37 protein-coding genes, 5 tRNA genes and 1 riboswitch are annotated in these 53,640 nt (G+C 72.6%); of the genes, 24 read left to right on the plus strand and 18 right to left on the minus strand.

Features of this window, described 5'->3' with window-relative positions:
* Positions 1 to 573 precede the first annotated feature (573 nt).
* Entirely contained in the window at positions 574 to 1,134 is a 561-nt protein-coding gene (locus V2J85_RS36380) for a MarR family winged helix-turn-helix transcriptional regulator (protein WP_261956932.1), read from the minus strand.
* Between the two features lie 196 nt (positions 1,135 to 1,330).
* On the opposite strand from V2J85_RS36380, the gene V2J85_RS36385 reads away from it, so the two are divergent.
* Positions 1,331 to 2,635, plus strand: coding sequence for an MFS transporter (locus V2J85_RS36385; RefSeq protein WP_261957549.1), 1,305 nt, complete (start codon positions 1,331 to 1,333; stop codon positions 2,633 to 2,635).
* 52 nt (positions 2,636 to 2,687) lie between these two features.
* Here the strand turns inward: V2J85_RS36385 and V2J85_RS36390 are convergent, their stop codons facing one another.
* Together V2J85_RS36390 and V2J85_RS36395 are read right to left on the minus strand one after the other, a co-directional pair.
* The gene (locus V2J85_RS36390) at positions 2,688 to 4,508 is read right to left on the minus strand and encodes an ATP-binding SpoIIE family protein phosphatase (RefSeq protein ID WP_330823908.1); all 1,821 of its coding nucleotides are present in this window, start codon (positions 4,506 to 4,508) and stop codon (positions 2,688 to 2,690) included.
* Between the two features lie 311 nt (positions 4,509 to 4,819).
* Positions 4,820 to 6,199: an NAD(P)/FAD-dependent oxidoreductase gene (locus tag V2J85_RS36395; RefSeq protein WP_315975503.1), complete on the minus strand. Its 1,380-nt coding sequence runs from the start codon at positions 6,197 to 6,199 to the stop codon at positions 4,820 to 4,822.
* 445 nt (positions 6,200 to 6,644) lie between these two features.
* On the opposite strand from V2J85_RS36395, the gene V2J85_RS36400 reads away from it, so the two are divergent.
* Positions 6,645 to 7,529 (plus strand): TetR/AcrR family transcriptional regulator, encoded by an 885-nt coding sequence (locus V2J85_RS36400; protein ID WP_261956929.1) that lies wholly within the window; start codon positions 6,645 to 6,647, stop codon positions 7,527 to 7,529.
* 329 nt (positions 7,530 to 7,858) lie between these two features.
* Positions 7,859 to 9,868: a sigma-70 family RNA polymerase sigma factor gene (locus tag V2J85_RS36405; RefSeq protein WP_330823909.1), complete on the plus strand. Its 2,010-nt coding sequence runs from the start codon at positions 7,859 to 7,861 to the stop codon at positions 9,866 to 9,868.
* A gap of 331 nt (positions 9,869 to 10,199) precedes the next feature.
* Here the strand turns inward: V2J85_RS36405 and V2J85_RS36410 are convergent, their stop codons facing one another.
* On the minus strand, positions 10,200 to 12,296 hold the full coding sequence (locus V2J85_RS36410) for an asparagine synthase-related protein (protein WP_261956927.1): 2,097 nt from the start codon (positions 12,294 to 12,296) through the stop codon (positions 10,200 to 10,202).
* Between the two features lie 801 nt (positions 12,297 to 13,097).
* On the opposite strand from V2J85_RS36410, the gene V2J85_RS36415 reads away from it, so the two are divergent.
* The 7 genes from V2J85_RS36415 (at position 13,098) to V2J85_RS36445 (ending at position 20,798) form a co-directional block, all read left to right on the plus strand.
* Positions 13,098 to 14,546: an NsdA family TPR-like regulatory protein gene (locus V2J85_RS36415; RefSeq protein WP_030415920.1), complete on the plus strand. Its 1,449-nt coding sequence runs from the start codon at positions 13,098 to 13,100 to the stop codon at positions 14,544 to 14,546.
* Between the two features lie 234 nt (positions 14,547 to 14,780).
* Positions 14,781 to 16,001 carry an L-2-hydroxyglutarate oxidase gene (lhgO, locus tag V2J85_RS36420; protein WP_330823910.1) on the plus strand — a complete coding sequence of 407 codons (1,221 nt, stop codon included), beginning with the start codon at positions 14,781 to 14,783 and terminating at the stop codon, positions 15,999 to 16,001.
* 147 nt (positions 16,002 to 16,148) lie between these two features.
* Positions 16,149 to 16,931 (plus strand): tRNA (guanosine(46)-N7)-methyltransferase TrmB, encoded by a 783-nt coding sequence (gene trmB, locus V2J85_RS36425; RefSeq protein ID WP_330823922.1) that lies wholly within the window; start codon positions 16,149 to 16,151, stop codon positions 16,929 to 16,931.
* A 169-nt stretch (positions 16,932 to 17,100) separates the two neighbouring features.
* On the plus strand, positions 17,101 to 18,420 hold the full coding sequence (locus V2J85_RS36430; RefSeq protein WP_330823911.1) for a PrsW family intramembrane metalloprotease: 1,320 nt from the start codon (positions 17,101 to 17,103) through the stop codon (positions 18,418 to 18,420).
* A 32-nt stretch (positions 18,421 to 18,452) separates the two neighbouring features.
* Positions 18,453 to 18,878 (plus strand): very short patch repair endonuclease, encoded by a 426-nt coding sequence (locus tag V2J85_RS36435; RefSeq protein ID WP_330823912.1) that lies wholly within the window; start codon positions 18,453 to 18,455, stop codon positions 18,876 to 18,878.
* Between the two features lie 110 nt (positions 18,879 to 18,988).
* Positions 18,989 to 20,308: a DNA cytosine methyltransferase gene (locus V2J85_RS36440; RefSeq protein ID WP_330823913.1), complete on the plus strand. Its 1,320-nt coding sequence runs from the start codon at positions 18,989 to 18,991 to the stop codon at positions 20,306 to 20,308.
* Positions 20,309 to 20,495: 187 nt separating this feature from the next.
* Positions 20,496 to 20,798 carry a hypothetical protein gene (locus tag V2J85_RS36445; protein WP_030415925.1) on the plus strand — a complete coding sequence of 101 codons (303 nt, stop codon included), beginning with the start codon at positions 20,496 to 20,498 and terminating at the stop codon, positions 20,796 to 20,798.
* An 88-nt stretch (positions 20,799 to 20,886) separates the two neighbouring features.
* On the opposite strand, the gene V2J85_RS36450 is transcribed toward V2J85_RS36445, so the two are convergent.
* Positions 20,887 to 21,846 (minus strand): aldo/keto reductase, encoded by a 960-nt coding sequence (locus tag V2J85_RS36450; protein ID WP_330823914.1) that lies wholly within the window; start codon positions 21,844 to 21,846, stop codon positions 20,887 to 20,889.
* A 151-nt stretch (positions 21,847 to 21,997) separates the two neighbouring features.
* On the minus strand, positions 21,998 to 23,242 hold the full coding sequence (locus tag V2J85_RS36455) for a M23 family metallopeptidase (protein WP_261956922.1): 1,245 nt from the start codon (positions 23,240 to 23,242) through the stop codon (positions 21,998 to 22,000).
* Between the two features lie 11 nt (positions 23,243 to 23,253).
* Positions 23,254 to 23,399, minus strand: a riboswitch (cyclic di-AMP (ydaO/yuaA leader).
* A gap of 302 nt (positions 23,400 to 23,701) precedes the next feature.
* Here V2J85_RS36455 and V2J85_RS36460 point away from each other — a divergent pair.
* Entirely contained in the window at positions 23,702 to 25,045 is a 1,344-nt protein-coding gene (locus V2J85_RS36460; protein WP_330823915.1) for a DUF2332 domain-containing protein, read from the plus strand.
* A 102-nt stretch (positions 25,046 to 25,147) separates the two neighbouring features.
* Here V2J85_RS36460 and V2J85_RS36465 read toward each other — a convergent pair whose 3' ends face one another.
* Positions 25,148 to 26,290 (minus strand): PP2C family protein-serine/threonine phosphatase, encoded by a 1,143-nt coding sequence (locus V2J85_RS36465; protein WP_410011377.1) that lies wholly within the window; start codon positions 26,288 to 26,290, stop codon positions 25,148 to 25,150.
* Positions 26,291 to 26,637: 347 nt separating this feature from the next.
* On the opposite strand from V2J85_RS36465, the gene V2J85_RS36470 reads away from it, so the two are divergent.
* Together V2J85_RS36470 and V2J85_RS36475 are read left to right on the plus strand one after the other, a co-directional pair.
* Complete coding sequence (locus tag V2J85_RS36470) at positions 26,638 to 27,120, plus strand: hypothetical protein (RefSeq protein WP_261956920.1); 483 nt, start codon at positions 26,638 to 26,640, stop codon at positions 27,118 to 27,120.
* 180 nt (positions 27,121 to 27,300) lie between these two features.
* Positions 27,301 to 29,496 carry a LysM peptidoglycan-binding domain-containing protein gene (locus V2J85_RS36475; RefSeq protein WP_330823916.1) on the plus strand — a complete coding sequence of 732 codons (2,196 nt, stop codon included), beginning with the start codon at positions 27,301 to 27,303 and terminating at the stop codon, positions 29,494 to 29,496.
* A gap of 132 nt (positions 29,497 to 29,628) precedes the next feature.
* Here the strand turns inward: V2J85_RS36475 and V2J85_RS36480 are convergent.
* From V2J85_RS36480 to V2J85_RS36495, 4 genes are all read right to left on the minus strand, one after another.
* Positions 29,629 to 29,701, minus strand: a tRNA-Lys gene (locus V2J85_RS36480).
* Between the two features lie 179 nt (positions 29,702 to 29,880).
* Positions 29,881 to 32,115, minus strand: a complete 2,235-nt coding sequence (locus V2J85_RS36485) for a DEAD/DEAH box helicase (protein ID WP_261956919.1) — start codon at positions 32,113 to 32,115, stop codon at positions 29,881 to 29,883.
* A 291-nt stretch (positions 32,116 to 32,406) separates the two neighbouring features.
* Positions 32,407 to 33,090 (minus strand): hypothetical protein, encoded by a 684-nt coding sequence (locus V2J85_RS36490; protein WP_261956918.1) that lies wholly within the window; start codon positions 33,088 to 33,090, stop codon positions 32,407 to 32,409.
* Positions 33,091 to 33,292: 202 nt separating this feature from the next.
* Positions 33,293 to 33,643, minus strand: a complete 351-nt coding sequence (locus V2J85_RS36495) for a metallopeptidase family protein (protein ID WP_261956917.1) — start codon at positions 33,641 to 33,643, stop codon at positions 33,293 to 33,295.
* A 120-nt stretch (positions 33,644 to 33,763) separates the two neighbouring features.
* On the opposite strand from V2J85_RS36495, the gene V2J85_RS36500 reads away from it, so the two are divergent.
* The 4 genes from V2J85_RS36500 to V2J85_RS36515 all read left to right on the plus strand — a co-directional run bounded on the left by V2J85_RS36500 (position 33,764) and on the right by V2J85_RS36515 (position 35,835).
* Positions 33,764 to 35,479, plus strand: a complete 1,716-nt coding sequence (locus tag V2J85_RS36500; RefSeq protein ID WP_330823917.1) for a metallophosphoesterase — start codon at positions 33,764 to 33,766, stop codon at positions 35,477 to 35,479.
* 82 nt (positions 35,480 to 35,561) lie between these two features.
* Positions 35,562 to 35,634 (plus strand) — tRNA-Glu (locus V2J85_RS36505).
* 48 nt (positions 35,635 to 35,682) lie between these two features.
* Positions 35,683 to 35,757 (plus strand) — tRNA-Asp (locus V2J85_RS36510).
* 4 nt (positions 35,758 to 35,761) lie between these two features.
* Positions 35,762 to 35,835 (plus strand) — tRNA-Phe (locus V2J85_RS36515).
* Between the two features lie 88 nt (positions 35,836 to 35,923).
* Here the strand turns inward: V2J85_RS36515 and V2J85_RS36520 are convergent.
* Entirely contained in the window at positions 35,924 to 37,066 is a 1,143-nt protein-coding gene (locus V2J85_RS36520; protein WP_330823918.1) for an ABC-2 transporter permease, read from the minus strand.
* A gap of 122 nt (positions 37,067 to 37,188) precedes the next feature.
* Between V2J85_RS36520 and hrpA the strand changes: the two genes are divergently transcribed.
* The 3 genes from hrpA to V2J85_RS36535 all read left to right on the plus strand — a co-directional run bounded on the left by hrpA (position 37,189) and on the right by V2J85_RS36535 (position 42,042).
* Positions 37,189 to 41,277, plus strand: coding sequence for an ATP-dependent RNA helicase HrpA (gene hrpA, locus V2J85_RS36525; RefSeq protein WP_261956914.1), 4,089 nt, complete (start codon positions 37,189 to 37,191; stop codon positions 41,275 to 41,277).
* A 92-nt stretch (positions 41,278 to 41,369) separates the two neighbouring features.
* Positions 41,370 to 41,444: transfer RNA gene (locus V2J85_RS36530), tRNA-Asp, on the plus strand.
* Positions 41,445 to 41,796: 352 nt separating this feature from the next.
* Positions 41,797 to 42,042, plus strand: coding sequence for a DUF6274 family protein (locus tag V2J85_RS36535; protein ID WP_261956913.1), 246 nt, complete (start codon positions 41,797 to 41,799; stop codon positions 42,040 to 42,042).
* A 540-nt stretch (positions 42,043 to 42,582) separates the two neighbouring features.
* Here V2J85_RS36535 and bldC read toward each other — a convergent pair.
* Together bldC and V2J85_RS36545 are read right to left on the minus strand one after the other, a co-directional pair.
* The gene (bldC, locus tag V2J85_RS36540) at positions 42,583 to 42,789 is read right to left on the minus strand and encodes a developmental transcriptional regulator BldC (protein ID WP_003949541.1); all 207 of its coding nucleotides are present in this window, start codon (positions 42,787 to 42,789) and stop codon (positions 42,583 to 42,585) included.
* 514 nt (positions 42,790 to 43,303) lie between these two features.
* On the minus strand, positions 43,304 to 44,140 hold the full coding sequence (locus V2J85_RS36545) for a DUF8083 family protein (protein ID WP_330823919.1): 837 nt from the start codon (positions 44,138 to 44,140) through the stop codon (positions 43,304 to 43,306).
* A 221-nt stretch (positions 44,141 to 44,361) separates the two neighbouring features.
* Between V2J85_RS36545 and V2J85_RS36550 the strand changes: the two genes are divergently transcribed.
* Positions 44,362 to 45,480 (plus strand): Leu/Phe/Val dehydrogenase, encoded by a 1,119-nt coding sequence (locus V2J85_RS36550; RefSeq protein WP_030416652.1) that lies wholly within the window; start codon positions 44,362 to 44,364, stop codon positions 45,478 to 45,480.
* Positions 45,481 to 45,793: 313 nt separating this feature from the next.
* Positions 45,794 to 46,045: a DUF3073 domain-containing protein gene (locus V2J85_RS36555; protein ID WP_261956911.1), complete on the plus strand. Its 252-nt coding sequence runs from the start codon at positions 45,794 to 45,796 to the stop codon at positions 46,043 to 46,045.
* 192 nt (positions 46,046 to 46,237) lie between these two features.
* On the opposite strand, the gene purM is transcribed toward V2J85_RS36555, so the two are convergent.
* Both purM and purF read right to left on the minus strand, forming a co-directional pair.
* On the minus strand, positions 46,238 to 47,308 hold the full coding sequence (purM, locus tag V2J85_RS36560; protein WP_261956910.1) for a phosphoribosylformylglycinamidine cyclo-ligase: 1,071 nt from the start codon (positions 47,306 to 47,308) through the stop codon (positions 46,238 to 46,240).
* Positions 47,309 to 47,342: 34 nt separating this feature from the next.
* Positions 47,343 to 48,902 (minus strand): amidophosphoribosyltransferase, encoded by a 1,560-nt coding sequence (purF, locus tag V2J85_RS36565; RefSeq protein ID WP_261956909.1) that lies wholly within the window; start codon positions 48,900 to 48,902, stop codon positions 47,343 to 47,345.
* Between the two features lie 127 nt (positions 48,903 to 49,029).
* Here purF and V2J85_RS41520 point away from each other — a divergent pair, with 127 nt between their 5' ends.
* Both V2J85_RS41520 and V2J85_RS36570 read left to right on the plus strand, forming a co-directional pair.
* Positions 49,030 to 49,149, plus strand: a complete 120-nt coding sequence (locus tag V2J85_RS41520; protein WP_362146486.1) for a putative leader peptide — start codon at positions 49,030 to 49,032, stop codon at positions 49,147 to 49,149.
* A 298-nt stretch (positions 49,150 to 49,447) separates the two neighbouring features.
* Positions 49,448 to 50,917 carry a sulfatase family protein gene (locus V2J85_RS36570; protein WP_261957545.1) on the plus strand — a complete coding sequence of 490 codons (1,470 nt, stop codon included), beginning with the start codon at positions 49,448 to 49,450 and terminating at the stop codon, positions 50,915 to 50,917.
* Between the two features lie 47 nt (positions 50,918 to 50,964).
* On the opposite strand, the gene V2J85_RS36575 is transcribed toward V2J85_RS36570, so the two are convergent.
* Both V2J85_RS36575 and purL read right to left on the minus strand, forming a co-directional pair.
* On the minus strand, positions 50,965 to 51,762 hold the full coding sequence (locus V2J85_RS36575) for a maleylpyruvate isomerase family mycothiol-dependent enzyme (RefSeq protein ID WP_330823920.1): 798 nt from the start codon (positions 51,760 to 51,762) through the stop codon (positions 50,965 to 50,967).
* Between the two features lie 157 nt (positions 51,763 to 51,919).
* Positions 51,920 to 53,640 (minus strand): phosphoribosylformylglycinamidine synthase subunit PurL (gene purL, locus V2J85_RS36580; RefSeq protein ID WP_330823921.1); only part of this gene is annotated, 1,721 nt, incomplete at its 5' end.

Below are 53,640 nucleotides of genomic sequence, written 5' to 3' on the forward strand. Positions count from 1 at the left end.
GGGGTATCAACATATCTGGCGTTGACTTTTGGCACGCTGTTGAGTTCTCAAGGAACGGACGCTTCCTTTGTGCCTGTTTCACCAGGCTCTCCGGGCGCTTCCCTTCGGTCTTGCGTTTCCGACTCTACCAGATCCTCGCGGTCCTGATTTTCGCCGGTGCGTTTCGGCCTTTCGGCTTCTTCGCGGTTCCAACCTTACCAGATCCGTTTCCGTCTCCGGCGCCCTGTTGGAGCGGGCTCGGCCGCTTCGCTTTCGCTTTTCGGCCTTTCCGACTCTATCAGATCTTGTTCGTTCCGTTGACCGGTCCGAATTCGTTTCCGATTCCCCGTCGGAGGGGGTTTTGCCGCGCCTTTCGGCGTGTCCACTACGTTAGCGGAATTCCTCGTCGACGCATAATCGCGCCGCGGTCCGAATTTCGGCATGCCGAAATTTTTCCCGGTGAGGGACCGTGCAGTAGTGGTGTGCCGCGAGGCGGCGGAAGGGCTGCCGCAGAACCGTTCCGGCGCTGTGGCAACTCGGAGGACACTACAGATCGGGGTGACCGGTGTCAACTCGCGCTGGTCGGGCCGCGCGTCAGTCGAGGTCGGTCAGGCGGCCGCCGGCGTCCGGCTGGGTCTCTTCCACTCGGCGCAGCAGACGGGTGAGCACCTGGCCGAGGAGTTGACGCTCCTCGCCGGAGAGGTCCTGGAGGAGGTCCTCCTCGAAGACCGTGGCCAGGCGCATCGCGGCGAGCCACTTCTCGCGGCCCTCGTGGGTCAGTTCGACGATGACGCGGACGCGGTTGTTCTCGTCGCGTTCGCGGGTGACCAGTCCTTCGTTCGCCATCCGGTCGATGCGGTGGGTCATCGCGGCCGGTGTCAGGCCGAGGTGCTTGGCGAGTTCGCCGGGGCCCATCCGGTAGGGGGCGCCGGAGACGACGAGGGCCTTGAGGACCTCCCACTCGGCGTTGCTCATGCCGAGGGTCGCGGTCTGCCGCCCGTAGGCGACGTTCATCCGGCGGTTGAGGCGCTGGAGTGCGGAGACGACCTGCTCGACCTGGGGGTCGAGGTCCTGGAATTCGCGCTGGTAGGCCGCGATCTGTTCCTCAAGGGACGGCTCGGCTGCGTCGGCGGCCGCATCGGAGGGCTCAGGCATGCGGCGCAGTATGACATGAAAGTGATTGGCGTTGAAGTTCTTCTCAGTGTACTCTTTAGCTTCGAAGTTTAGAGTTGAAGTCTTCAGGGTGAGACCGTCCGGATGGCAACCGTCCGGGTCGCGCGTCTCGCCCTGGTGTCTGTCCAGCTCCTTCGACTGTCCCTTGTCTCTGATGACCTGACCTAGGTAGGTGAGTGTGACCACCGCGATGGGCGCCGCGCTGCGCCGGATCCAGCTCGGGAACGCGCTGAGCGCGTTCGGTAACGGCTTCACGGTTCCGTATCTGTACGTCTATGTGGCGAAGGTGCGCGATCTTGGTGCCAGTACGGCCGGTGTCGTGCTGGCGATGCTGGCCGTGGCCGCGCTGGCCGTGCTGCCGCTGACCGGTCGGGCGATCGACCGGCGCGGTCCCCTCCCGGTGGCCATCGTCGGTACGGTCTCCGCCGCGATCGGCTCCCTGGGGCTCGGGCTGTCGTCGACCGAACCGCTGGTCATCGCCTCGGCGGCCGCGCTGGGTGCCGGTATAGCGGTGGTCCAGCCGGCCCTGGCGACGATGATCGTGTGGTGCTCGACGACGGTGACCAGGTCGCGGGCGTTCGCCACCCAGTTCTTCCTGAACAACCTGGGGCTGGGCGTCGGCGGTCTCGTCGGCGGGCTGCTCGTCGACGAGTCGCACGCGTCGAGCTTCGTGCGGCTGTTCGCCATCGAGGCCGTGATGTTCCTGGTGCTCGGCGCGGCGGTGGCGACCGTCCGGCTGCCGCGGGTGCCGAAGGTCGAGGACGCGGTGCCGAGCGAGGAGCGGCCCGCGGGCGCCTGGCGGGCGCTGTTCGCCGACCGGCGGATGATGTGGGTCTGCCTGCTGGGGTTCGTGCTCTTCTTCGCCTGCTACGGGCAGTTCGAGTCGGGGCTGGCCGCGTACGCGACCGAGGTGACGCGCATACCGCCGTCCAGCCTGGGCATCGCGCTCGCGGCCAATACGGCGGCGATCGTGGCGGCGCAGTTCGTGGTGCTCAAGCTGGTCGAGCGCCGGCGCCGCAGCCGGGTGATGGCGCTGGTCGGCATGGTCTGGACGGTGGCCTGGCTGGCCGCCGGGCTGTCCGGGCTGGTGCACGGCGCGCAGGCGGTGGCGACGACGCTGCTGATCTCGACGTACGCGCTGTTCGGCATCGGTGAGTCGATGCTGTCGCCGACGGTGGCGCCGCTGGTGGCGGACCTGGCGCCGGCCTCGCTGATCGGCCAGTACAACTCGGCGTTCGCTCTGGTCAAGCAGTTGGCGCTGGCGGTCGGTCCGGCGGTCGGTGCCCTGATGGTCGGTCACGGCATGTACGCCGCGTACATCGTGATGCTGGTGGTATGTGCGCTGGGAATCACCGTGCTGTCGTTGCGGGTGGGCCGGATGCTGCGGCCCTGGCAGGACAACCCGCACCGGACGGCGCCGGCCGCGACGGTGCCCGCGGCGCGGGTGCCGGCCGAGGCGGAGTCGGTGGTCTGCGGGGCCTAGCGGCCCGGCAGGTGTTCTTCGGCCGCGGTCCCGTGGGGGGTCCGCGGCCGAATCAGTTCCGGGGCAGGGCGAATTCGCACCAGACCGCCTTGCCGCCGCCCGGTGTCCGGCGGGAGCCCCAGGACGACGCGATGGTGGCGACGATGGAGATGCCGCGGCCGGCCTCGTCGGCCGGTTCGGCACGGCGCCGGCGCGGGAGGTGGTCGTCCCCGTCGGTGACCTCGACGATCAGGCGGCGGTCCGTACGGCGCAGGCGCAGCCGCATCGGGGGCGTGCCGTGCTGGAGGGAGTTGGCCACCAGTTCGCTGGCCGCCAGGACGCCGAGGTCGTGCAGTTCCGGTGAGAAGCGCCAGGAGGCGAGTACGCCGGAGGCGAAGGCGCGGGCGCGCGGGGCCGCTTCGGTGCCGCCGTGGAGTTCCAGGGCGGCGTTGTGGAAGAGCTCGGCGTCGTGGCCGGTGCGCTCGGGGTGCTGGAGGACGAGGATGGCGACGTCGTCGTCGTGGCTGGCCGTGATGCCCAGGGAGCGGAGCAGGCGGTCGCAGACGATGTCGGGCGGGCCGGCGGCGCCGGCGAAGGCGCGTTCCAGTGCCTCGACGCCGTCGTCGATGTCCTTGTCGCGGCGCTCGACCAGGCCGTCGGTGTAGAGGACGGCGCTGCTGCCGGGGCCGAGGGCGACGGACCCGGAGGTGTGCAGCCAGCCGCCGGTGCCCAGGGGCGGGCCGGTGGGTTCGGCGGCGCGGCGGACCGTGCCGTCCGGGTCGCGGACGAGGATGGGCAGGTGGCCGGCCGAGGCGTAGACCAGGCGGCCTTCGTTGGGGTCGTGGACGGCGTAGACGCAGGTGGCGATCTGGTTGGCGTCGATCTCGGCGGCCAGGCCGTCCAGGAGCTGCAGGACCTCGTGGGGCGGGAGGTCGAGGCGGGCGTAGGCGCGGACGGCGGTGCGCAGCTGGCCCATGACGGCGGCGGCGCGCACGCCGCGGCCCATGACGTCGCCGATGACCAGGGCGGTGCGGCCGGCGCCGAGGGTGATGACGTCGTACCAGTCGCCGCCGACCGCGGCGTCGGTGCCGCCGGGCTGGTACGTCGCGGCGACCCGGAGGTCGTCGGGCTGTTCGAGCTCCTGGGGGAGCAGGGAGCGCTGGAGGGTGACCGCGGCCTCGCGCTGGCGGGCCTCGCTGGCGCGCAGGCGCTCGGCGGACTCGACCTGGTCGGTGACGTCGGCGCCGAAGACGAGGACGCCCTTGTGCGGGGCGACGCAGGCGACCTCGGGGTCGGGGGCCGGGCCGCTGGCGGCGACCTCGATGGGGGTGCAGGTGAAGGTGTAGTAGCCGTCGCGGGAGCGGTCGCTGCCGGCCCCGCCGGGGACCTTGCGGGACTTGACGGTGCGGGGCTTGCCGCTGCGCAGGACCTGGTCCATCAGGGGGAGCAGGCCGAGCGCGTCGAGTTCGGGGAGGGCCTCGCGGGCGGTGTGGCCGGCCGGGCGGGGGCCGAAGACGGAGGCGTAGGCGCCGTTGACGTAGGCGAGGCGGTGTTCGGGGCCGTAGACGACGGCGACCAGGGCGGGGATGGTGCCGAGGATGTCGTGGACGGAGAGCGCGTCGACGGTGGGCGACAGGGTCACGGGCGCGGTTTCCTGGGCGGATGCCGGGTCGGGGCGCTCGGCGCGGGCGGCGGGGACGGAGCCGGCGGTGGTGGCGGCCGTCGGGGCGGTCGGGGTGCCGTCCGCGGCCGCGGGCGGGGCGGCGGGCTCCGGGGCCGCGGTGGGCGGGTTGGCCTGCGTGCCGGCGGCGGGGCGGGCGGTGGCGCGGTCGGACCGCGCGGCGGCGCGCCGCTGTGTGCCGGGGAGTTTGGCGCTCCAGCGCGTGAAGATCACGGAGGGGTACCTCTTACTTCGCGTCGTCGCGCGGGATCGGGCCGTCGGCATGGTGGGACCTCCCGGCCGCGGGCCGGGGGAGGGTCGACTGGGGGCACTCTCGGCACCCTTTTGCGGAATGCAGCAAACGTCCAGAATCCTCGTGGTTGTCACTCTTTGCAGATACGAGCCCACCCATGGTCACACGTCCAGTGTGGCCGACCGGACGGACATCCGTCAGACGCCCGGCGGCCGGTGTGGAGTTCCGCACTCCGCAACCACCGGCCCGCCCGGGGCTGACGTCACGTCAAAATTCCTGTCCCTACGGCGCGTCAGCTGGCTTCGTTGTGCCGGCCGGTGCCCGCGGCGAGTTCGAACTCGGCGCGCGGGTTCTCCAGCGAGCCCAGCGAGACGATCTCGCGTTTGAACAGGCCCGCGAGGGTCCATTCGGCCAGGATCCGGGCCTTTCGGTTGAAGGTCGGCACCCGTCCGAGGTGGTACGCGCGGTGCATCAACCAGGCGGGGTAGCCGCGCAGTTTGCGCCCGTAGACGTGCGCGACGCCCTTGTGCAGGCCCAGCGAGGCCACCGAGCCGACGTACTTGTGCCGGTAGTCCTGGACCGTGCCGCCGCACACCGTGGCCGCGACGTTGTCGGCGAGCACCTTGGCCTGTCGGAGGGCGTGCTGGGCGTTGGGCGCGCACACGGGGCGGGGCTCGTCGGGTTTGCCGGGCGGTTCGGCCGTCAGGTCGGGGACCGCCGCGGCGTCACCCGCCGACCAGGCGTGTTCCACGCCGTCCACCCGGAGCGTGGCATTGCACTTGAGGCGGCCGTGGTCGGTCAGGGGCAGGTCGGTCGCGGCCAGGATGGGGTGCGGTTTGACGCCGGCGGTCCACACCAGCGTTCTGGTGGGGAAGCGGGAGCCGTCGCTGAGCTGGGCGACGCGCTTCTCGCACGAGTCCAGGCGGGTCTCCAGCCGTACGTCGATGTTGCGGCCGCGCAGCTCCCGTACCGCGTAGCGGCCCATGTCCGGTCCCACTTCGGGCAGGATCCGGCCGGTCGCCTCGACCAGGATCCACTTCATGTCCTCGGGCTTGATGTTGTGGTAGTAGCGGACCGCGTAGCGGGCCATGTCCTCCAGTTCGGCGAGGGCCTCCACGCCCGCGTAGCCGCCGCCGACGAAGACGAAGGTCAGCGCGGCGTCGCGGACCGCCGGGTCGCGGGTGGAGGAGGCGACGTCGAGCTGTCCGAGGACGTGGTTGCGCAGTCCGATGGCCTCTTCGACGGTCTTGAAGCCGATGCCGAATTCGGCCAGGCCCGGGATCGGCAGGGTGCGGGAGACCGAGCCGGGGGCCAGAACCAGCTCGTCGTAGACCACCTCGATGGCGCCGTCGCCGGTCTCCTCGGCCGACAGGGTGGCGATCGTCGCCCGGCGTTCGTCGTGGTTGATGTCGGTGACCTCGCCGACCACCACGGTGCACTGCGGCAGGACGCGGCGCAGCGGGACGACCACGTGGCGCGGGGAGATGGAACCGGCCGCGGCCTCGGGCAGGAACGGCTGGTACGTCATATACGGATCGGGATCGACCACGATCACCTCGATGGAGCCCTCCCGCAGCTGCTGCTTCAGTCTCCGCTGCAGGTTCAGGGCGGTGTACATCCCCACGTAGCCACCGCCGACGACGAGAATGCGGGCCACGTTGTTCGAAGACACAGCCTTCACAGGGGTTCTCCTCGCGGTGTCGACCTGGCCCGGGGCGGCGCCGATCAGGCGGCCGGCCGGCGGCGCGGCCACCCTCGGGTGCCGCGCTCCCGGGAAAGCGCAGCACTGTTCCATGACGCACCCCCGCAGCGCCTTTGTCCACAGGCCCGGCGAAATGTATGACCAAGGGCCGCCCTGGGGACGGAACCGCGCTTTGCGGGGTGCCGGGCCCAGCTGCGCTGGTCAGCGGGCGGGTGGCGGAAAACGTACGGGGGCATAATCCGGGCGGATCAGTCCGTTGGGCCGATCGGGGGGCGCATCGTGCGGAAGGCCCCCTTCAATCTTGACCCGGGCTCAACTATGTTCGTATCTCGTTGGGGTGCACCCTTTCGTCGGTGCGTCCCGGCAGTCAGGGCGGGGAGTCTCCGGGGGGAGACGTCATTACCGGGGGATCACTATGACCATTCAGGGCTCTCAATGGCCGACAGCCGTCGCCATGGCACACGCCACCGACGGCGGCAACGGCACGCACGGCCACAACGGCCACAACGGAAACAGCGCCGGGAACGGCGCCACGAACGGCAACGGGGTCGGCGTCGGTGCCGGCACGGGCGCGGGCGGACGGACCACACCGCTGCGGGTGGACGCCCAGCGCAATCTGGAACACGTACTGCGCGCCGCCCGCGAGGTGTTCGGCGAGCTGGGCTACGGCGCGCCCATGGAGGACGTGGCGCGGCGCGCCCGGGTCGGGGTCGGCACGGTCTATCGCCGCTTCCCGAGCAAGGACGTCCTGGTCCGCCGGATAGCCGAGGAGGAGACCTCCCGGCTGACGGACCAGGCGCGTGCGGCGCTGGGGCAGGAGGACGACCCGTGGTCGGCACTGTCCCGCTTCCTGCGGACGTCGGTCGCCTCGGGCGCCGGACGGCTGCTGCCGCCGGGGATCCTGCGGGTGAGCGCGGAGGCCGACCGGGCGGACGCGGCGGCGGACGGCCTCGGCGAGGCCCGGGTCCCGCAGCAGCGGATGGCGCCCGGTCCGGACGGCGGGCCGGCCGACCTGCGGCTGGTCGAGCGGCGCGGGCCCGAGGACGGCCCGGCGGCCGAACCGGCGCCCGCTGCGACGGAGACGACGAACGGCGCGGAGGCGCTGCTGGAGGTCGTCGGGCGGCTCGTGGAGCGCGCCCGGGCGGCCGGTGAGCTGCGGCCCGACGTGACGGTCTCGGACGTGCTGCTGGTGATCGCCACGGGCGCGCCCGCGCTGCCCGACCCCGGTCAGCAGCAGGCCGCCTCCGCGCGGCTGTTGGAGATCCTGCTGGAGGGTCTGCGCTCGCGTCCGGCACGGTGACGTCGGTGGTCCGGTCCCGGTGGGGCGGCCTGGTGGCCTCGTGCCCTGGAGCCGCCGGGACCGGATCGACGGACCACCGGGGGACGTCTCGTGCTCTCGTACGCGAGGTGAGCTCGGTCCGCGATCCCGGCCGGCAATGTGGCCCATACGGGTTTCCCGCGCCGTATGACCCGATTGCGCCATATGGCCCGTACGGGTGAACGCCCGTGCGGGCGGACGGACGCTCCCCTCGGATGAGTGGTTGACGGACGAGGCCCTGAGGCGCCGCCGCCCGATGTGGCACGCTTGCGCGGTATTCGGGTGTCACGGCGGCTTCGGGGGCCTCGGCGATGGGTGTTGACGGGCGGGACGAACGACGCGACGGCGAGACCGGGCCGGGCGGGTCCGGGACGGCGCCGTCCCCTCAGGTGCCCGGGCAGGCCGGGCCGTTGGGGGCCACTCCGCCGACGGGCGGGCCGGCCGGGCGGCAGGCCCGCGCCGGCGGTCCGGCGGGCGAGGGCCCCAGCGTGCCGCCGCAGCGCGACGGGGCCGGCCGGGCGACGCCGCACGGCGGTCCGGGGGACGTCCGGGACGCCGCGCGAGGCGCCGGCGACGAGGATCAACTCCCGCCGTCCGACGACCAGTTGATCGCCGGCATGCGGGCCGGCGACGACAGCGCGTACGAGGAGATGTACCGCCGGCACGCCGACGCGGTCCGGCGCCACGCCCGGCACTGCTGCCGCGACGAGCACACCGCCGAGGACCTGACCGGTGAGGTCTTCGCCCGGACGCTGCAGGCGGTGCGCGGCGGCGCGGGCCCCACCACCGCGGTCCGCGCCTATCTGCTGACGACCGTCCGCCGGGTCGCCGCCTCCTGGGCGAAGACCGCCCGGCGCGAGCAGCTGGTCGAGGACTTCGCGGTGTTCGCGGTCTCCGCGGCCGGTGCGGCGCTGGACGACGGCACCCTGGACCTGGGTGCGGACGTGCGCGCCATGCACGAGGCCGAGCGGTCGATGGCCGTGCAGGCGTTCCGCAGCCTGCCGGAGCGCTATCAGACCGTGCTGTGGCACACCACGGTCGAGGACGAGTCGCCGAGCGAGGTCGCCCCGCTGCTGGGGCTGACCGCGAACGCCACCGCCGTATTGGCGCACCGCGCCCGCGAGGGCCTCAAGCAGGCGTACCTGCAGGCCCACGTCAGCCAGTCGCTGACCGCCGGCGGGGACTGCGCCCGGTACGCCGACCGGCTCGGCGCGTACGCCCGCGGCGGGCTGCGGATGCGGGCCGAACGGGGCCTGCGCGAGCACCTGGACGGCTGCGCCCGCTGCCGTACCGCGGCGCTGGAGGTCGAGCACGTCAACGAGCGGATCGGCGCGGTGCTGCCGGTGGCGGTCATCGGCTGGTTCGCCGCCGGGTACGCCGTGAAGACGGCCGCCGCGGTGGCCGGGGTCGCGGGTGCAGCCGGGGCGGGTGCGGCCGCCGCGGCAACGGGTGGTTCCGGTACGGCGGGCGGAGCGGGTGGCGCGGGCGGCGCCGCCCTGAGTGAGGGGCTCGGCGCCCCGGTCAAGGTCGGCATCGGGGTCGGGGTGGTGGTGGCCGGTGTGACGCTCGCGCTCGCGCTGGCCGGCGGCGGCCCCACGCCGGCGCCGCACCCACGGGCCGAGCCGCACCGGCCGGCCCCCGCCGCGCCGCGCCATCCGTCGCCCGGCCCGGCGAAGCCGCTGCCACCGGCGGCCGGCACCGCCCCGACCGCCGAGCCGACCCCGTCGCACCCGTCGCACCCGTCGCACCCGTCGGCACCCCACCCGACACCGTCCCGCCCGGCGCCCACCACCCCGAGGCCCACCCCCCACCCGCCCGCGCCGACTCCGCCTCCGACGCCCGCGCCCGAGCCGACCCGGCACCGCCCGAAGCCGCCGGAGCCCGCCCCGACCCCGTACCAGGTCGCCGCGCTCGACCACGACTTCATGGGCGACGGCAGCAAGCCGGAGGTGCGCACCCTGGGGAGCGGCTGGCTGTGGCAGCGCCGGTCGCCGAAGATCGCCGGGACGACCTATGCGCACGGCGCGACCATGCACGCCGGGTCGTCCGTCCTCATCGACCTCAACCGTCCGTGCACCTCCTACGACGCCGTGGTGGGCGTCGACGACCTCAGCATGGGAATCGGCGCCCTGCGCTTCTCCGTGTACGCGGACGGCGAGCGGCTCTGGCGGTCCGCGGTGGTCCACGGCGATCAGCCGGCCGTCCCGGTCCACGTCCCCCTGACCGGCCACCGGACCCTGCGCCTCGTCGTCGACCCGGCGACGCCCCTGGACGCGGTGGCCCTGGGCGACTGGGCGGAGGCCCGCATCACCTGCCGCTGAGTCCGCCGGCGGCGCGAGCGACGCACACGGACGAGCCTCCCGGCGTACGCCCCGGGCGTGCCTCCTTGCCTCCCGCCGTCGCACGCGCGGTCGAGCCCGGCACACGGGCCGCGCGACCGGCGTCACCCCTCGCGCCGCCTGCGACCCGGACGGAACCGGCCCTCCTGGAACCCCCGACTCGCGGGCGGCCGCGCACCTACGGGAGGGGCGGGCCACCTGCGGGAGGGGCGGGCACCCAACGGGAGGGGCGGGCGCCTGCGGGAGGGGCGGGCGCCTGCGGGAGGGGCGGGCACCGCGAGCACGTCGAGTGCCCGTCCGTGCAGCGGGCCCCTCAGGACAACCGAGCGCGCGGAACCACTCCGCCCGCGACCGCCTTCTGGCGCGGCGCCTCCGCCCCGGTCCAGCAGCTGCCGCGGCGGGCGACCAGGCGGCGCAACCACAGCTCCGTGGCGACGAGTTCCGCCAGCCCGTCCATCGGGAGCGCGGCGCCCTCGGCCGCCGCCCGGAGGGCGGTGCGGACCACCCGCGCCTCGATCAGGCCGGCATCGGCCAGCAGGGGCGCGTCGAAGAGCTGCACCAGGTCGCCGACCGCACCGCGCAGCCCGGCGCGTACCGCCGCGGCGTGGGTGACGTGCGAGGTCGCGCCCCAGCCGGGCGGCAGGTCCCGTACGCCCGCGCCGGCCAGTACGGAGCGCAGGACGGCGGCCCGCGCCCCCGGCTGCACCCGGAGCGTGTCCGGGAGCGCGCGGCAGGCGAGCACCACCTGGTTGTCGAGGAAGGGCGCGTGCAGCCGCTGGCTGCGGACCTCCGAGGCCTGCTCGAAGACCCGGTGGTCGGCGGCCTGCCGGGCCAGCGCCGCGCGGGCCCGCCGCTCACCGGGGCGCCCGACCGCGGCCGTTCGGGACGCCGCCTCGCTGAGGCGAACCGATACTTCGGCCAGCGCCTCGCCCGTCAGCCAGCGCGCCGCGGGCCCGGGACGGCACCAGGTCAGCGCGGCCAGCGAGGCGTCCACCGCCCCGCCGGTCACCGGCTCGTCGGCGAACTGCCGCTCCAGCAGGCGCCGCGCGGCCTCCGTGATGCCCTCCGGATACGGCGTACGGGCGAGCCGCCGCGCGGCCCGGTAGACGGTGAACGGCACCAGGACGGACTGGGCGGACGGGCCGTCGGCCTTGGCGAGGGCGGTGACCGGCCGCAGCAGATGGCGCCGGCGGCGGTCCATGAGGAGGTCGGCGAGCCGGGCGGGGTGGGCGTCGAGGACCTGCCGGGCGCCGTGCCCGACGAAGTGGTCCGCGCTGCCGGCCAGCAGCCGGCGCCGGTGGCGGCTCGCCACCGTCAGGGAGGGCCCGGGCTCGTCCGTGAGCGGGCCGCTGTCGAGGTCGGCATACGGGAGGGCCTCTTCGCCGGCGGCGACGACGACGTGGTGCAGCCGCGGGTTGTCGGCGATGCTGCGGGCCCGCTCCAGTTCGGCGTCGTGGTGGGCCCGCGCGCCATTGGTGGCGCGGTCGTTGAAGGTGACGGCCAGCAGGCGTTCCCCGTGGCCGTTGAGGCGTCCGGGACGGCCGGGCAGACCGGCGGCCAGGAGGGCGAGGGTTCCGGACGCGCTGCCTCCGGAGAGGTCGGCGCCGACGCCCGGGGCCGGCGCGCCGCGGGCCGCACGCCGCTCGGCGGGCCCCATGCCGGGCACCGGTCCGGGGTCGAGGCCGTCGAGCCCGTCCGGGTCCGGGGCGTGCCGGGGGACCGCCAGCCGGGCGCGGACGGCCTCGACGAGCGCGTCCCGGACCCCGTCCACCGCCTGTTCCGGCGGGAGTTGGGGTGCGGCGACGGCGAGCGAGGCGGTCGGCTCGTAGGAGGTGATCTCGCTGGCGCCGCCGCGCAGCACCAGGGCGTGCCCGGGCGGGATCCGGCGGACGCCCTCGTACGGGGTGCCGGCGCCGAGCGCCTCGGGGGCGTCGGGACAGGCCAGCAGCGCGGCGAGGTGGCCGATGTCGAGGCTGGCCTCGATCAGGTCGGCGAGCGGCAGCGCGGCGGTGGCGTAGGCGGTGCCGCCCGCCCACGGGGTGTGGAAGACGGGGCGGGCGCCGGCCAGGTCGCCGGTGACGGTGATCCGCCGTCCTACCTGGACGACCGCGGTGTAGCTGCCGGACCAGGCGGTGAGGTGCCGCAGTGCGCCCCCGCGCGCCGCGTACAGGCCGACCCGCAGCTGGTCGTCGGTGGCCCCGCAGATGCCGAAGACGGCGAGCCGGGTCTCGGGGTCGGCCTGGACGACGCGGACCTCGTCCGGCCGCCAGTCGCCGACCGCCCACAGGGGGTCCGGGTCGCCCCAGAGGAGGTGCGCGCCCACGGGGAGGACGGTGCGGCTCCCGACGCCGTCCGGGTCCGGGGCGGACGGCCTCGTGGCGGCACTGCTCCACCCCACCAACCAGCGCATGCCGCCTCCACCCGAATTCCCCGCCCGCCGGGGCCAACGGCCGCCCCGTACAGCGGATCGCCAAGCTGTCGCCGAGCTGTCGTGACGGCCGTGCCGCCCGTAGTGGCGACCATGCTGCCATGACAACGGCGTGGCGGAGACGTCGGAGCGGGACGTATACGGGCAGTTCACGGCGGACGGCGGGCGGCGGGCGCGTACGGTGGACGGCCCACCCGCGGCGCGGCATGGCGCAACCTGTCGGCAAACCCGACAACTCGCCATCTTGATGTGGTAGTTGCTTCGCCGCCGCGCCAACTCGCCCCCGGTAGGCCCCCCGTGTGGCCCCCGAGGCGCCCGCGCGGCGCTCCTCGACGCGCCGCGGCGCGAAACCATCACCCGTCGATTTTCGGCCAAAGTCCGTATGGCACAGCGCAGTTGACAACTACGGACCTCATGTCAACCGGCGGCACGATCCTACGGCGGACGGCCTGCGCGACGGTCCGGGAAGCGTGCTACGCCCCCCGGACCGGACCGTCACCCGCGGGGAATGAGGTGACGGTGTCCCCCAGCCCACTGGATCCAGTGCAGCGGGCCGACCCACGCACCAGCCATGGAAGCGCTCCCGAGGTCGGGCGACCAGCGCGCACGGACAGGCGCACGGGCACACGTACCCGGAGCACATGCCAACTCCCGCACCCCTGTCTGAACATGAATCTCGCCATCCGGGACACCGACCCTTAACGGTAGGGATCCGGCGAACTACTCTGGGTGGACGCATGCCCCGGGGTAGCGGGGCGGCTGTCGCTGTGTCGAGGGGTGCGCATGTCCAGGGATATACGCGGGCCGAACGAGAAGCTCGGCACCGTTCTCGCCCTCGCGGGTATCAGCAACGCCGGACTGGCCCGCCGGGTCAACGACCTCGGCGCGCAGCGCGGGCTGACGCTTCGTTATGACAAGACGTCGGTGGCGCGATGGGTCTCCAAGGGCATGGTGCCGCAGGGCGCCGCGCCCCATCTGATCGCGTCCGCGATCGGCAGCAAACTGGGCCGGCCGGTGCCGTTGCACGAAATCGGGCTGGCCGACGCGGACCCGGCACCCGAGGTCGGTCTGGCCTTCCCGCGCGATGTGGGCGCCGCGGTGCGCTCGGCGACCGAGCTCTACCGTCTCGATCTGGCCGGGCGGCGGGCCGGCGGTGGCGGCATCTGGCAGAGCCTGGCCGGATCCTTCGCGGTGAGCGCGTACGCCACGCCCGCCTCGCGCTGGCTGATATCCCCGGCCGACAGCTCGGTGGCCCGGGAGGCGGCCGAGGCGCGCGACAAGGACGCCGCGGCGGCCGGCGACGCGGGGATCCCGCAGCACGTGGGCCACAGCGACGTCAGCAAGCTGCGCGAGGCGGCGGAGGACGCGCGCCGCTGGGACTCCAAGTACGGCGGCGGGGACTGGCGTTCGTCCATGGTGCCGGAATGCCTGCGGGTGGACGCGGCGCCGTTGCTGCTCGCCTCGTACAGCGACGAGGTGGGCCGGGCGCTCTTCGGGGCGACCTCCGAGCTCACCCGGCTCGCGGGGTGGATGGCCTTCGACACCGGCCAGCAGGAGGCCGCGCAGCGCTATTACATCCAGGCGCTGCGGCTCGCCCGGGCGGCCGCCGACGTCCCCCTCGGTGGGTACGTCCTCGCCTCGATGTCCCTCCAGGCGACGTACCGCGGCTTCGCCGACGAGGGCGTCGACCTCGCCCAGGCGGCCCTGGAGCGCAACCGCGGTCTGGCCACCGCCCGCACCATGAGCTTCTTCCGCCTGGTGGAGGCGCGGGCGCAGGCCAAGGCCGGCGAGGCGCGCGCCTGCGAGGTGGCGCTGAAGGCGTCCGAGGGCTGGCTGGAGCGGTCCCGGAGCGGCGATCCCGACCCGTCGTGGCTGGACTTCTACTCGTACGAGCGGTTCGCCGCCGACGCGGCCGAGTGCTACCGCGACCTGCGGCTGCCCCGCCAGGTGCGCCGCTTCACCGAGCAGGCGCTGTCCCGGCCGACCGAGGAGTTCGTCCGGTCGCACGGTCTGCGGCTGGTGGTGTCCGCGGTGGCCGAACTGGAGTCCGGCAATCTGGACGCGGCCTGCGCGGCGGGCGCCCGTGCGGTCGAGGTGGCGGGCCGGATCTCCTCGGCCCGTACGACGGAGTACGTCCGCGATCTGCTGCACCGCCTCGAACCGTACGGCGACGAGCCGCGGGTCGTGGAGCTGCGGGAACGGGCGAGACCCTTGCTGGCGGCGCCGGCGTAGCGGGGCGGGGAGGTTCTTGCCCTCGGCCGGCCGGGCGGTGGGGCCGGCGGGCCGGGCGGTGGTCCGCGACCGGGCCCGCCTCCGGGCCGCTGGTGCACGCACGCCGAGCGGAAATGCCGACGGGATTGTCAGTGCGGGCCGTCATGATGGGATACGTCGTCGGGATGGCGCGCGGGCCCGCGGTGACGGTCGGGCCTGCGGTCATGCGGTTGGGCATGCGGTTGGGGAGGTGCAGTGTCGTCGTACGACTGCGACGTGCTGGTGATCGGCGCCGGCATCATCGGGCTCTCTACGGCGTATGCGATCACGCGCGCCGCGCCGGGCACGCGCGTCGTGGTGCTGGAGAAGGAGCAGGGCCCGGCCCGGCACCAGACCGGGCGCAACAGCGGAGTGATCCACAGCGGCATCTACTACCCACCCGGCTCGCTCAAGGCCCGCTTCGCCCTCCAGGGCTCGGCGGAAATGGTGAAATTCTGCACCGAACACGACATTCCGCATGAGGTCACCGGCAAGCTGATCGTCGCCACCGACCGCAGCGAGCTGCCCCGGCTGCACGGCCTGATCCAGCGCGGCCGCGAGCACGGCCTGCCGGTCCGCGAGCTGGGCCCGGCCCAGATAGCGGAGTACGAACCCGAGGTCCGCGGCCTGGCCGCCATCCATGTCGGCACGACCGGCATCTGCGACTTCGGCGCGGTCGCCCGCCGGTTCGGCGCGCTCACCACGGACGCCGGCGCCCGGATCGTCTACGGCGCCGAGGTGACAGTGATCGGCCGCCGCCCCGGCCGGGTGGCGGTCCGTACGGCCGACGGCACGGTCCACCGCGCCCGCGCCCTGGTCAACTGCGCCGGGCTGCACTGCGACCGGATCGCCCGGCTGGCCGGCGATGCGCCCGGGATGCGGATCGTCCCCTTCCGCGGCGAGTACTTCACCCTCGCCCCGGAGCGCGCCGCCCTCGTCCGCGGCCTGGTCTACCCGGTCCCCGACCCCGCCTTCCCGTTCCTCGGCGTCCACCTCACCCGCGGCATCGACGGCGCCGTCCACATCGGCCCGAACGCCGTCCCCGCCCTGGCCCGCGAGGGCTACGACTGGCGCACGGTCCGCCCCGGCGAGCTGGCCGGCACCCTCGCCTACCCCGGCTCCTGGCGGATCGCCCGCCGCCACTGGCGCTACGGCGCCGGCGAACTGCACCGCTCCCTCTCCCGCCGCGCCTTCGCGGACGCGGTCCGCCGCCTCCTCCCGGCAGCCCGCGAGGAGGACCTCCTCCCTTGCCCGGCCGGCGTCCGCGCCCAGGCCGTCCTCCCCGACGGCACCCTCGTCGACGACTTCCTCTTCTCCGAATCCCCCGGCATGATCCACGTCCTGAACGCCCCGTCCCCCGCCGCCACCGCCTCCCTGCCCATCGGCCGCGAGGTGGCCCGCAGGGCGCTGGGGGTGCTGGAGGCGGCCCGGAGCTAGCGGTGTCTCCCCGATCAGGCCGGGGAGGTGCCCGCGAGCCGCGGCGATCCGGAGCCCGCACGCCACCCCCGTAGAATCGAACCCACTGTGTCCGAGAACCGCATCCCCTCCCCCGCCCCCGTGACCGACGCCGTGGCAGCAGACGCTGTGGAAGCCGTGGCCGTGGCCGACGGTCGGCGTGCCGCGCCGGCGCCGCGCCGTGGCGAGCCGATGTTCCCCGACGGCACCGGGCCCGCGGCCGACCCCGCGGGGTCGCACCACGAGCGGCGGATCCGGTCCTTCCAGCCCCGCCGCAGCCGGGTGTCGCCCTCGCAGGCCGACGCGCTGCGCCGGCTGTGGCCGACGTGGGGCCTGGACATCGACGGGCTGTCGCGGCTGGACCTCGACGCGTTCTTCGGCGGACTGCCGGTCGTGCTGGAGATCGGCTTCGGCATGGGTGAGGCCACGGCGCAGATGGCCGCCGCCGACCCGGCCACCGGCATCCTCGCCTGCGACGTACACACCCCCGGCCAGGGCAATCTGCTCGGTCTCGCGGAGCGGAACGGCCTGTCCAACATCCGGGTGGCCAACGGCGACGCGATCATCCTGCTGCGCGAAATGCTGGCGCCGGGCTCCCTGGCCGGGCTGCGCATCTACTTCCCCGACCCGTGGCCCAAGAAGCGCCACCACAAGCGTCGCCTGATCCAGCCGGAGTTCCTCACCCTGGTGACGACCCGGCTCGCGCCCGGCGCGCTGGTGCACTGCGCGACCGACTGGGAGCCGTACGCCGAGCAGATGCTCGACGTGCTCTCCGCCGAGCCGACGCTGGAGAACCTCTACCCCGGCTTCGCGCCGCGTCCGGACTTCCGGCCCCTCACCAAGTTCGAGGGCCAGGGTCTGGACAAGGGGCACACCGTCCACGACCTGCTGTTCCGCCGCCGCGGCGCGTAGGACGCCCGCCGCTCGTTACGGTCGAGGGGTGCACCCGCCCGTTCCGCCACCGCCGCAGCCGCGCCGGAGAGCCCTCTGGCGCGGCACGCTCCGCCGTACGAACCACGACACGAACGACAGCACGCCCCGGGAGACGACCGGGGACGAGCCCCGCGACATGCACGACCGCATGCCCCGGGAGACAACCGGGGACGCACCCCGCGGCACGACCCGCGGTGCAAGCCGCGATACGCCTCGTGACCGGACCCGCGGCAGGACGCTCCGTGCCACCGCGCTGATATCCCTGCTCGCGCTCTCCGGCGTGATCATCGTCGGGATGGTCCGCCAGGAGACCGGTACCGAGGGCCTGCTCGTCGGGCTGGGCCTCGCGGTCTTCCCGGTGCCGCTGCTGCTCGCGGCGTTCCGCTGGCTCGACCGCATCGAGCCGGAGCCCCGGCGGAACCTCGCGTTCGCCTTCGCCTGGGGGGCGTGTGCCGCGGCCCTGGTGGCACTGCTCACCAACGGCTTCGCCACCGACTGGATCGCCGCCAACATCGCGTCCGCCTCGCCGTCCGAGGCCGAGACCTGGGGCGCGACGGCGATCGCCCCGGTCGTCGAGGAGACGGTGAAGGCCGCCGCCGTACTGCTCCTCTACCGCTTCCGCCGGCGCGACTTCGACGGCATCACGGACGGCATCGTCATCGCCGGCATCACCGCCACCGGCTTCGCCTTCACCGAGAACATCGTCTATCTGGGCAACGCCTTCGGCGAGGACCGGTCCATGGGCCACAGCGGCCTGGACTCCCTCACCGTGGGCACCTTCTTCGTCCGCATCATCATCTCCCCCTTCGCCCACCCCCTCTTCACCATCCTCACCGGCCTCGCCTTCGGCATAGCCGCCACCCGCTACCCCCGCCGCCGCGCCGCCCGTATCGGCCTCGCCGCCCTCGGCCTGCTCACCGCCGTCCTCCTGCACGCCATCTGGAACGCCGCCTCCTCCCTCGGCGACGCCGGCTTCCTCCTCGTCTACGGGCTCTTCATGGTCCCGGTCTTCCTCGCCCTGACGTCCCTGGCCGTCTGGGCCCGCAAACAGGAGCTCCTCTCCCTCCCCGGCTACCTCGCCCCCTACATCACGGCCGGCTGGCTCACCCCCGCCGAGCCGGACGCCCTGTCCTCCCTCAAGACCCGCGCCCTGGCCCGCGACATCGCCCGCCGCACCCAGGGCCCCGCCGCCGCCCGCGCCGTCACCGCCTACACCACCGCCGCCACCGCCCTCTCTTTCCACCGCCGCCGCGCCCACCTCAGGGGCCCGGACCCGGACTTCACCGCCCGCGAGCAGTACCTGCTGCAACGGGTCCGGCATTACCAGAGGTGGGGGCGGCCGGCGTTGACGTGTGCGTTGCGGACGGGGGACGGCACGTATACCCCCGACGCCCGGTTGCTCCCGGACGGACGCCGATCGCGTAGCGTGGCCCGTCGTCGATCGGCTCACACCGACGAGCACCCCTGACGCCCACCGGTCCCCTCCGGCACAATGGTCGTGTGCCCGCCACGCCCTCGTCCGCCGGCGTATCCGCCCGCATGAGCCTGCAAGCCCGCCGGGACACCGGTCCCGAAATGGCGGTGCGACGCCTCCTGTACGCCTCCGGCCGCCGCTACCGGCTGCATCAACGGGTCCCCGGATTTCCCCGTCGCACCATCGACATCGTGTTTCCGGGACACAAAGTTGCGGTTTTCCTCGACGGCTGCTTCTGGCACGGCTGCCCCGCGCACGCCACACACCCCAAGGCCAACGCCGAGTGGTGGCGCAACAAACTCGACGGCAACATCGCCCGCGATCGCGAAACGACAGAACATCTCACGGAGCACGGCTGGACGGTGTTGCGCTTCTGGGAACATGAGGACCCGCAAGACGTCGCGGCCCGTATCGCGACCACCCTCTCCACCACGGGCCGGCGCCGTCGCTGAGCCCGAGGTGCGGGTTTCCTGCCGACCTCTCCCAGCTGGGGTTTGACGCAAGGTCACATTCCTTGCAAGGAGAATGCCCACTGTCCGTCAGGCCGGCTACACTCGCCGGCATGACCATGCGCGCCCCTGACCCCATCACGGTGATTGACCTGTTTTCCGGGGCAGGCGGGCTGACCCAAGGGTTTCTCCGCGTCGCGGCTGACGGATCCGTCATCGCGGAAGACGACTCGGCGACGGCATCGGCATTCACCCCGGTGGCTGCGGTGGAAGTCGATGCCGCTGCGGCCATGACGTATGCGGAAAACTTCGGAGATATTTCAGGCGACACCGCCCACATATATCTCGGAGACATCGCCAATTGGGCACAGGAAGACCTGCCGAAGGCCGAGGTAATCTTGGGAGGCCCTCCTTGCCAGGGATTCTCGGGGCTGGGCAAGGAAAATCCCAACGACCCGCGAAACCAATTGTGGAGACAATACTTCAAGGTCGTCGAAAAGGTTAATCCGAAGGTTTTCGTTATTGAAAACGTCGACCGATTCATTACCTCGCAAGAATTCGATCACCTCCGCACCGAATTCAAGGAGGCCGGCTACGAGATCTGCGAGAAACTGCTCAACTCCGCGGATTTCGGAGTCCCCCAGGCGCGCCGGCGCACCATCATCATCGGTACCCGGTCGGACCTTCCGATGGTGACGCACCCACGACCGACACACCAACGCGTCGATCAGCCACCGATCCCTGCGCCTCGACCCGGAGGGGACACCCAGCTCAGCTTCATGGAGCCCCTGGTTCACAGTCACGAGGTACAGAACCCCTGGGTGACACTCGCCGAGTGCCTCAAAGACGTCACGCCGAGAGTGACGACCACAGACCTTCCCCATGTGACCGCTGACGGCACTCCCGCTTCGGTGCGCATCTCCCGCAAAATCGAAGAGACCGGCCACCTGGACCGGGACTTCATGGAACGTATTCGCGCTATGATGCCCGGTCCGTTTCGATCGTCTCAGCTACACATCGGCAGAAATCCAACAGCTCTGTCACTCGCGCGCTACAAGGCCATCCCCCGCGGCGGCAACCGACACCACCTGGCGCATGCCTCACAGGCCAATGGGAAACTACTTTCGACGGAAAGTTGGATGAACCATCAATCAGGCTCGGGGGACGTCATGGGACGGCTGGTGTGGGAAAAGCCATCCGTGACCATCAGGACGGAGTTCTTCAAGCCGGAGAAAGGTCGCTATCTGCATCCTGATGAGCATCGGCCGATCACCCATCTCGAAGCTGCCCTGATCCAGGGGTTCCCGCAAAACTTTCGCTGGTTCGGCAGCAAGTCGCAGATCGCTCGGCAGATCGGCAACGCGGTACCGGTCGGGCTCGGCACCGCCATCGCGAAGGTCATCCGGCATGCATTGCGTGGAGAGCAGGGCTGACTGCCGGGCCGCAGCCGGGCACGGGCGAGGCAGGAGCGGGCATCCGGCAAACACCATGTCAGTGACCCGACGCCCCGTGGATCCACCGTGGCGCCGGCTCGCTGTGGGCCGAACTCCCGGGCGTAGGCTCACAGAAGTTGTCTCTTCTGTGGTTTCTCTGGTGTCTCTTCTGAGGAGTGGAGTGGGCATGGCCGGCGTTCCGAGCAGTGTGGTGGCGGCGAGTGGGTTGCTCGGGGGTTATGGGGTGGCTCGGTGGACGAAGAAGCGGCCGTTGGGGGGTGTGGCGTTGGCTGCGGCGGGGGCGGTGGCGGCTCGGGAGTGGCAGCGGAAGGCCGGTGGTAAGACGGCGGCGGCGCTGAGTGGGGCCTACGTGGCGGCGTTCGTGGGGTCGCATCCGTTGGCCAAGAAGATCGGGGCCTGGCCTTCGGTGTTCGCGGTGGCGGGTGGGGTGGCGCTGGCGTCCTGGGCGGTGGTGGACCGGCGGGGGTAGTGCGCCCGGCGGCGTTGCGGTGCGGGTGGGAGGGGAGCGGGGCCCTGGGGCCCCGCTCCTTCCCTGTGCGGCGGGCCCGCGTCCTGGACTACGCCGACGCCTCGTTCAGGAGGGTGAGTTCGGGGGCGGTGAGGGTCAGGTCGGTGACGGCCAGCAGGGGGGCGAGCTGGGCGGTCGTGCGGGCGCTGGCGATCGGGGCGGCGACCGTCGGCTGGGCGGCGAGCCAGGCCAGCGCGACGGTGGCGAGCTCGGCGCCATGGGCGGCGGCGACCGTGTCGAGGGCCTCCAGGACGCGGGGGCCACGGTCGGTGGACAGGTACTGCGCGGCCTTCCCGGACCGGGCGCTGTCGACCGCGGCACCCGGCCGGTACTTGCCGGTCAGGAAGCCGGAGGCCAGGGCGTAGTACGGCACCGCGGACACGCCGTTGCGCGCGGCCACGTCGGCGAGTTCGCCCTCGTACGTGTCGCGGGAGACCAGGTTGTAGTGCGGCTGCAGGGCCACGTAACGGGCCACGCCCTCGCGGTCGGAGAAGGCGAGGGACTCCGCGAGGCGCTGCGCGGAGATGTTGGAGGCGCCGATCTCCCGGACCTTGCCGGCCCGGACGAGGTCGTCCAGGGCGGTCAGGAACTCGCCGACCTCGACCGACTCGTCGTCGTAGTGGGTGTAGTAGAGGTCGATGTAATCCGTGCGGAGACGGGTGAGGGACTCCTCGACCGCGGACTTGATGGTGGCGGCGGACAGACCCTTGTAATCGGGGTGCGCGCCGACCTTGGTGGCGATGACGATGTCGTCGCGATGGCCGCGGGAGGCCAGCCAGTTGCCGAGGACCGCCTCGGACTCGCCGCCCTTGTTGCCGGGCACCCAGGCCGAGTACACATCGGCGGTGTCGATGAAGTTGCCACCGCCCGCCACGTACGCGTCGAGTACGGCGAACGACTCGGCCTCATCGGCGGTCCAGCCGAAGACGTTGCCCCCGAGGGAGAGGGGGGAGACGGACAGCGAGCCCAGGGCCCTGGGCGTACGGGAGTTGTTGCTTGTCGCGCTCATGGTGGGGGCAGCGTCGCGGGGCGGGTGGTTATTCCCGCTTACGGGAGTTATTCCCGTTCCTCGGATACTCCCGTTCCTCGGATACTCCGGTTCCCCGGACGGCGGCCACCCTCGCGCCGTGGCCGCCCGCCCCGCCCCGCCCGTCAGGTGTTCAGACGTTGACGCCGTGGTCGCGCAGCCAGGGCATCGGGTCTATCGGGTCGCCGGCGCCGGGGCGTACCTCCAGGTGGAGGTGGGGGCCGGTGACGTTGCCCGTGGCGCCGACCCGGCCGATGACGTCGCCGGTGCTGACCTTGCCCGAGGTCTTGACCATCGAGGACAGGTGGCAGAACCAGAGCTCGGTGCCGTCGTCGAGGGTCAGGACGATGCGGTAGCCGTACGAACCGGCCCAGCCGGCCTGGGTGATGGTGCCGGAGTGCACCGCCTTGACGGGTGTGCCGGTCGGGGCGGCGAAGTCCTGGCCGGTGTGGTCCGCGACCCAGCGGTCACCGGCCTGCCCGAAGCTCGCGGTGAGGGTGTACGAGGAGACCGGGGTGATGAAGCTCTGCGCCAGTTTGGCGAGGCGTTCGGCCTCCGCCTTTCGGCGGGCCTCCTCCTCGGCCTTGCGCCGGGCCTCGGCCGCCGCCTCCTTCTTGGCGGCCGCGGCCTTCTCCGCGGCCTTCAGGTCCGCGGCGGCGTCCGTCGTGGCCTGCTTGATCGCGGCCTGCTCGGCGGCCTCGCGGGCCTCCTGTTCGGCGGCGCCCTGCTGGGTGTCGGCCTGCTGGAGGATGCGGCTGCGCAGCGCCTCGCCGGCGTTCGCGCCGGAGCCGGAGTCCGTACCCGTACCCGCGTCGGAGCCCGTGCCCGAGCTCGATCCGGCGTCCGTGTCTCTGCCCGGGCCGGTGAGCGGGTCGGCGGAGGTGGCGGCGGAAGCGGTGTGCGCGCCGCCGTCGCCGTGCGAACCGCCGTCGGATATCAGGTCGCCGACGCCGGGCAGGGAGGCGGCGTCCGGGAGGTGGTCGGCGACCGCGTCGGCCACTCCGCCGAGGTCGGGCATCGAGATCGGCACCGGCGGCCGGCCCTCGGCCGTGGCCATCCCGCCCGCACCGACCGCCGCGATGACGCCGACGCCCAGGACCGTGCCACCGCGGGCGAGGCCACCGCCGCGCTGCTTGGCCACCCGGTGCTTGCCGCGGACCGGGCGGACGGACTCCTCGGTGGGGTTCCATTCCTCCCACTGGCCGTCGGCGTCACCGTTCGTCCCGCCGGCCGTCGCGAAACGGGCGTCGGTGACGAAAGCGGTGTCGCCGGGACCCGCGAAGGCGTGGGGAGCTCCCGACGCGTACGGGGCGCCCGGGCCCCGGTCGTCGGACTCGTAGGTGGACGGAGCCTCGGGGACGGGCCTGTTGGACGCCACGGGGGCGCACTCCTTTCCTTCCTTCTCGCCTACCGGGTTAGCTGACGGGTTCGGAGCAGGAAGGTCTCCTACGGGCACCCTCTGGCGAAGGCGTCCGATTCACCCCAAGGTGGTGGTTCCCCGGTTCCCTTGGTGCAGTTCGAGGTGCTGGAGGTGCGTGAAAAGCGCGTGCGGGATTCGGCGTCGGCGCACGGTGCCGCCTCTTGCGGCGGCTGGGACGACCGCGCTGCGTTATCGGACAGTAATAGAGATCGCGGCGGTTTTCCAAGCCTTCCCGGGAATCCATATGCCTCGCGCACCAGCTTTGGCGTGGTCTTTTCCGGTCACCATGGCCATAAATCGGGCGAGTTGGCCGCACCACCCCGTGCCGCGTCTAAACGATCTCTCGATGATTGTGCGTCAGTTGTTATGCGGAGGGGTGCCTGCCCATTACGGAACGTGAAGACGTAACGTCGGATCATGGTCGTCAACGCCGAGCGCCCTGGACACTCCGAGCGCCCCGGACCCTCCGAAAGTCCCGGATACGCCGAGAACCCCGGACCCGCCGAACGCCTCCGCAACACCGGTCACGGGCGGCACGGCCGTCCCGGCCACCGCGGCGGCACGACCGGAAGCGCCCAGGACGTGGCGCGGCGGTACCAGGAGTTCTCCTGGCGCGAGGCGCGCGGGCGGTCCGACGCCCACGAGGAGTTGAGCGCACGGATCGGCCAGGACCAGGAGTTGTGCGAGCTGCTGGCGGGGTCGCTGCCGGCCGGCGACAAGCAGCAGCCCCAGCTCCTGCTCGCCGCCGTCCGCCATCTCGACGGCCCGCACGCGGAGCAGGGCCCGCGCGGCGCGGCGGCCTACGGCCGCTGGCGCGAATGGACGATCCGGCACTGGGACCAGGTGCGGGACGTCATCCTGCGCCGCGGCACCCAGACCAACGAACCGGCCCGCTGCGCCACCCTGCTGCCGCTGCTCGCCCGGCTGCCCCAGCCGCTGGCCCTGCTGGAGGTCGGCACCTCGGCCGGGCTGTGTCTGCACCCGGACCGCTATCGGTACGCGTATGGATACGGATACGAAGAGGGCTCCGGATACGAAGACGGCTACGGGTACGAAGGCAGGTACGGATACGGGGACGCGGGCGCGCCGGGTCCCGGGCACCCGGGCGGGCACGGAACGGGAGCCCACCACCGGGTCGTCGGCGCCGGAGCGCACGCCCCGCTCGTCGAAGTGGGCGCCTTTGACAGCCCCGTGGTCTTCCCCTGTCAGGTGCAGGCGCCGGTGCCGGCGCCGGCAGCGCAGCGGGCGCACGTCCCCGCCCGGCTCCCCGAGGTCGTCTGGCGGGCCGGGATCGATCTCGCACCGCTCGACCCGGTCGCCGAGCCGGACGACCTGCGCTGGCTGCGGTCGCTCGTATGGCCCGGCGACGAGGCGCGGGCGGACCGGTTGTCCGCGGCCGTCGACGCGGTGCGGGCGGTGCCGCGACCGCGGATCGTCCGCGGGGACCTGATCGACGAACTGCCCGCGCTGGCGGCCGAGGCACCGGACGGGGCGACCCTGGTCGTGTTCCACACCTCCGTGCTGAGCTATCTGCCGTTCGCCCGGCGCGAGGAGTTCGCCCGGCTCGTACGGTCGGTCCTCGACGGGCGGGACGGCGGCGGGCACTGGGTCTCCCAGGAGCACCACTCCGTGCTGCCGTGGCTCCCCCTGCCCGCGCACCACACCCCGCGCCCGGACGACCCGCTGCAGCTGACCCTCGCCCTGGACGGGCACCCGGTCGCGCTCACCGGCCCGCATGGACAGAGCTTCCGCCCGCTGTAGTGGGCCCCTGACGGTCCTTTGGCACACCCTTGTCGGAGCGTCCGCCCGCTGTGGAGCGCCGGGTCGGCGGCCTTGCGCGTACCCCCGCAGGTCGCCGAGCTCTCACTCCCCCATCGGCCGCTGCAGCGCCAGCAGGGCCATGTCGTCCGCCGGGGCGCCGCCGGTGTGCCGGGCGACGTCCTCGATGAGGGCGTCCAGGAGGCCGCCGGGACCCGGGAAGTGCCGGCCGCGGAGCTTGTCCGCGGGGTCGTAGAAGCGGCCGCGCAGGTCGCGGGCCTCGGTCACGCCGTCGGTGAAGAAGAGGAGCAGCGCGCCGGCCGGGAAGAACGACTCGTCGGAACGGTCCGGCCAGCCCGCCACCTCGCTCATCCCCAGCGGCAGCGCCGGCGCGGCGGGCGTCAGCTCGCACAGCCCGCCGTCCGGGCCCAGCAACAGGGGCGCCGGATGGCCACGGTTGAGGACCCGCAGCACCGACCGCCCGCCGGCGGGGATCTCGGCCAGGACCGCGGTGGTGAACCCCTCGTACCGGTCGATTCCCGCGCGCCGCCCGCCCTCCCGTTGCAGCGCCCGCTCCAGCCGGCCGGCCACCGCCTCCAGGGTGGCCTCCTGTTCCGCCGCCTCCCGGAAGGCCCCGATGACGACCACGGCGGCCTCCACCGCCTCCAGACCCTTGCCGCGGACGTCGCCGACGATCAGCCGTACGCCGTGCGGGGTGTCCTGCACGGCGTAGAAATCGCCGCCGATCCGGGCGTCCGCCCGCGCGCCCACGTACCGGGCGGCGACCGCGAGCCCGCCGAGCCGCTCGGGCGGCGCCGGCAGGACGGCCCGCTGCGCGGCCTCCGAGACGTCCCGTACGGACGCCAGGTGGGCGTCGGACATCCGGACGACGCGGTTGATGGCGAGCGCCAGCAGGGCGACCACGAAGACGGTCGCGATCTCGGTCACCGACTCGTGGGTGTCCTGGGCGGCGCTGCGGTACGTCACCACCATGGACTCACCCGCCATGGCGGCCAGGGCCGTGAGGGCGGTGGCGGGCAGCGAGAAGAGCGGCGCCGCCACCAGCGGGGCGGCGGAGAAGAAGGGGGCGGCGGTGTAGCTGGGCGGCGTCGCCATGTCGAACGCGAGGCCGCCGAGGATGAGGACGGCGGGGAGCCAGCAGGCCAGGCTCCGGCCCACCGGGGACATCCGGGCCCGGCGCGCCCGGCGCTCCCCGTCGCCCGTGGAGGGCCCGTCGCCCTGCAGCATCCGCACCGGCCTCTTCCCGCTCCGCCCGTCCGCCGTACGAGCACCGGCATGCCGGCCGCACGCCGACGTCACCTCGACGTCCCCAGGCTGTCCGCTCCGGGACGGCCCGGCGAATCCACGGGGGCCGGACGGGTCGCCGCACGACGGGTTCCGCCGGCCCGGCCCGGCCGGGTCGCTGATCGGCCGTATCAGGGTGGTGGCGCGGGGCGGGGGCGTTCATGGTGAAGCTGACCGCTTGCGCAGGCTCGGGCCGGGCCGCAGCGCGGGTACTCCCGATCCGGTCCCGCCGAGGTGAGGCGGACCGGGAAGGGGCGCGGTGGGCCGGTGACGACTGCTGGAGGCTGACTGTGTCATGCACCGAGAGTGATCTGCTGGCGGCTGACGACGGCCGGCTGGAGGAGGTGTTCCGGGCCGCTCCGGCCGGTGAGGTGCCCCGCGGCCCGATGGAGGGCACCGCGATCCTGGGGGCCGGTACCAGCCTGGTGCAGCCGATCGCTGCACTGGTGCGGCTGGCCGCGTGGCGGGGAAAGGTGTTCAGCCCCGAGGGCGGCTACCTGAGCAACCGGCTCGGGCCGTTCGACGCGTTGGCGGTGCTGGCCAGGGTGGCTCCGGGCCCGAGCCTGCTGGACGAGCGGGAGTGCATCGTCATCGACTACTCGCGCACGTCCTTGGTCGCGGGCGGGGTACGCGATGAGATCCGCCAGGTGGGCCCGGGCCTGTACCTGGGCGCGATCTGGCTGTTCGGCACGTCGAGGATCGGCTGGTTCACCCTCCGCACGCCGGAGACCGACAGGGGGGCGGGCGGTGCCCCGGGCCGACCGGAGGGATGAGCCGGCCCGCCCGGGGCCGGCGTCCGTCCCGGGGCCGGCGTCCGTCCCGACGGCGCAGCACCCGTCGCGCTCCGGGCGCGTGGAGGTGGTGGATCCGGTACGCGCAGCACCCGCCCCGTTCAGCGGTGACATCCGGGCCCGGCCGGCTCGGCTGCGCCTCGTGGAAAGGCTTGTGACGCCATGACCGGATCCGCCGTACGCCGGCACGCCTTCCGCCGCCCGGCCCGGCACCGCCGGCCGCGGTGGGCCCGGCCGGTGCCGGCGGCCGGCGCCGCCGTCGCCGCGGCGTCGGCGGCGGTCACCCTGGCACTGGCCGCCGCCCCGTCAGGCGCCCGGCCGGTCCCTCCGTCGGGCGGCACGGTGCACGGCACGGTCACCGGCGCGGGACAGCCGCTGCGCGGGGTGCCGGTGCGGTTGTGGGCGGGCTCGCAAGACGGCGGCAGGGAGCTGGGCCGGGCCCGCACCGACGCGGCCGGGGCCTTCCGGATCCGGTACGCCCCGCCCGCCGGCGGGGTCCTGTACGTGGAGGCCACCAGCGGGCGCAGGCTGCGGCTGCGCGCGGTGGTCGGGGTCGGATCCGGCGGCGCCGTCCGGCCGCGGACCCTGGACCGGGTGACGGTCGACGAACTCACCACCGTGGCGGCCACCTACGCGCTGGCGCAGTTCGACGACGGACGCCGGGTGACCGGGCCCGCCCCGGGGCTGGAGAACGCCGCGGCGACCTCCTTCAACCTCGCCGACCCGACGACCGGAAAAGCCGGCCGGGTGGTCACCGACGGCGCCAACGGCGCCCGCAACGAAACCCTGGCCACGCTCGGCACCCTGGCCGACCTCGTCTCCGCATGCGCGACGGACGGCCCGCGGTGCGAGCGACTGCTGCGCCTGGCCACACCCCGCGGCGGCCCCGCCCCCACGGACACGGTGCAGGCCCTGCTGGCCCTGGCCCACCATCCGACCCTGTCCACCGCCGGCCTGTACGCCCTGGCCCGCACCACCGGCGACCACACCCCCGCGCTCACCGCACCCCCCGAAGGCTGGCTCCTGGCCCTGCGCTACACCGACACCGATCTGTACGCCCCCGGCCGTATCGCCTTCGACGCACGCGGCAACGCCTGGGCGACCAACAACTGGCTGCCGGGCACCCACACGGCCAGCCACTACGTCAGCGTCCTGGACCCCACCGGCCGCCCGGTCCTCGGCAGCCCCCTCAGCGGCGGGGGGATGAACGGCGGAGCGTGGGGCATCGCCGTCGACCACGGCGGTGCGGTGTGGGCACCCAGCTACGGCACCGACGCCATGACGAAGTACTCGGCCACCGGCACCCCGCTCTCACCCCCCACAGGGTGGGCGAACGGCGGTTTCGTCCGCCCGCAGGGAGTCGCCGTCGACCAGCGCGGCAACCTGTGGATCGCCAACTCCTTCGGCCTGCCGGGCAAACCGGGCCTGGGCAGCGTCGTCGTCTATCCGCACGGGGACCCCGCCAAGGCCTTCACCCTCACCCACAGCGGCCTCAACCACCCCTTCGGCCTCCAGATCGACGCCCGCGGCCGGGCCTGGATCACCAACAGCCAGATGGACTTCGGCCAGCTCCTGGACTCCCGCCGAGCCGGTACCCCCGGCAAGCTCGGCGGCAGTGTCACCCTCATCGGCCCGGACTTCAGGCCCCGGGCCACCCTCAACAGCAGCTCGTTCCAAGGGCCGTTGGGGCTCGCCCTGGACTCCCACGGCAACGCCTGGGTACCCAGCTACTTCAACAGCACCGTCACCGAACTGCGCCCCGACGGCACCGTCGCGGGCGTCCACCGGCTGCCCCGGACCGTCTTCCCCTGGTCGATCGCCGTCGACGGCTCCGACCGGGTATGGGTCGCCGGCTTCGGCAACGCCTCGGTGTCACTGCTGTGCGGCGAGAACGTGACCGCCTGCCCGCCCGGCGCCACCACCGGCACCGTCCTGTCCCCCGCCACGGGCTTCCACCACAAGGCGATCCAGCACCTGACCGCGGTACAGATCGACCCCTCGGGCAACGTATGGCTGGCCAACAACTGGTCCGCGCTGCTGCCTCCCACCGGCGGCGTGGGCCTGGTCCAACTCATCGGCGCGGCCACCCCCGTCTGCACACCCCTGACCCCCCAGCCGGTACGCCCCACGGCCACCGCCGAGAACCCCTGCCCGCGGCGGCCCACCCCGGACCCGTCCGCCGGCCGGGCACCCGACACCACGAGCCCCCAGCGCTACACCGTCCGCCCCGGCGACACCCTCGGCATCATCGCCGCCGCCCACGGCACCACCTGGACCCACCTCTACGGCACCAACACCGACACCATCGGCACCGACCCCGACCGGATCCTCCCCGGACAGGTCCTCAGCCTCGACTGACCCTCCGACGCCCGGACCCGCCGACGCGGCACGTACGCCGCCGCGCGTGGGAAAAACGGAAACGCCCCGGCCGGGAAACTCCGGTCGGGGCGTTGAACCGCACCTCAGGCGACGTGTCCTGGGGTGTCTCGGTGGGCCATCAGGGGCTCGAACCCTGAACCAATGGATTAAAAGTCCACTGCTCTGCCAATTGAGCTAATGGCCCGCACCGAGCAGCATAGCCCGAGGACGTGCCGCAGCCCGAAGGCATTACCGAACGGCCAGGTCACAGGGGTGCCGCGGGCCGTGCGGCGGCCCCTCGGGCGGGGCGGTGCGACCGTACAACGCACCGGGCCCGTACGGCACTTGCGTGCGTACGGGCCCGGTGGTGAGCGGCGTCAGCGATCAGCCGTTGCGCTTCCAGCGCGGCTTGTCCTCGCGGCGGCCGTAGGAGCCGGCGGTGGCACCACGGTGGTCGTCGCGGCGGCCGTAGGGGCGGTCACCGCCGGAGCGGTGGCCACCGGAGGAGGGGCGGCCGCCGGAGCGGTCGTCGCGGTTGAAGGGCCGGTCGCCGCCGCCGGAACGGTAGCCGCCGGAGCGGTCGTCGCGGTGGAACGGGCGGCTCGGGCGGTCGCCGCGGTCGCGGTTGAAGCCCCGGTCGTTGCGGTCGCGGTTGAAGCCGCCGCGGTCGTCCCGGCGGAAGCCACCGCGGTCGTCACGACGGTCCCGGTCGAAGGAACGGCCACCGGAACGCTCGTCCCGGTTGAAGCCACCACGGTCGTCACGACGGTCGTCACGACGGTCCCGGCGCTCGAAACCACCCCGGTCGTCGCGGCGGTCACGGTCGAAGGAACGGCCACCGGAGCGGTCGTCACGACGGTCGTCGCGGCGGTCGAAGGAACGGCCGCCGGCGCGGTCGCCGCGGTCGTCCCGGCGGAAGCCACCGCGGTCGTCACGACGGTCGCGGTCGAAGGAACGGCCACCGGAACGCTCGTCCCGGTTGAAGCCACCACGGTCGTCGCGACGGTCCCGGCGCTCGAAGTTGCCCCGGTCGTCGCGGCGGTCGGAGGCGGCCGGGCGGCGCTCGTCGGCGGCGCTCCGCTCGGCGGCGGCGGCCTCGGCGGCGACCTCCGCCGCGGCGGTCTCGGCGACGGCGGCCAGCACCTCGGCCGGGTCCTCACCGCGCTCGCGGGCGGCGCGGGCGGTCAGCCGGTCGGCGTCCTCGCGCAGCTCGGCGGCCCGGCGCTGCAGGCGCTCCAGCTCACGGGTGAGCTCGGCGACCTCGCGCTCGGCCTGCTTGGCGGAGTTGTTGGCGGACTCGGCCTGGACCTCGGTGAGCGAACGGGCGCCGGTGATCCGGGCGACGTCCTCGTCGAAGACGCCGGAGCCGACGATGTGCCGGGAGGCGTCCACACCGGCGTCCTCCATCAGGCGGAAGATCTGCCGGCGCTGGTGGGGCAGCGAGAGCGAGACGACCGTGCCGGACTGGCCGGCGCGGGCGGTACGGCCCGAGCGGTGCAGGTAGTCCTTGTGGTCACCGGCCGGGTCGACGTTGAGGACCAGGTCGATGCCGTCGACGTGGATGCCGCGGGCCGCGACGTCGGTGGCGACCAGCGCGTTGACGTAGCCGTCCTTGAAGTCCGCGAGCACCCGGGTGCGCGCGCCCTGGGTCATGCCGCCGTGCAGCGCGTCGGCCTTCACACCGGACTCGACGAGCTGCTCGGCGATGCGGTCGGCGCCCAGCTGGGTGCGGACGAAGATGATGGTGCGGCCCTTGCGGGCGGCGATGGCGGCGGTGACCGGCGCCTTGTCCTTCGGCTTCACGACCAGGACGTGGTGGGTCATGGTGGTGACGTTGCCCTGGGCGCTGTCGACCTCGTGGCTGACCGGGTCGGTCAGGTAGCGCTTGACCAGGGTGGAGATCTCGTTCTCCATCGTGGCGGAGAACAGCATCCGCTGGCCGCCCTCGGGCACCTGGTCCAGCAGCTCGGTGACCTCGGGCAGGAAGCCCAGGTCGGACATCTGGTCGGCCTCGTCGAGGACGGCGACCTGGACGTCCTCCAGGGAGCAGGCGCCGCGGTTGATGATGTCCCGCAGCCGGCCCGGAGTGGCGACGAGGATGTCGACGCCGCGCTCCAGGGCGTAGATCTGGTTGCCCATGGACGTACCGCCGCAGACGACCTTCATCTTCAGGCCGAGCACGTCGCCGTAGGGCTGGAGGGCGTCCGCGACCTGCATGGCCAGCTCACGGGTCGGGGTGAGGATGACGGCGCGCGGCTTCTTCTTCTCCGTGCGGCCGTCGGCGAGCCGGGCCAGGGTGGGCAGACCGAAGGAGAGGGTCTTGCCGGAGCCGGTGCGGCCGCGGCCGAGGATGTCCTTGCCGGCCAGCGCGTCCGGGATGGTCGCGGCCTGGATCGGGAAGGGGGTCGTCACGCCGTTCTGCGCGAGCTTGCGCACGACGCCCTCGGGGAGGCCGAGGTCGGCGAAGGTGATGGTGTCGGCGTCGGTGTCGGCCTCGGCCTGGGCGTCCGCCGCGGCTTCGGTGTCGGACGTGGCCGTGGCCTCGGTCACCTCGGCGGCCGGCCGCTCGTCCTGCTCGTCGTGCGCGGGCATGACGGACTGATCAGTGGAAATGGACATGCGAAATGCGAAACCTTCCGGAGTCTCGGCACGCGCCCAAACTCCGTGTGTTTCACAACGACCGCCTCAATGCGGTCAGCCACGGCAAGGGAGAGAACGCGCCACGCGGCGCGCTTCTGTTCTGGCGCCGGGCAAATGGGATCAAACGATCTACCACCATACGCACTCCGCCCCCCGGATGGCAAATGAGCCGCTGACCAGGGCTTTCGGGCCGGGCCTCCGCGACCGCCCGGTCCCACCCCGCGCCTTTCGGCCCGTCTCCCCGCCTCCGCTTCCCCCGTGAGCTCCGCCTCAGGCCCCCTCGTCCATGGTGCCCGCGTCCCCCGGCTCGCCCGGTTCGGCCAGCGACGACATCGGCGAGACCGGGGACGGGCCGGACGCCTGCGCGCTCGGCGGGGGTGCGGGGGTGCTCGGCGGCGGGGTCGGGGCGGCGGTGGGGGTGCTGGGGGGCGTGGGGGTCACGGGCGGGGAGGACGGCCGGGCGGAGTGGGACGGCGAGGGGCCGGCGGGTCCGTGGGGTCCGCCGTGGCCACCGCCGTCGCCCGCGCCGGGTTCCGGGCCCGAGGGCTCCACCGGGCCGGGGGTCGTATCGGCCTCGGACTCCTTCGGCTTGGCGGACTTGGACTTCTTGCCCGGCTTCTCGTCCCCGTCGGCCGGGCGGGCCCCGCCGTTGCGGCCCAGCTGCCGCGCTCCGGCGCCGCGCCCGTCGGCGGTCGGCCCGCCGGGACCGGGCCGCGCGCCCTTGCCGTCGTGCCGCGCGGCGCCGCCGGACGGCTTGGGCTCCCCCGGGTCGCTGACGCTCATGCAGCCGGCCAGGGACGCGGCCAGCGCGGTGACGGTCGCCGCGGCGACGGCGACCCGGGACAGCGCCCGGCCGGCCGACGACCGCGGCACGGACGGCGGCGGCACGGACGGCGGCGCGGCCGACGGCCGGGAGGCGCACGGCCGCGCTGCGGGCGGCTGCGACGACGGCACCGGTGGTTCCGGCGGTCGCGCCACCGCGGGGGCGGGGGGCTGCGGTGTCGGGGACGGTGAGGGGCGGCAGGGGCTCGGGCGCACGGCGGGACCTCCGGATCCGGAGCGCAGGGACGGCGGCACGGACGCCCTGCCCAACTCCCGCCCCCCGCTTGAGGACACGCGCCCCGCGCCGCCGATCACGCCGGGGCGCCGCCGCGACTCAGCCGTAACCGAGCGAATGCAGCCGGGCGTCGTCGATGCCGAAGTGGTGCGCGATCTCGTGAACCACCGTCACCTCCGCCTCGGCGACCACGTCCTCACGCGTCGCGCACATCCGGAGCGTCGGCCCCCGGTAGATCGTGATCCGGTCCGGCAGCACGCCCGCGTACCACTCACCCCGGTCGGTCAGCGGCGTCCCCTCGTACAGCCCGAGCAGCTCGGGGTCGTCGGCCGGCGGCTCGTCCTCGACGAAGACCGCCACGTTGTCCATCAGCCGGGTCAGGTCCGGCGGGATCCGGTCCAGCGCCTCGGCGACCAGTTCCTCGAACTCCTCGCGCGTCATTTCCAGCACACCACCATTCTCCGCCACCCTTCCCCGCCTCCGATCGTCGCCGCCCGCCCGCAATCCCGCACCACCACTCGAGTCGCCGCACCCTGATTGACGGCCGCCGTCCCCGGGCATACGGGGCCAATGGCCCGTGCTGAGCGCTCCCGGACATCGGCCCCCGACCTACCGCGAAACCCCCTGCTCCGGTGGCTCCCCCGCCCGTTCCGCCTGTGGCGTCCGGGCCGGGACCGGCCGCACGGCGTATCCCCGCCGTCCGGAGCCGTCCGCCGCCCCTCCCGCTCCCGCCGTACGGAACCCGCCGTCGGCCCCCTCGAACCGCCGCGCCCGCTGGCCCGTTCGCTCGGCCTGATAGCCGTGACCGCACTCGGCTCCTGGCTGGGGCTGGTCCTCATCGGCACCGTGCACGCCCCCGTCGGCCCGATGGACACCAGCATGACCCTGCGCCCCTCGCTGACCGGCGGGACCCGGATCGACGTCGCGCCGCTCGGCGACCTGGAGCTGAGCAGCCACTACGCGCCGCTGCGGCTCGACGTCGACGTCGACCGGCTGGACCCGGTCCGCTCGCAGGCGCTGGTCTCCCACCCCGAACGGTTCGCCGGCCTGCAGGACGAGGTCGCCCATGACGTCACCCGCGGCGCCCTCGGGCTGGCGGTGCACTCCTGCCTCGCCGTGGCCGCCGGCGCCACCGCGCTGGGCCTGGTCGTCTACCGTCGCCCGCGCCGCGCGCTGGCCGCCGGCGGCCTGGCGCTCGCCCTGCTCGGCGCCTCGGCCGGCACCGCGTACGCCACCTGGAACCCGGACTCGGTCCTGGAGCCGAAGTTCTCCGGACTGCTGTCCTCGGCCCCGTCCGTGGTCGGCAACGCGCGCAGCATCGTCAGCGAATTCGACGTGTACCAGAAGGAGTTGGCCCGGCTGGTCACCAACGTCACCAAGCTCTACGACGCCACCTCGACGCTGCCGGCGTACCAGCCCGACCCCAGCACCCTCCGCGTCCTGCACGTCTCCGACATCCACCTGAACCCGGCGAGCTGGCGGATCATCGCCTCCCTGGTGAAGCAGTACCGGATCAACGTGATCGTCGACACCGGCGACACCATGGACCACGGCTCGGCCGCCGAGAACCACTTCCTCGACGCGGCCTCCACGCTCGGCGCGCCGTACGTGTGGGTGCGCGGCAACCACGACTCGCGCACCACGCAGACCTACCTGTCCGGCCGCCGGCACGTCACCGTCCTCGACAACGGCCGGGTGGTCCGGGTCGCCGGGGTGCGGATCGCGGGCACCGGCGACCCGCAGTTCACCCCGGACCGCTCGGTCGTGGCGGCCGGGGACGGCGCGGAGCGAGCCGCCGGCCGCCGCCTCGCCGACGTGCTGCGCACCGAGCGGCTGGCCGGGACGCCGGTCGACCTCGCGCTGGCGCACAACCCGGCCGCCGCAGCGGAGACCGACGGGCTGGTCCCGCTGGCGCTGGCCGGCCACATCCACCACCGCGAGAACACCACGCTGCCCAGGGGCACCCGGCTGATGGTCGAGGGCTCCACCGGTGGCGGCGGGCTGCGCGCGGTGCAGAACAAGAAGCCCGCCCCGGTCCAGGCGTCGGTGCTCTATCTGGACCGCAGGACCAAACGGCTGCAGGCCTGGGACGAGATCACCCTGGGCGGGCTGGGCCTGTCCCGCGCCGAGGTCAGCCGCCACCTCCCGCGGGAGAACCAGCCCGGCGCCACGCCGGCGCCGACCCGCTCCGCTCACCCGTCCGGCCCGCCCACCGGGCCGTCGGCCGGCCGCTCACCGGGGCCTTTCTCGCGGCCGACCAGGACCCCTTCCGACGGCTCCGGGTAAACCGTTTTGGCGAACGGTCCTCCCATCCCATATGCTTCTCACGTCCCCGACGGCGCCGGTAACGACGCCAAGGAGGCCACCAGCCCTCATCGTCTAGTGGCCCAGGACGCCGCCCTTTCAAGGCGGTAGCACGGGTTCGAATCCCGTTGGGGGCACGCATCATCGTGTGTGAGAATGGCTCAGGCCGCTTTCACGCAATGCAAGGTCCTGTGGAGCAGTTTGGAGTGCTCGCCACCCTGTCAAGGTGGAGGCCGCGGGTTCAAATCCCGTCAGGACCGCTGCGGCTGGGTAGCTCAGTTGGTACGAGCGATCGCCTGAAAAGCGATAGGTCGCCGGTTCGACCCCGGCCCCAGCCACACCCATTGGACGAAGGCCCCGGTTCCCCGAACCGGGGCCTTCGTCGTTCCACCACCCGGCGGAATCCGTCCCTCAGCCGTCCGCCGCTCAGCCGTCCGCCGCATGCGCCGCGCCGGTCTCGCGGCCGCCGGGGTGACGGTGGCGCCAGACCCGGAAGACCGTGCAGGAGAGCACCGACCAGCCGGCCAGCACGAGGAACGGGAAGGCGTGCTGGTGGCCGCCGAAGTAGACCGCGGTGTGCTGGGCGTTGACCGAGGCGCCCGGCGGGAGCCAGCGGCCGATGTGGCCGAGGACGGACGGCAGCAGCGGCCAGGAGACCGCGCCGCCGGAAGAGGGGTTGCCCAGCAGCACCATCAGGCCCCAGGTCGGGATCATGGCCCAGCGCCCGATGAGGGTGTTGAACATGGTGAAGACCATGCCGGAGGTGAACATGGTCAGGGCCAGGATCAGCCAGGACTCCAGGAACGGCAGGCGCAGGGCGCCCAGCCACCAGTCGACCACCGCCACGATGGCGAAGGCGCCGAGCAGCGCGTAGACGATCGTGAACGCGGTCCGCTCGGCCGGGTTGAGGTCCCGGGCGTGCACGCTGAGCTGGATCGCGCCGACGAAGCCGATGATCACCGCGGCCAGGGAGATGTAGAAGAGCGCGAGACCGCGCGGATCGCCCTTCTGCAGCGGGGTGATGTCCCGGATGCGGACGTCCACGCCGGTCGCCCGGCCGGCCTCGGCGCCGGATTCGGCCAGCAGCTGGGCCACCGTGGCGCCCGAGGCGCCGGAGACGTCCAGTGCGACGCCGCGTCCGCGCGCGCTCAGGATCGCGAACTCGCGCTGGTCGTCGATGGCCGCGCGGGCCGTGCCGTACGAGGGGTACGCGGTCAGCCGGAGCGAGGCGTGCAGGGCCTTCTCCATCCCTACGGCGAACGCCTTCACCTGTGGGGCGGCGGGGGAGCCGACCACCGCGGTGGGGATGTGCCGCGGCGCCGGGTTGGCCATGGCGTAGGTGTACGAGCCGGCGAAGAGGCCGGCGGCCGCGGCGAGGATGAAGACCAGCACGGTGGCGGGGAAGAACGGGGACCTCTTGAAGGCGGCCCACTTCTCCGCGCCGGTCCGCGGCCTGCCGTGGGCGCCGTGCGGGGGCGGGGCGTCCTGGTGGGCGTCCTGGTGGGGTCCCTCCTGGCGGGGCGCGTCGGGTTCGCCCTGGGGGCCGGGGGCGCCGCGATCGCCGGACATGCGCACACGCTAAGCCACCGATGTCGGACATTCCCGTATAGAGGCCGTACGCGGGCGGGCACCCGGCCGGGCCGGCAAATGGTTCGCCAGTCGTTCACCCGAGGTGAGATCCTGGGGGACGTATGTCCAGTCAGCCTGCCTCCGCCCTGCCCGACGGCATCTCCTCCACCCCGCCCGGCACCGCTGCTCCCACTCTCCCCGCGCTGAGCGCACGCCTGCCCGAGCTGATGCTGCGCGACGCGCAGCGGCTGGGGCGCCGGCTCGACGGCGCGCGCCGGATCCGTAAGCCCGAAGCCCGGGCGGCCGTGCTCGCCGAGATCGCCGACGGCATCGACGAGGCCGAGCTGCGGGTCGCCCAGCGGCGGGCCGCGCTCCCGGAGATCACCTATCCGGAAGAGCTGCCGGTCAGCCAGAAGAAGGACGACATCCTCGCGGCGATCCGCGACCACCAGGTCGTGATCGTGGCCGGCGAGACCGGTTCCGGCAAGACGACCCAGATCCCGAAGATCTGCCTGGAGCTCGGCCGGGGCGTGCGCGGTCTGATCGGGCACACCCAGCCGCGCCGGATCGCGGCCCGTACGGTCGCCGAACGCGTCGCGGAGGAGCTGAAGACCCCGCTGGGCGAGGTGGTCGGCTGGAAGGTCCGCTTCACCGACCAGGTCGGCGCCGACACCCTCGTCAAGCTGATGACGGACGGCATCCTGCTCGCCGAGATCCAGACCGACCGCGAGCTGCGCCAGTACGACACGATCATCATCGACGAGGCGCACGAGCGCAGCCTCAACATCGACTTCATCCTCGGCTATCTGGCGCAGCTGCTGCCCCGGCGCCCCGACCTGAAGGTCGTGATCACCTCCGCGACCATCGACCCGGAGCGGTTCGCGCGGCACTTCGGCTCGTTCGCCACGGTCGGGGCGGCGAAGGCCACCGCGGGCGACGGCGACGCGGCCCCCAGCGCGCCGATCGTCGAGGTGTCCGGCCGTACGTATCCGGTGGAGGTGCGCTACCGCCCGCTGCTGGAAGAAGGCGGCCAGGACGCAGACCGCGACCAGATCACCGCGATCTGCGACGCGGTGGACGAGCTGCAGGCCGAGGGGCCGGGCGACATCCTGGTCTTCCTCTCCGGCGAGCGGGAGATCCGCGACACGGCGGACGCGCTCAACAAGAAGCAGCTGCCGCACACCGAGGTCCTGCCGCTGTACGCCCGGCTGTCGCACGCCGAGCAGCACCGCGTCTTCCAGCGCCATACCGGCCGGCGGATCGTGCTGGCCACGAACGTCGCCGAGACCTCGCTGACCGTGCCGGGCATCCGGTACGTCATCGACCCGGGCATGGCCCGGATCTCCCGCTACAGCTACCGCACCAAGGTCCAGCGGCTGCCCATCGAGCCGGTCTCGCAGGCCAGCGCCAACCAGCGCAAGGGCCGCTGCGGCCGGACCAGCGACGGCATCTGCATCCGGCTGTACTCCGAGGACGACTTCCTCTCCCGCCCCGAGTTCACCGACGCGGAGATCCTCCGGACGAACCTGGCCTCCGTCATCCTGCAGATGACCGCGGCCGGCCTCGGTGACATCGAGAAGTTCCCGTTCATCGATCCGCCGGACCGCCGCAACATCAAGGACGGCGTGCAGCTCCTCGAAGAGCTCGGCGCGCTCGATCCGAAGCAGAAGGACCCGAAGAAGCGGCTCACCCAGACCGGCCGCAAGCTGTCCCAGCTGCCGGTCGACCCGCGGCTGGCGCGGATGGTGCTGGAGGCGGACCGCAACGGCTGCGTCCGCGAGGTCATGGTCATCGCGGCCGCGCTGTCCATCCAGGACCCGCGCGAACGGCCCTCCGACAAGCAGCAGCAGGCCGATCAGCAGCACGCCCGCTTCAAGGACGAGACCAGCGACTTCCTGGCGTTCCTGAACCTCTGGCGCTACGTGCGCGAGCAGCAGAGGGAGCTGTCCTCGTCGGCCTTCCGCCGGATGTGCCGCAACGAGTTCCTGAACTACCTGCGGATACGCGAGTGGCAGGACATCTACTCCCAGCTGCGCACGGTCGCCAAGACGATGGGAATCCATCTGAGCGAGCAGGACGCGGCACCGGACCACATCCACACCTCCCTCCTCGCCGGTTTGCTTTCGCACATCGGCCTGAAGGACACGGACGCCAAGAACGAGTACCTCGGCGCCCGGAGCGCCAAGTTCGCGGTCTTCCCCGGCTCCGCGCTCTTCAAGAAGCCCCCGCGCTGGGTGATGTCCGCCGAGCTGGTCGAGACCTCCCGGCTGTGGGCGCGGGTGAACGCGAAGGTCGAGCCGGAGTGGATCGAGCCGCTCGCCCAGCACCTGGTCAAGCGCACGTACAGCGAGCCGCACTGGGAACAGAAGATGGCCGCGGTGATGGCGTACGAGCGGGTCACGCTCTACGGCGTGCCGATCGTCGCCCAGCGCAAGGTCAACTACGGCCGGATCGATCCGGAGACCTCGCGCGAGCTGTTCATCCGCAACGCCCTGGTGGAGGGCGATTGGCGCACCCACCACCAGTTCTTCCATGACAACCGCAAACTCCTCGGCGAGGTCGAGGAGTTGGAGCACCGCGCCCGGCGCCGCGACATCCTCGTGGACGACGAGACGCTCTTCGACTTCTACGACCGGCGGATCCCCGACCACGTCGTCTCCGGCGCCCACTTCGACTCCTGGTGGAAGACCAAGCGCCGGGACGAGCCGGAGCTGCTGAACTTCGAGCACTCGATGCTCATCAACGAATCCGCCGAGGCCGTCACGAAGGACGACTACCCGGATTCCTGGCGGCAGGGAAAGCTGAAGTTCAAGGTCACGTACCAGTTCGAGCCGGGCGCGGACGCGGACGGCGTGACCGTCCACATACCGCTGCAGGTCCTCAACCAGGTCGCCTCCGACGGCTTCGACTGGCAGATCCCGGGCCTGCGCGAGCAGCTGGTGACGGAGCTGATCCGGTCACTGCCGAAGCCGATCCGGCGCAACTACGTGCCGGCGCCGAACTTCGCGGCCCGCTTCCTGGACTCCGCGGTGCCGCTGCAGGGCTCTCTGACGGCCTCGCTGGCCGCCGGGCTGCAGCGGATGGTGGGCGTGCCCGTCGACCCGGCGGACTTCGACGTGGCCAAGGTCCCCGACCACCTCAAGATCACTTTCCGGGTGGTCGACGAGCGGCGGCGCAAGCTCGCCGAGGCCAAGGACCTGGAGGCGCTGCGGCACAAGCTCAAGCCGAAGACCCAGGCGGCCATCTCCAAGGCCTTCGAGCAGGCCGCCGAACGGCCCGGCCGGGGCCGCAAGGGCGGCGGGGCCGCGGCCGACGAGGCGGCGCCGGCCGGCGTGGAGCAGCGCACCGGCCTCACGTCCTGGACGATCGGCGCGCTGCCGCGCACGGTCGAGACCCGGCGGGCGGGCCAGCTGCTGAAGGCGTACCCGGCCCTGGTGGACGAGGGCGGCAGCGTCGCGGTCCGGATCTTCGACACCGAGGCCGCGCAGCAGTCGGCGATGTGGGCGGGCACCCGCCGCCTCATCCTGCTCAACATCCCCTCCAACCCCGCCAAGTTCGCCCAGGACAAGCTGAGCAACCAGCAGAAGCTCGCGCTGTCCCGCAATCCGCACGGCTCGATCGGGGCGCTCTTCGACGACTGCGTGACCGCCGCCGCGGACCGCCTGATCGCGGCGCGGGGCGGCCCGGCGTGGGACGAGGAGTCCTTCCGCAAGCTGTTCGACGCCGTCCGGTCCGACCTGGTGGACGTCACGCTGCGGACGATCCAGCAGGTGCAGGAGGTGCTGGCCGCCTGGCAGGCGTGTGAGCGCCGGCTGAAGGAGACGTCCTTCCCCTCGCTGCTGCCGTCGCTGACGGACGTCAAGGAGCAGCTGGCACAGCTCATCAAGCCCGGCTTCGTGACCGCGCACGGCGCCAAGCGGCTGCCGGACCTGATGCGCTATCTGATCGCCGTCGACCGCCGTCTGACGCAGCTGCCGACCAACGCCGAGCGGGACCGCACCCGTATGGCGAAGGTGAAGGAGATGCAGGACGAATACGCCTGGCTGCTGGAGCAGTTCCCGCCGGGCCGTGCGGTGCCGGCCGAGGCCCGCGAGATCCGCTGGATGATCGAGGAGCTCCGGGTCAGCTACTTCGCGCACGCCCTGGGCACCGCGTACCCGGTCTCCGACAAGCGGATCATGAAGGCGGTGGACGCGGCGGTGCCCGCCTGAGGGGCGGGCACCGGCATCGAGTTCGACCGCACCCCCTGACCTGCTGTACAGTCTTGCTTCGCAGCCCGCCGCAAGCGGAAAGCGAAACGCAAGGTCCTGTGGAGCAGTTTGGAGTGCTCGCCACCCTGTCAAGGTGGAGGCCGCGGGTTCAAATCCCGTCAGGACCGCTTTTTACGGCCCGTATCCCCTGGGGATGCGGGCCGTACTGCTGCCCGGAGAGGCCGCGCCCGCGGCGAGGCCGCCATCGGAGACAGCAAATCCCGTCAGGACCGCTTCTGTTCGGCCCGCATCCTTCTCGGATGCGGGCCGTTCTGCGTTCGCGGATGCTGCGTCCGCGGGCGCCGTGCGTATCCGCCGTCCGCCGTGTGCCGTGCGCCGGTCCGGTGCTCGCCCGCCGCTGCCGCTTTTCGCGCGCCGTCGGCTGCGGGCGGTGACTGCTTTGCTGCCCACCGTATTGACGGGACCTTCCGGCGCCGGTACTCACTTGGGAAGGTTGTGGGGGCCGGGGAGGTATGCGCGATGACGACTGCGGTACGGCACGAAACCAGGGCGCTGTTGCGGGCCCATCTGGCCGCGGCCACGGGCTACCGCCATCTGACGCGGCACTGCCCCATCTGCCATCAGCTGCTGCGGCTCGCCATGGAGCCGCACACGGCCCGCTCCGGGCCCGCCACGCCGCCGCCCGCGCCCGCTCCCGACCCGACCCCCGCGCCGGCCGCCAGCGAGCCGCCGGCGGCCGAGGACAAAAGTCCCGCGCCACGGTGACCAAGGGCGCCCGCGTGACGTCTTGTCCGGTGGCAGTGTGGGGAGCGGAAGGGCCTCACGGGAGGGGGCAACTCCCCTACCGCAGTGGGCGGATCGCTACAAGCGGCGCGCCGTGTGACGGGAGTCACCGAACAAGTTTCACCGGGCGGGGAACTTACACCCGCCCTACAACGGGTCAATTTAATATGTGCAATTGCACCACCCTCCAGGCGTATCGAATGCCCTTTCCCGGAGTCACTCCCGAAGGCCCTCGGAGGGCCTCTGAAGGCACCGTGCGCGCCGCCGGACGCCGGCCCCGGCGACAGGTGGCCCGAGCCTCCTGACCGGCCCTGGAGCGGCCGTACACAAAAAAATCGCGCTGGACCCGGCGGAGTCCAGCGCGATCGGTGACGTACCCAGGTGGAGCGGGTGTGGGCCTGTTGGGGTCAGGCGCCGCGTCGTATGAAGCTGTGTGAAGCGTGGTGGAGCAGGTCGAGCCTGGTGCGCGAAGCGGGCGTTTTCGGGTTGGGGGCCCCGAAAACAGCCTGGCTACGCGGCTTTTCAGGCCTCGCTGCGCTGCTGCGGAATGCCCGCCAGCAGTGCGCGGACCTCAGCCTCGCGGTAACGCCGATGTCCTCCGAGCGTGCGGATGGACGTGAGCTTGCCTGCCTTGGCCCAGCGGGTGACCGTCTTGGGGTCGACACGGAACATCGTGGCAACCTCGGCAGGGGTCAGCAGCGGCTCGGCGTCAGGGGTGCGAGCGGTCATGAGCGGCCTCCTCGGGAGAACCGAACCATCACGGTTCTTTCCTCTAAATTCTGCACCTTGACCCACGTTGCCCGAAATGGCGGACGCGGGCCGAGTCGGTTATAGGACGAACGGCTTGTCCTCGGCACTACAACTACACCATCTGTCCAGCCACGTCGGCCAAACCGATGGAATTGCCCTCTCAGGTGTTCAACCTCGGCGGATGCCGATGGACCGTGCCATAGCGGACAGTCACACCGCCGTGACGATCAGTCACAACGTGCTCAGCCGCCACGAGACCCCTCAAGGAACGCAATACCGATCTATCCGCCCTTAGTTGGACGGAAGGAGCCCGGGTCGGGCTCCTTGTCCTATTTTGGCACGAGGAAGAGGCTTGCTAGCAAGACCCGAAGTCAGTGCTTTAGGTCACGCTTGAGGCAATCGCCCGGTTAAGGGCCTACGTCCCTTACCGCCCGACCACCGTGAAGCGAGCACCGTACGACAGCACCGTGAACTCGGGAAAGGGTTCGGGCGGTCAGCTCGAGAACTGACGTTCGCGGACCGCGCGCCACCGCTGGGAGAGCTTCTCGTACGCGGCACCGGCCCGCTCGCCGTCCCCCTCGCGCAGCGCCGCCAGTCCCTCCGCCACCTCGGCGGCGGAACGGTCCTCGGCGAGCTGCCCCTCGGGCACCGCGTGCACCAGCCCTCCGTAGTCCAGCTCCACGAGCGAGCGTGGGTGGAATTCCTCGAGCCAGCGCCCCACATCTACCAGGCCGTCGATCAGCGGGCCCTCTTCCAGGGCGCTCCGCAGCGTCCGCAATCCCCGCGCGACCCGCCGTCTGGCCTGCACCATCGGCGTGCGGTAACGCAGCACGGTCCCCTGGTCACCCTCCGCGTACTCCCGCTCGGCGTCGTCGAAAAGGACGAACCAGCGGACCGGGACGTGCCAGGTCGCGCCGCGGATCCACGGCCGGGCGTCGGGGTTGCGCTCCCGCCACCGCTCGTAGTCGGTGGCGGCCTGCCGGCGCACGACCGGGGGCAGCGCCGCGTCGAGCACCGCCGCCGGCAGCAGCTCCTCCAGCCCCTCCAGCGCCTGCCAGCCGCGCAGCCGGGTGCGCCAGGGACAGACGCACACGACCTCGTTCAGGACCGTGACGAAGGCGTCCGCGCTCTCGTGGACCGGGACCGGCACCGGCGGGGTCGGCAGCAGGTCGGCCAGCGCCCGGCGCTGCTCGTCCTGGGCGGTGGGGGTGTCCGCCCGCTTGGCATAGCGCGCCCAGTGGGAGCGCTCCGGCTCGGGGAACGCTGCCAGCGGCTCGTAGACCCGCAGATATGCCATGTACGGGACCTGCACCGATGACGCCAGGGCCACACCCGCTCCTTACGAGGGAAGTCCACCGCCCGAGGACCCGCCGCACGGCGTGCCCGACACGCCCGAGGGCCCCCGACCGGCCTGCGATACGACCAGATCGTCCCACGTCCGTCCCCCGGGAGAGGGTGATCCTCGGCACCTGACCGATCAACCGCCGTCGCAGGTCTTACGCTCTTCCCAACCGGCCCTCCCCACCCGTAGGAGGGCGTCCTTCGCGACTTATGGGAGTCACCACCGTGACTGACGTACGTCCGGCCCCCGCCGGCACCGACGGCGGCGTTCTGCACACCCTGTTCCGATCGGAACAAGGGGGCCATGAGCAGGTCGTTCTCTGCCAGGACCGGGCCAGTGGCCTGAAGGCAGTGATCGCCATCCACAGCACCGCGCTGGGTCCCGCGCTCGGCGGCACCCGCTTCCACGCCTACGCCTCCGAGGAGGAGGCCGTGCTGGACGCCCTGAACCTGTCGCGCGGCATGTCCTACAAGAACGCCCTCGCCGGGCTGGACCACGGCGGCGGCAAGGCCGTGATCATCGGCGACCCCGATCTGATCAAGACCGAGGAACTGCTGCTCGCCTACGGCCGGTTCGTGGCCTCGCTCGGGGGCCGCTACGTCACCGCCTGCGACGTCGGCACGTACGTCGCCGACATGGACGTGGTCGCCCGCACGAACAAGTGGACCACCGGCCGCTCCCCCGCCAACGGCGGCGCCGGCGACTCCTCCGTCCTGACCGCCTACGGCGTCTTCCAGGGCATGCGCGCCTCGGCGCAGGCCCTGTGGGGCGATCCGACGCTGCGCGGCCGCAAGGTGGGCATCGCCGGCGTGGGCAAGGTCGGCCACCTCCTCGTCGAACACCTCCTCAAGGACGGTGCCGAGGTCGTGATCACGGACGTCCGCGCCGACGCGGTGGCGCGGGTCCGCGCCGAGCACCCGCAGGTCACCGCGGTCGCGGACACCGAGGCGCTGATCCGCACCGAGGGCCTGGACGTGTACGCGCCGTGCGCCCTGGGCGGGGCGCTCAGCGATGACTCGGTGCCGGTGCTCACCGCGAAGGTGGTGTGCGGCGCGGCCAACAACCAGCTCGCGCACCCCGGCGTCGAGAAGGACCTCTCCGACCGCGGCATTCTCTACGCCCCCGACTACGTCGTGAACGCCGGCGGCGTCATCCAGGTGGCCGACGAACTGCACGGCTTCGACTTCGACCGCTGCAAGACCAAGGCGGCGAAGATCTTCGACACCACGCTGGCGATATTCGCTCGTGCGAAGGCGGACGGTATCCCGCCGGCGGCGGCCGCCGACCGGCTGGCGGAGCAGCGGATGGCGGAGGCGCGGAGGAGCTGACCGAAAGTTCCGGCCAAGGCGGCCGGAAACACCACCTTGCGCGGCCCGCCACGGCCGGTCGGGGAGACATCCCTCACCACCCGTCGGCGGGTCGCCGTACGGGACAGGTTAAAATCGCAGTTGACCAGCGGGGACGGGGCACCCTGCGGGTCGTGCCGAGCGGCGGGTGATGCGGGCGACGTACCGTATGGCCGCGGAAGCAGGTACCGTTAAAGCTCTACGGGCCGGTCTCTCTGTCGAGAGCCCGCTCTGATCCATGAACGCGTGTCAAGACTCTGGGGCCATCGAGCCCCGTCACTGAGGGGGTCGACCCATGGGGCGCGGCCGGGCCAAGGCCAAGCAGACAAAGGTCGCCCGCCAGCTGAAGTACAACAGCGGTGGGACGGATCTCTCAGCACTGGCCAGCGAGCTGGGTGCAAGTACGGCACCGTCGAGCCAGCAGCCTCCGAACGCGGAGCCGTTCGAGGATGCCGAAGACGACCCGTACGCACGGTACGCAGAGCTGTACAACGACGACGATGACGAGGATGAGGGCGACTCCTCACAGCAGCGTCGTCGTGCTTGACGTTCTGCGCGCTCGCGGCACCCGCTCACAGCATCACGGACCCGGTCCTGGGCATTGCCCGGGCCGGGTTTTGTGCTGCCCGGAAGGAGCGCGTCCGGGTGCCGGCCCGCCGGGAACCAGCCGTACCGGTCCGCCGGAGGCGCGCCGCAGCGGCGGCCGCACCGGTGGGTGCCGGTGCGGCGGCCGGTCCGCTCAGGCGGCGTAGTCACCGGTCAGGGTCACCGCGTCGGCGTGGTCGCCGCGCTCGACGATCTCACCGCTGACCCAGGCGTCCACCCCGCGGTCGGCGAGCGTGGTCAGCGCCACGTCCACCGACTCCTGCGGGACGACGGCGATCATGCCGACGCCCATGTTCAGGGTCTTCTCCAGCTCCAGGCGCTCGACCGAGCCGGCCGTGCCGACCAGGTCGAAGACCGGTCCCGGCGTCCAGGTCGCGCGGTCGACGGTGGCGTGCAGCCCGTCCGGGACGACCCGGGCGAGGTTGTTGGCCAGTCCGCCGCCGGTGATGTGCGAGAAGGCGTGGACCTCGGTCGTGCGGGTCAGCGCCAGGCAGTCCAGCGAGTAGATCTTCGTGGGCTCCAGGAGCTCCTCGCCCAGGGTCCGGCCGAACTCGGCGACTTCCTGGTCGAGGGCCATCCCGGCCCGCTCGAAGAGGACGTGCCGGACCAGGGAGTACCCGTTCGAGTGAAGTCCGGACGAGGCCATCGCGATCACCGCGTCGCCCGTACGGATACGATCCGCGCCCAGCAGCCGGTCCGCCTCGACGACGCCCGTGCCGGCGCCGGCCACGTCGAACTCGTCCGCGCCCAGCAGGCCCGGGTGCTCCGCGGTCTCGCCACCGACCAGCGCGCAGCCGGCCAGCACGCAGCCCTCGGCGATGCCCTTGACGATCGCCGCGACCCGCTCCGGGTAGACCTTGCCGACGCAGATGTAGTCGGTCATGAACAGCGGCTCGGCGCCGCACACGACCAGGTCGTCGACGACCATGCCGACGAGGTCGTGGCCGATGGTGTCGTAGACGCCCATCTTGCGGGCGATGTCGACCTTGGTGCCCACGCCGTCGGTGGCCGAGGCCAGCAGCGGGCGTTCGTAGCGCTTGAGGACGGAGGCGTCGAAGAGGCCGGCGAAGCCCCCGAGCCCACCGACGACCTCGGGGCGGGTGGCCTTCTTCACCCACTCCTTCATCAGGTCCACGGCGCGGTCGCCGGCTTCGATGTCGACGCCCGCGCTCGCGTAGCTGGCGCCGGAAGGTTCAGCGGACATGGCTGAGAACTTTCGTGTCGTGTGTGTACGAGCTCTACGGGCGACGCAGCGCGTCGGCCCCGCCGACCCCGGCGGTGAGCGTCTGGACGCCGTCCACGTCGGACTTCGTCGGTGCCGCGGTCTCCGACTCCAGGAGGTGCTTGCCCAGCAGCTCCGGGTCGGGCAGCTCCATCGGGTACTCGCCGTCGAAGCAGGCGCGGCACAGGTTCGGCTTGGCGATCGTGGTCGCCTCGATCATGCCGTCGATGGAGATGTACGCGAGCGAATCGGCGCCCAGCGACTTGCCGATCTCCTCCACGCTCAGCCCGTTGGCGATCAGCTCCGCGCGGGTGGCGAAGTCGATGCCGAAGAAGCACGGCCACTTGATGGGCGGCGAGGAGATCCGGATGTGGACCTCGGCCGCTCCGGCCTCGCGCAGCATCCGCACCAGCGCCCGCTGGGTGTTGCCGCGGACGATCGAGTCGTCGACGACGACCAGCCGCTTGCCGCGGATGACTTCCTTGAGCGGGTTGAGCTTGAGGCGGATGCCGAGCTGGCGGATGGTCTGCGAGGGCTGGATGAAGGTCCGGCCGACGTAGGAGTTCTTGACCAGGCCGGAGCCGTAGGGGATGCCGCTGGCCTCGGCGTAGCCGACCGCGGCGGGGGTGCCGGACTCCGGTGTCGCTATCACCAGGTCCGCGTCGGCGGGCGCCTCGGCGGCCAGCTTGCGGCCCATCTCCACACGGGAGAGGTACACGTTGCGGCCGGCGATGTCGGTGTCCGGGCGGGCGAGGTAGACGTACTCGAAGACACAGCCCTTGGGGCGGGCCTCGGCGAAGCGGCTGCTGCGCAGGCCGTCCTCGTCGATGGCGACCATCTCGCCGGGCTCGATCTCCCGGATGAAGCTGGCGCCGACGATGTCCAGGGCGGCGGTCTCGGAGGCCACCACCCAGCCGCGCTCCAGGCGGCCGAGGACCAGCGGGCGGATGCCCTGCGGGTCGCGGGCGGCGTAGAGCGTGTGCTCGTCCATGAAGCAGAGCGAGAAGGCGCCCATGACCTTGGGCAGGACGCGCGGCGCGGCCTCCTCGACGGTCAGCGGCTTGCCGTCCTCGTCGACCTGGCCGGCGAGCAGCGCGGTCACCAGGTCGGTGTCGTTGGTCGCCGCGACCTGGGTCGCGCGGCCGCCCTCGCGGGGCAGCGCGGCGACCATCTCGGCCAGCTCGGCGGTGTTGACCAGGTTGCCGTTGTGGCCGAGCGCGATGGAACCGTGCGCGGTGGCGCGGAACGTCGGCTGGGCGTTCTCCCACACCGAGGCACCGGTGGTGGAGTAGCGGGCATGGCCCACGGCGATGTGGCCCTGGAGGGAGCCGAGGGAAGTCTCGTCGAAGACCTGGGACACCAGGCCCATGTCCTTGAAGACGAGGATCTGGGAGCCGTTGCTCACCGCGATGCCCGCGGACTCCTGTCCACGGTGCTGCAGCGCATACAGCCCGAAATAGGTGAGTTTGGCGACCTCTTCACCCGGAGCCCAGACACCGAAGACGCCGCAAGCGTCCTGGGGGCCCTTCTCGCCGGGGAGCAGGTCGTGGTTGAGTCGTCCGTCACCACGTGGCACGCCCCCGAGTCTAGGGCAGGTCGCGGATTCATCCGAACCGGGGATGGCCGCGGATCTGGATGAGTGCATGAACGGGACATGAAGCGTGCTTGACGTGGTCACGGCCACGCGGACAGGATTTCTGCCCATGCAGACCCCGCAGCCCTTGGCGCACCTGGTGTGTTGCCGGGCGCCCCGCTCCGCGCAGCGCCTGGTGCGCCGCCGTCATGTCGACCTCGGTCGCGTCGCGAGCGCGATCTGTCGCTGAGCACCAGCAGCGTAGCTGCGGGTGACGACGGGTCCGGCGAAATTCCCGGACCACCCCGCTGAGCTGGCCTTTCGCCACGCCGTCGCCCTTCCTGCCATCCACCCGGAATGTCGCTTCAGTCCCGTACGCACCACATGCCGTACGGGCGCCCCGGCATTCCGGTGTGAGATACGCGACGCCTCTCCGCCCGCCGCCGCCCCCGGGGGCCCGCGCGCCGCACCCCGCCCCGAGACGACCACTCCGGAGAGCCGAACCCATGCCGTCCGTCGATCCTGCCCACACCTCCGCGGCGCCCGATATGTCGCCCAACTCCCCCGATTCCGCCGATCCCTCCGCCCCCGTCCCGCCCACCGGCCTCTCGCGGCGCACCTTCGGCGGGCTCGCCGGCGCCGGTGCCGCGGCCGCCGTGGGCGGGCTGGGCGCCATCGCCCCGGTGGCCGGCGCGACCCCCGCCGCGGCCGCCGCCCCGTTCACCGAGGAGGCGTTCCGTGCCGCGCCCGGCCGGCACGCGCGGCGCCCCAACATCCTCTTCATCCTGGGCGACGACCTGGGCTGGGCCGACCTCTCCTCGTACGGCTCGCCCCACATCCGTACGCCGCACCTGGACCGGCTGGCGCGCCAGGGCGTCCGCTTCACCGACGCCTACGCCGGCTCCGCCACCTGCTCGCCCACCCGCTTCTCCCTCTACACCGGCCGGTATCCGGGCCGTACGAAGGGCGGGCTCGCCGAGCCGATCGCGGACAAGAGCGTGGGACTGGACCCGCACCACCCCACCCTCGCCTCGCTGCTGCGCACCGCCGGCTACGCGACGGCGCTGATCGGCAAGTGGCACTGCGGCTACCTGCCGGACCACAGCCCCACCAAGTCGGGCTGGGAGACCTTCTTCGGCAACTTCGGCGGGGCGCTGGAGTACTACTCGAAGCTGGGGCTGGCCGGGGAGTACGACCTCTACGAGGGCGACGCCGCGTACAAGGATCTGCGCTACTACACCCGGATCCTCACCGAGCGGGCGGTCGACTACGTCGAGCGCGACCATGACAAGCCCTGGCTGCTGAACCTCAACTTCACCACCCCGCACTGGCCGTGGATCGCCGACGGCGACGAGGAGGAGAGCGCGAAGATCGTCCGCCGGATCGAGGCGGGCGAGCCGGGCGCGCTCTGGCACCAGGACGGCGGCTCGCTGGAGAAGTACCGCGAGATGGTCGAGGACCTCGACCGCTCGATCGGCGAGGTGCTGGCCGCGCTCCGCCGCTCCGGCCAGGAGGAGGACACCCTGGTCTTCTTCGCCAGCGACAACGGCGGCGAGCGCTGGTCGTACAACTGGCCGCTGTCCGGGAACAAGGCGTCGCTCCAGGAGGGCGGCATCCGGGTGCCGACCATCGTGCGCTGGCCGGCCCGGCTGCGCCCCGGCCAGGTCAGCCACGAGCCGGTGTTCACCCCGGACTGGACGGCCACGCTGCTGGAGCTCGCCGGCGCCCGGCCGGACCGCGGGCACCCGCTGGACGGTACGAGCCTGGCCGGCTATCTGCTGCGCGGCGAGCGGATCGCCGAGCGCGACCTGTTCTGGCGGGTGCGCGGCGAGCGGGCGCTGCGGCGCGGCGACTGGAAGTACTACCGCGGCAAGAGCGGCAAGGACCAGCTCTTCCACATCGTCGACGATCCCCGCGAGCAGGCCGACAAGGCACCGGACGAACGGCAGCTGCTGGGCGAGCTGCGGGCGGCCTGGGAGGCGGTGGACGCCACGCTGCTGCCGTATCCGAAGGACTGACCGGCCACCTCGCGCCTCCGCCGGCCGCCCATGAGGCTCCGCGGCCGTCAGGCCATCACCGGCAGGTGGGCGCCGAGGCCGGCCCGCTCGCCGCTGGCGCTGACCGTCGCGGCGGCCAGCTCCGCGTCCCAGGTCGTCCGGCCGGTGGCCAGGCGTATCCAGGTCAGCGGGTCGGTCTCGACGACGTTCGGCGGGGTGCCGCGGGTGTGCCGGGGGCCCTCGACGCACTGCACCACGGCGAACGGCGGGACCCGGACCTCGACCGACCCGCCGGGTGCCTTGACGGCCAGCGCATCGGCCAGCAGCCGCGTCGTGGTGGCCAGCGCCTGGCGGTCGTACGGGATCTCCGCGCCGGTCGCCGCGGCCAGGTCGTCGGTGTGCACGACGAGTTCGACGCAGCGGGTGACCAGGTAGTCGGCCAGCCGCATCGCGCCGGGCCGGGCGGCCACCAGGCGCTCCGCACCCTCCGGCGGCAGGGCCTGCTCGAACTCCTCCGCGGTGCGCGCCAGCAGCTCCACGGGGTCGGTGCCGGACGCCAGCGCGCGGGTGTCCGCGTCGATCCCGGGGGCGAGCGGCGCGGTGGCGAACGGCCAGTCCAGCAGGGCGGTCGTCACCTTCGGCGGAGCGGGCAGCGCGAGCGCACGCGGCACGCTGCCGACCGCCATCGCCAGATGCGCCACGAGGTCCCGCACCGTCCAGTCGCCCAGCCGGGTCGGCCGGGCGAACTGATCAGCCGTCAGTTCGCCCACGGCCGCGCGGACGTGCGCGAACTGCGCGAGGACGGCGGCGCGGGTCTTCTTCTCGTCGTACTGGCGGGAGCGCGACTTCCGGGCGGCAGGAGACATGCGATCAGCGTAAGCGGCAGCACCGACAACCGCCCCGCGTCACGGATCGCCCCGAGCCGTCGCCCGCACACACGCCGAACGGCCCGCCAGACGTGCTGGCGGGCCGTTCCGGCCGGAAGGACCCGGGCCACCGGCGGACGGGGCCCAGGGCGGGGCGTCAGGCAATCAGCCCCGGGATGGTGCCTTCGTGGGCGGTGCGCAGTTCGCTCAGCGGGATGCTGAACTCGCCTTGGATGTCGATCTCTTCGCCGTCGACGACACCGATGCGGGTGGCCGGCAGGCCCCGGACGGTGCACATGTCGGTGAAGCGGACTTCCTCGCTCCGCGGCACGGCGACGACCGCACGGCCCGCCGACTCGGAGAACAGGAAGGTGAACGCGTCCAGAGCGTCGGGCACGACGAGCCGGGCACCGGTCCCGCCGCGCAGGCAGGACTCGACGAGGGCCTGGATCAGTCCGCCGTCGGACAGGTCGTGCGCGGCGTCGATCATGCCGTCGCGGGAGGCGGAGATCAGGATCTCGGCCAGCAGCCGCTCCCGCTCCAGGTCCACCTGCGGGGGCAGCCCGCCCAGGTGCTCGTGGACGACCTGCGACCAGGCCGAACCACCGAACTCCTCACGGGTGTCACCGAGCAGGTAGATCAGCTGCCCTTCCTCGGCGAACCCGATCGGCGTGCGGCGGGTGACGTCGTCGATGACACCCAGCACGGCGACGACCGGCGTCGGGTGGATCGCCGTCTCGCCGGTCTGGTTGTAGAGGGAGACGTTGCCGCCGGTCACCGGGGTGCCCAGGGTCTGGCAGGCGTCGGCCAGACCACGGGTGGCCTCGGCGAACTGCCACATGACGGCCGGGTCCTCGGGCGAGCCGAAGTTCAGGCAGTCCGAGACGGCCAACGGCTTGGCACCGGAGGCCGCCACATTGCGGTAGGCCTCGGCGAGCGCCAGCTGCGCACCCGCGTACGGGTCGAGCTTGGCGTACCGGCCGTTGCCGTCCGTGGCCAGCGCGACGCCCAGGTTGGTGTCGGCGTCGATCCGCACCATGCCCGCGTCCTCGGGCTGCGCGAGCACCGTGTTGCCCTGGACGAAACGGTCGTACTGGTCGGTGATCCACGCCTTGGACGCCTGGTTGGGGTGCCCCACCAGCTGCAGGACCTGCTGCTTGAGCTCCTCGCCGCCCGTCGGACGCGGCAGCTGGCCCGCGTCGTCGGCCTGCAGGGCGTCCTGCCAGTCGGGGCGGGCGTAGGGGCGCTGGTAGACCGGGCCCTCGTGGGCGACGGTGCGCGGCGGAACATCGACGATCTGCTCGCCGTGCCAGAAGATCTCCAGGCGTTCGCCGTCGGTGACCTCACCGATGACGGTGGCGATCACGTCCCACTTCTCGCAGATCTCCATGAACCGCTCGACGTGCTGCGGCTCGACGATCGCGCACATCCGCTCCTGCGACTCACTCATGAGGATCTCCTCAGGAGAGAGCGTCGCATCCCGCAGCGGAACGGAGTCCAGCTCGACCCGCATCCCGCCGGAGCCGGCCGATGCCAGCTCACTGGTGGCACACGACAGACCGGCACCACCCAGGTCCTGGATGCCCGCGACCAGCTTCTCCTGGAAGATCTCCAGGGTGCACTCGATGAGCAGCTTCTCCTGGAAGGGGTCACCGACCTGGACGGCCGGGCGCTTGGTCGGCTTGCTGTCGTCGAAGGTCTCGGAGGCGAGCACGGAGACGCCGCCGATGCCGTCGCCGCCGGTGCGGGCGCCGTAGAGGATGACCTTGTTGCCGGCGCCGGAGGCCTTGGCCAGGTGGATGTCCTCGTGCTTCATCACACCGATGCAGCCGGCGTTGACCAGCGGATTGCCCTGGTAGCAGGCGTCGAAGACGACCT

This window comes from Streptomyces bugieae (assembly GCF_036352915.1).
GTDB classification, from domain to species: Bacteria; Actinomycetota; Actinomycetes; order Streptomycetales; family Streptomycetaceae; genus Streptomyces; species Streptomyces endophytica.

Coding starts and splice junctions, on each gene's coding strand:
- V2J85_RS36380 (WP_261956932.1), bottom strand. CDS start 1,134: ATGCCTGAGCCCTCCGATGCGGCCGCCGACGCAGCCGAGCCGTCCCTT.
- V2J85_RS36400 (WP_261956929.1), top strand. CDS start 6,645: ATGACCATTCAGGGCTCTCAATGGCCGACAGCCGTCGCCATGGCACAC.
- V2J85_RS36405 (WP_330823909.1), top strand. CDS start 7,859: ATGGGTGTTGACGGGCGGGACGAACGACGCGACGGCGAGACCGGGCCG.
- V2J85_RS36410 (WP_261956927.1), bottom strand. CDS start 12,296: ATGCGCTGGTTGGTGGGGTGGAGCAGTGCCGCCACGAGGCCGTCCGCC.
- V2J85_RS36415 (WP_030415920.1), top strand. CDS start 13,098: ATGTCCAGGGATATACGCGGGCCGAACGAGAAGCTCGGCACCGTTCTC.
- V2J85_RS36430 (WP_330823911.1), top strand. CDS start 17,101: ATGCCCCGGGAGACAACCGGGGACGCACCCCGCGGCACGACCCGCGGT.
- V2J85_RS36440 (WP_330823913.1), top strand. CDS start 18,989: ATGACCATGCGCGCCCCTGACCCCATCACGGTGATTGACCTGTTTTCC.
- V2J85_RS36445 (WP_030415925.1), top strand. CDS start 20,496: ATGGCCGGCGTTCCGAGCAGTGTGGTGGCGGCGAGTGGGTTGCTCGGG.
- V2J85_RS36450 (WP_330823914.1), bottom strand. CDS start 21,846: ATGAGCGCGACAAGCAACAACTCCCGTACGCCCAGGGCCCTGGGCTCG.
- V2J85_RS36460 (WP_330823915.1), top strand. CDS start 23,702: ATGGTCGTCAACGCCGAGCGCCCTGGACACTCCGAGCGCCCCGGACCC.
- V2J85_RS36465 (WP_410011377.1), bottom strand. CDS start 26,290: ATGCTGCAGGGCGACGGGCCCTCCACGGGCGACGGGGAGCGCCGGGCG.
- V2J85_RS36475 (WP_330823916.1), top strand. CDS start 27,301: ATGACCGGATCCGCCGTACGCCGGCACGCCTTCCGCCGCCCGGCCCGG.
- V2J85_RS36485 (WP_261956919.1), bottom strand. CDS start 32,115: ATGTCCATTTCCACTGATCAGTCCGTCATGCCCGCGCACGACGAGCAG.
- V2J85_RS36500 (WP_330823917.1), top strand. CDS start 33,764: ATGGCCCGTGCTGAGCGCTCCCGGACATCGGCCCCCGACCTACCGCGA.
- V2J85_RS36520 (WP_330823918.1), bottom strand. CDS start 37,066: ATGTCCGGCGATCGCGGCGCCCCCGGCCCCCAGGGCGAACCCGACGCG.
- hrpA (WP_261956914.1), top strand. CDS start 37,189: ATGTCCAGTCAGCCTGCCTCCGCCCTGCCCGACGGCATCTCCTCCACC.
- V2J85_RS36535 (WP_261956913.1), top strand. CDS start 41,797: ATGACGACTGCGGTACGGCACGAAACCAGGGCGCTGTTGCGGGCCCAT.
- bldC (WP_003949541.1), bottom strand. CDS start 42,789: ATGACCGCTCGCACCCCTGACGCCGAGCCGCTGCTGACCCCTGCCGAG.
- V2J85_RS36550 (WP_030416652.1), top strand. CDS start 44,362: ATGGGAGTCACCACCGTGACTGACGTACGTCCGGCCCCCGCCGGCACC.
- V2J85_RS36555 (WP_261956911.1), top strand. CDS start 45,794: ATGGGGCGCGGCCGGGCCAAGGCCAAGCAGACAAAGGTCGCCCGCCAG.
- purM (WP_261956910.1), bottom strand. CDS start 47,308: ATGTCCGCTGAACCTTCCGGCGCCAGCTACGCGAGCGCGGGCGTCGAC.
- V2J85_RS41520 (WP_362146486.1), top strand. CDS start 49,030: ATGCAGACCCCGCAGCCCTTGGCGCACCTGGTGTGTTGCCGGGCGCCC.
- V2J85_RS36570 (WP_261957545.1), top strand. CDS start 49,448: ATGTCGCCCAACTCCCCCGATTCCGCCGATCCCTCCGCCCCCGTCCCG.
- V2J85_RS36575 (WP_330823920.1), bottom strand. CDS start 51,762: ATGTCTCCTGCCGCCCGGAAGTCGCGCTCCCGCCAGTACGACGAGAAG.